Genomic DNA, 54,451 nt, shown 5'->3' with positions numbered 1-54,451 from the left:
AAGAAGGAAGGCAACATCAGCATCTGCTGGTTTCCGCACGGCTGGTTCTGGTTCATTCCGCTGGCCGACGGCACGACCAGCGTGGGCGCGGTGTGCTGGCCCTACTACCTGAAGACGCGCGAAAAATCGCTGAAGGAATTCTTCTACGACACCATCGCGCTGTGTCCGGTGCTGGCCGACCGCCTGAAGAACGCCACCCTGGTCGACGACGCCGTGCACGCCACGGGCAATTTCTCGTACTCGAGCACGCACGCCACCGGCGACAACTACCTGCTGCTGGGCGACGCCTTCACCTTCATCGACCCGATGTTCTCCTCGGGCGTGTACCTGGCGATGCACAGCGCCTTCGACGGCGCCGAGCTGGTGGCCACCGCGCTCGACCAGCCGGCCGAGCTGGCCCGCGCCCGCGAAGGCTTCGAGGCCATGATGCGCAAGGGCCCGCGCGAGTACTCGTGGTTCATCTACCGCGTGACCAACCCGACCATCCGCGACATGTTCATGTACCCCGGCAACCCGTTCCGGGTGAAGGAGGCGCTGATGTCGCTGCTGGCCGGCGACATCTACAAGGGCACGCCGATGTGGGGCGCGCTGCGCATGTTCAAGGTGCTGTACTACGGCATTTCCCTCGCCAACTTCCGCCGCACCTGGGCGGGCTGGAAGCGCCACCGCTTCAACATCCGCGACATGGGGGCGTTGAAGGGGGAGACGATCCTGAAGTCGGACTAGGCGCGCCCAGAGGCGGGTTCGCGCCGCAGGGCTACCAGCCCGTCAGGCCGGTACGGGCGGACGCCCACGCGGTGTTCGATGCGCGCAACGTCGCCACCGCATGCGCCACCCCCAGTTGCGGGCTGCTGAGCACCTCGACCTTGAGGTCCGCCAGCAACCCCGTCACGGGCGCCATCGACGCCTGCGCCAGCACGATCACGTCGGTCCCGTCGGCCGCAGTGCGGATCGATTCGGCCAGCGTGGCCACGTAGCGCGTGATGTCGCCGGACTGGAAATGCACCCAGGCATCCTCGACCAGCAGCGTGCTGGCGCGGATGCCGACGCCGGCTTGCCGCGCGGCTGAAAGCACGAGCGACAGGGTCGGGTCGATGGTGCTTTCGACGGCGCCGACGATCAGCACGCGCGGGCCGTTGCGCACGGCACGGTCGGCCATCGCGCGGTCGATGCGCAGGGCCGCAAAGGCGCCGCCGGTGGCGGTCTTCTCGGCGATGCCGCCGATGGTCGAGCAGGTGCACACGACCACCGAGGCGCCGTCCGAGGCGGCGTCGCGCATGGCCTCGTGGACGCGCGCCACCAGGCCGGCGTGGTCGATGCCCAGGGTGCGCGCATCGGCGAGCAGCTCTTCCATCACCAGGTGCTGCACGCGCAGCTCGGGCGCGATCTCGCGGGCCAGGCTGCCGAAGGTCTGCACATGCACCTGCGCGGTATGGAGGAAGGCGAGCGTGTCGGCCATGACGTGGCTGCCGTTCAACCGGCCTCGCGGGCGCGCCGGAACTCGTAGGCCTTCAGGTGCACGTAGGCCGTGCGCAGCACCGACGGTGTGGCCGATGCGGTGCGCGGCGCGCGGGCCAGCAGGTCGCCCAGGATGTGGTCGGCCTCGACGCGTGCGCCGCGGGCCATGTCCTTGTACATCGAGGCGGTCATGGGCGAGCCGGCGGTCGTGACCACTGCGCGGCCGCGCGTGAGGGCGCCGGGCCGCGGGGCAAAGCCGTTGTGGGCGGCGATGGCGCAGCACTCGTCGAAGATCGCAAGCGCCACGTCCTCGCCGCCGGCGGCCACGATGTCGCCGATGGAGGCGTGCATCAGGCTCGTGAGGCCCGCGGCCGAGGCGATGAAGACCCACTTCTCCCACATGTCCTGTGCGATGGTCTCGCTCGCGGTGGCCGTGAAGTTCGCGCCGGCGAACTGGGCCGCGATGGCGTCGATGCGCGGCGAGCGCCCGCCGGCGCGTTCGCCGTAGCTCAGGCTGTGCATGTCGTTCAGGTGCTGCACGCGGCCCTCGTCGTCGAGGGTGGCGGAGATCATGCACAGGCCGCCGAGCACGCGCGCCTCGCCGAAGCGCGCGACCAGCCGGTCGATGTGGCCCAGGCCGTTGAGCAGCGGGAGGATGACGGTGTCGGGTCCGACGGCGGGCGCGAACGAATCCATGGTGGCGTCGAGGTCGTAGGCCTTGCAGCCGACCACGACCACGTCGTACGGGCCGCCGATCTGCTCGGCCAGCACATGCTTCGGCGTGGGCAGGTCGAGGTCGCCGAAGGGGCTGCGCACCACGAGTCCGGTCGTAGCCAGCTGGGCCGCGCGGCCGGGACGCAGTAGAAAGGTCACATCGCGGCCTGCCGCGAGCAGGCGTGCGCCGAAGTAACCACCGAGTGCTCCCGCACCCACCATCAGGAATCGCATCGCGCGCTGCCTCCGAAGAAACTGAAGATCGGAAGCGATGATGCCCCGGATCGCGCGCGGGCGCCTCAGGGGTGTTGCGAGGTCGCCAGCCGCTCGCGGGCAAAGGGCCGCAGGTCGAGGCCGTGCGCGTTCTCGCGGCCCAGCACGCGGTCGGCGATGGCGTCGCCCAGCCCGGCCGAGTGCTTGAAGCCGTGGCCGGAGCAGGCCGAGACGATCAGCACGTTGGGCAGGCCGTCGAGCGCGTCGATCACGAAGCGGCGGTCGGGCGTCACGGTGTACATGCAGGCGCGGGCCTTGAGCGCGTGCCCCGCGATCTGCGGAAAGCGTCCGGCCACGCGGTCGCGGTACATGGCGGCGGTTTCTTCGGCGCTCACCTCGCGGTCGAGCGCGTCGGGTGTGGTGGCGTCGACGTACTGCTCGGTGGCGACCTTCAGCGCGGGCTGCGACGCGTCGGAGGCCGGAAAGCCGTACATGTAGTCTTCCTGCGCGTCGCCGAACATCCAGATGAAGATCGGGAAGCGCCCAGGCGCGAAGTCGGCCGCAGCGGCGGGGCCGGTGTCGAACCAGTGCATCACCTGGCGGTGCACCGAGAAGTGGGCCTGCCAGTCGGTGCGCGCCTGACGGCCGAGGAACTCGGGCAGCCAGGCGCCGGCTGCGACCACCACCTGGTCGGCGGTGAAGCTCGCGGTCTCGGTGCGCACGCGCACGGTGTCGCCGTTGCCCACGGGCTCGACGCCCAGCACGCGCTCGCCGGTGCGGGTCTGTGCGCCGTCGGCGCGGGCCACGGCGAGCTGGGCGGCGATGGCGTCTTCGGGGCGCACGAAGCCGGCGTCGCGTTCGAGGTAGCCGATCTCGTCGCCCTGCAGGTGGAACTGCGGGTAGCGCGCGCGGATGCCGGCGGCGTCGAGCACCTCGTGCGCGATGTCGAAGCGCTCGGCGCAGGCGATGGTGCGGCGCACGAAGTCGGACTTGCCGTGGTGCGCGGCCACGCGGTCGCGCGGCGCGAGGATGAGGCCGCCGGTGGTGGTCATCAGCGGGCGGCCGGTGCGCGCCTCGAGCTCGCGCCAGATGGCGTGCGAGCGGTGCACCAGCGGCACGTACTCGTCGCCTTCGCCGACGGCCAGCCGCGTGATGCGCGAGTCGCCGTGCGAGGAGCCGCGGTCGTGCGGCGGCGCGAACTGGTCGATGCCGAGCACACGCGCGCCGCGTTGCGAGAGCTGGTAGAGGGAGGCCGCGCCGAGGGCGCCCAGGCCGATGACGATCGCGTCGTAGTGGGTAGGAGAACGGGTCACGGGGCGAGAGGTTTCGTCGTCACACAAGGTTCAGGTCGAGAAACGCATCCTTCACCGCGATGGGCTGGGGAATGAGCTTCAGCTGCGCGAACACGTCGGCCAGGCCCTGCTGTTCGCGGGCGATGGCGGGCGTGAGGGCCACGACGCCATAGTGCCGCCGTTCGGTCGCCAGCGCCAGCACCTTGGGCTCGACCTTCAGTTGCGGCGCGAGTGTGGCCACCACGTCGCCGGGGTGGGCTTGGGCCCAATCGTTGGCCTTGCGCAGCTCGGCAAACACGGTGCGCAGCGTGTCGGCGTTGGCGCGCGCGAAGGCGGGTTGGGCGAAGTGGTAGGTGCGGTTGCCGCTCAGGCCGGTGCCGTCGAACAGCAGGCGCGACTCGGTCGCCACCTGCGCGCCGGCCAGGAACGGGTCCCACAGACCGATGGCCGCGACGCTGCCCGACTGGTAGGCGGCCACGGTGTCGGAGGCCGTGACGATGTACACCGGCTCGATGTCTTCATAGCGCAGGCCGGCCGCCTCGAGTGCGCGGATCAGCACGTACTGGGTGTTGTAGCCGCGGCCGGTGACGACCTTCTTGCCCTTGAGGTCGCGCACGTTGCGGATCGGCGAGTCGCGCGGCACCAGGAAGCCGACGCCGCCGGGGTAGGGGCTTTCGGCCGCGAGGTAGACCAGGCCCTTGCCGCTGGCCTGCTGGAACACGCCGATGCCGTCGGAGGCGTGGCCGAAGTCGATGGCGCTGGCCGCCAGTGCTTCCGACAGCTGGCTGCCGCCGAGGAACTCGCGCCACTCGACGTTCACGCCGGCCGGCGCCAGCGCCTTCTCGAGCTGGCCCGTGCCCTTGAGGATGTTGAGCGTGTTGAACTTCTGATAACCGATGCGCAGCGTGCGGGCGCGCGTCTGCGCGAACAGCGGGGCCGACGCGGCCACGGCGGCAGCACCGACGCCGGCGCGAAGCAGAAGGCGCCGGGAGACGGCGGGCGAGGAAGAGCGTGGGAAGTGCATGGGAAGAGCGGGGCCGCATCACGCGGCCGAAGAAGAAAAAAGCAGTCAGTCGAAAGGCAGAGGCTGGCCACTCTAGGGACCGATGCTGTCTCGCGCCACGAAGCTTTTGTCATTTGTTCATGCGCAACTCATCGCTGCATATGCAAGCGGAAATTGCTTCGTTGGCGCCGCACGCGGCGCTGCCTAGAGTCGCGCTCTCTTTTTCCACTTCCAGCGAAGCGCAGGCATGACCCGCAACACCCACTCTTTCACCGTGACCAGCCTGGCCCTGGCCCTCGGCGCCTTCACCACCCTGGGCAACATCGCCTGGGCCGACAAGCTCGACGACATCCGCAAGGCCGGCGTGCTGCGCGTGGCCGCGTTCGACGGCAACCCGCCCTTCGGCTACATCGATCCGGCCAGCAAGAAGCAGGTGGGCCACGACATCGACTTGGCCACCGAGTTCGCGAAGAGCCTGGGCGTGAAGATCGAGCTGGTGCCGACCAACCCGGCCAACCGCATCCCGCTGCTCACCTCGGGCAAGGCCGACGTGGTGTTCGCCAGCTTCACCATCACCGACGAACGCGCCAAGGCCGTCGACTTCACCACGCCGTACTTCCTGGTCGGCCAGCAGTTCCTGGCGAAGAAGGGCGTGCTGAAGGAGGCCGCGCAGATCAAGGACATCCGCATCGGCACCGAGAAGGGCACGACGATGGAGTCGAACCTGCGCAAGAACTACCCCGACGCCAAGGTCGTGCTCTACGATGATTCGCCCTTTGCGCTGGCCGCACTGCGCAACGGCAACGTGCAGGCCATCACCAACGACGGCGTGAAGCTCACGGCGCAGTGGAACGCGATTCCCGACAAGGAGAAGTACGAGATCCCGGCGATCACGGTGTCGAAGGAATACCTCGGCGCGGCCGTGGCCAAGGGCGAGACGCGCCTGCTCGAGACGCTCAACGCCTGGCTGGTCGACAGCGAGAAGAACGGCCGCGCCGTGGCGATCTACGACACCTGGTTCGGTCCGAACAGCAAGGCGCCGCTGCCGCGCCTGCTGAAGATCGGCGACCAGCGCGTGGCCGCCAACTGATGGGGCACGCAACGACCGGATCGATGCGGCCTTGAGCGATTTCCTGCGCGAGCACCTGCTCGCGCCCCATTACCTCGGCTGGCTGCTCGACGGCTGGCTCGTGACCGTGGGCGCCTCGCTGCTGGTGGCGGCGGGCGCCACGCTGCTGGGCGTCGTCGTGGCGGCGGGACGCTCGTCGAGCCGGCCCGCGTGGCTGCGCGCGAGCGGCGCGTACGTCTCGCTGTTTCGCAACACGCCGCTGCTGGTGCAGCTCTTCTTCTGGTACTTCGGCGCGCCCAGTTTGTTGCCCGAGGCGCTGCGCGAAGGGCTGCTGGCGGGGCGCTTCATTTCCTTCGAGCTTCTGTCGGCGCTGCTCGGGCTCACGCTGTATGCGGCGGCCTACGTGGGGGAGGACATCCGCTCGGGCATCCGCGGCGTGCCTGAGGGGCAGACGCTGGCGGCACAGGCGCTGGGCTTCACGCGCGCGCAGGTGCTGGCGCAGGTGGTGCTGCCGCAGGCGCTGCGCATCGCGTTGCCGCCGCTGCTGGGGCAGTACATGAACATCGTCAAGAACACCTCGCTCGCGATGGCCGTGGGGCTGGTCGAGCTGTCGTACGCCTCGCGCCAGGTCGAGGCCGAGACCTTCAAGACCTTCCAGTCCTTCGGCGTGGCGACGCTGCTCTACATCGTGACCATCGGCGCGATCGAGCTGCTGGCTGCGTGGGCTGCGCGTCGGCAGTCGGCGGTGCCGGGGAGGGCGGCTGCATGAGCGACGCGCTGCACATGCTGTGGGACAGCCTGCCGTACCTGCTGTGGGGCGCCTTTCCGCAGGGCGAGCTGGGCGGTGCGGCGCTCACGGTGCTGCTCAGTGCCGGCTCGGGCATCGCGTCGGCGCTACTCGGCTTGGCGTGGGGCATCGGGCTGGCCATGGCGCGGGGGCCGCTGAAGCGCGTGCTGACGCTGGGGCTGGCCTTCCTGCGTGCGATCCCGGTGCTGATGCTGATCTTCTGGACCTACTTCCTGCTGCCGTTCGCGCTGGGCGTGAGCGTGCCGGGCGTGTTGTCGGTGATGTGCGCGCTGTCGCTGGTGGGCGGTGCCTACCTGGCGCACGCGGTGCATGCGGGCATCCGTGGCATCGGGGCGGGGCAGTGGGCGGCGGGGCTGTCGCTCGGGCTCACGCGCTGGGGCACGCTGCGCCATGTCGTGCTGCCGCAGGCGCTGCGGATGATGCTGCCGTCGTTCGTCAACCAATGGGTCACGCTCGTGAAGGACAGCTCGCTGGCCTACGTGGTGGGCGTGGGCGAACTGTCGTTCGTGGCCTCGCAGGTGAACGCGCGCACCATGGTCTATCCGGCGGAGATCTTCGTGCTGGTGGGCGCGATCTACTGGCTGCTGTGCACCGGGCTGGACCGGCTGGCCCACGGAGTCGTGCGCCGCGCGCAGGCGGGTGCGCCGGTTGTCATGAACTTTTCTGGAAAAGGTCTTGAGCGCTTCGCATAATCGTCCCGGTCATTCCGACAGCCTTTTCCATTTCAAGGAGTTCCACCCATGGCACAGACCCGGATCGCCGTCATCGTCGGCAGCCTGCGCAAGGATTCGTTCAACCACAAGCTGGCCCTGGCGCTGGCGCACCTCGCGCCGTCGGACTTCACGTTCGAAACCCTGCGCATCGACGACCTGCCGCTGTACAACCAGGACGACGACGGCAATCAGGCCGCGCAGGTGAAGCGCCTCAAGAGCGAAGTGGCCGCCGCGCAGGGCGTGCTGTTCGTCACGCCCGAATACAACCGCTCGATCCCCGGCGTGCTGAAGAACGCCATCGACCACGCCTCGCGCCCCTATGGCCAGAGCGTCTGGGCCGGCAAGCCGACCGGCGTGCTCGGCATCTCGGTGGGCGCCATCGGCACCGCGCTGGCGCAGCAGCACCTGCGCAACATCCTGGCGTACCTCGACGCGCCCACGATGGGCGGCCCCGAGGTGTTCCTGCAGGCCAAGGACGGCCTGTTCGACGACAAGGGCCATATCGGCAACGAAGGCACGCAGAAATTCCTCCAGGGATGGATGGACAAGTACGTGGCCTGGGTCAAGGCCCATTCGGCAGCCTGAACGCAAGGCAATCGCCCATGAAAAAACCGCCCCACGGGGCGGTTTTTTCGTTCCGGTGTCGGAGCTATCTAGCTGTTGCACAAGATTCCTCGCCCCTCAGAACGAGGGGTTTCTTCGGGACCGCTAGTGGAGCGATTTAAGCCCGACCACGCCCATGACAATCAGCCCAATGCAAAGTAGCCGGAGCGCCGAAGCCGACTCTCCCAAGAGAACCATGCCCACAATCGCTGTTCCGACCGCACCGATGCCTGTCCACACGGCGTAGGCAGAACCGACTGGCAAATGCCTCAGCGAGAAGGTGAGCAGTGACAGGCTGCCGAGAAGCGAAGCGATCGTGCCTGCCAACACCCAAGGGCGGTCGAATCTCGTGGCCGATTTCAGCCCGACGGCAAATAGGATTTCGAGTCCCCCAGCGGCGAAAAGCGCTAACCATGCGGTCGCCGCATTCATGATTGGGCCCATTCGGCTGCGAGTCGCATGCGCAAGATCAAAGGCACAGAAGCAACACGATGCTTTGAGCGACCAACGTGAAAGGACACCTTGCTGCTGAACAGGCAGAAGTGAGCGGCCTGTTGGTCCGTCAAGTGAAATCCGACATACAAGACGAGCTCAGATGCTGTGCCGTGCTCAAACGTGCGCTTACTGAGTTGGCCTCTTACAGCATGCCCACAGAAAACCAGATCCGTTGCCTGCTCGGCATCGGTTTGTTGGGCACGTCGAGAAGCTGAGGAAACTTCTTGTTGACCGGTCGTGGGATCGAATGTGATGCGCGCCATCAGTTCGTTGCGTGCAGGAGCCATCGCAACGTAGTTGCTGATTTCAATCCCAATTGCTTCTCCTCGGAGTCCTTGTGCATGCAAGGCCTCCTGGCCCTGCAGCCAAAGCGACTCCTTGGTTTCGAAACTGACGGCGTATGGAGGCCTTGTCGGCAAGCTGCGAGCGGCTCGGAGATCAAGAAGCCGTTGGCTGTGCGTACCGCGTGCCTGCTCAAACTGCCTTCGTGACAGGGGCTGCGACCCTCTTGGTGAGCGCTGAGTTTCGGTCACTTCAGTTCGCAAGGAGCTTGCCATTGAAGACGATACGGAAGGTCCGCACAGTCAGTAGCGACAGAGCCGCGGTGAGCAGAATCAGCAAGCCCCAGGCAAGCCACGTCAGGGGCTGTGATGACTGCACGGACGCATATTTAAGTGCAGCGTTGACGAGCGCGGCAAGGGGGAAGCTGATAGCCCACCAAGCGGGACCGAACGCAATCCCCGGCCGAAACACTTTGGGCGCCAGAACCAGGAACAGGAAGAGGCCGAAGTAAAAGAGCATTGCGGCGAAGGCGTCGACTTCGCCTGTGAGATTGGTGTAGGCGAGGAAGCCAACCTCAAACGGAGCCACGAGAATCATCAGAGAAGGCGTCATGGCCGGAGCGAGCGGCTCTCGCTGCACGAGTCTCACAACGATCATCGTGAACATCACCAAGGCGAGGGCCGAGCCAATGCCGGCAGCGACACGCAAAGTCTCGGCGGAGCCCGGTAGATCGGTGTAGGCGAAGGTCACAGCAATGTCCAGCGCGGCAACACCGGGAATCAACCAGGCAGGCACGGCGTGCGAGGGGTCACCCCCGCCGGATAGCAGCCGGGAAACGACGACGTAGCTCACCAGGAGTGTCGTGACGGTGCCAACGATCCACAACACCAGTCCCACCTGCCCGAAGTAGTGGCCCAGTACGGCCGACTGCAGCAACAGCGAGATGGTGATTGTTCCGAAGAAGTTGCCAGCGATGGGGTGGCGGAACTCGGCCAGGACAGCGTCGGGATGCTTCACCAGCTTGAAAAGATACGCGACCGTGATGGCCAGAAAAACGAGGCTGGAAAAGATGCTCAGGGCATCCGCGACTTGCACGCCAAAGCCAAGAGACCGGGTGGCCAGGCGCCAACCCAGTGCAAGGCCTGAGAGGCCCATGACAGCTCCGAAAAGGTTGACAGGAAGATTTCGGATGGAACCAGTTACTGCAGGGCGGGACTGCTGTTCAGCAGAGAGGAGATCGGCGGTCATTTGTTGCTCCGTATGTTGGCGGAAAGTGCCATGTGCGAAAGTTTCCGCCAACAGGCGAGGGCGCGGGCTGCAGTCCTCCGCTCTTTTCTGCCAATGTTCAAGCAGATACAGCCGACCTCGTTACAGCATGGTCAAACCCCGTGGCTTGAATTGCCAATCCCGTGAGATCCCGCCAAACTTCCGGCACGGCGCGCCCATGGCGTGCATGACGGAGCCACCCCGATGCGTATCGCCATCCTTGCTTTCCCACGTGTTCAGCTGCTTGATGTTGTCGGCCCGGCTGACATCTTTGCCGAGGCTTCGAGGCAGCTGGGAGATCCGCGCGCGTACCGCGTGCAAGTCATCGCTCCAGATGAAGGGGCACTCAAGAGCAGCAGCGGGCTGCGTCTGATGATCGATGCCACGATTGCCAGCCATCGAGGTGCGATCGACACGTTGCTGGTTGCGGGAAGTCCAGATGTGCACAGCGTGACGGGCAACGAAGCGCTCAAGACGTGGCTTCGGCAGCAATGTGGGAAGGTGCGACGCATCGGGTCGGTTTGCAGCGGCGCCTTTGTGTTGGCAGCAGCCGGTCTTCTGAGCGGAAAGAAGGTGGCCACGCACTGGAATGCAGCAGACCGACTTGCCGCGGACTATCCAACTACAGACGTTGACGCTGACGCAATATTCGTGAGAGATGGGAATCTCTACACATCGGCGGGCGTATCTGCTGGAATGGATCTCGCGCTCGCTCTGGTCGAGGAAGATCATGGGCGCGATCTGGCACTTCGCGTGGCTCGCGAGATGGTGATGTTTCTGAAGCGCCCCGGGGGCCAGTCCCAGTTCAGTGCGCACCTCGCGGCCCAGACCGCCGAGCGTTCCGCAATTCGTGAGATTCAAGACTTTGTCCTGGGCAACCTCCGGGCCGACCTCAGCGTGCCTGCGCTCGCCCTGCAAGCAAAGATGAGTGAGCGGAACTTTGCGCGGATTTTTCGACTTGAGGCTGGCATGACGCCTGCAGACTATGTCGAGAGCGTTCGAATCGACGCAGCGCGTAGGCGCATCGAGGAGTCAAACGTTTCGTTGAAGGGTTTGGCCGACGAAGTAGGCTATGCCAATGGGGACGGTCTTCGCCGGGCGTTTCACCGGCGGCTCGGGGTCGGACCTGCGGACTACCGCAAAAGATTCTCCAGCTGAAGCTCTTGGGTCTGCAGAGGGTAGCGCACAGTGAACGCTTGATTGGCCCAAACAGCTCTACGCTGCATGGGCTCAACCAAGCGGCAATGACATCCAGCTTCTTAAGCGACTGGTTCTGTTGGCTCTTGCATCAGCCAGACAAGTCCGTTCCGGCCGCGGAAGCTTCAGGCGGCTTGCGCGACGTTCTTCTGGTTCGCGGCTTCGGTCGTGGCCACGAGGATGTCGGCGCGGGCGGCGGCCAGGGCGGCGGCCTTGGGGGCGTCACCCATCGCGATGCCCTCGGCGCGCACGAAGCGCACGTCGGTGATGCCGAAGAAGCCGAAGATCACCTTCAGGTAGCTCTCCTGGTGTTCCGCGGCCTGGCCACCTTCGGAGGTCGAGTAGATGCCGCCGCGGCTCGAGGCCACGATCACGGTCTTGCCACCGGCCAGGCCGACGGGGCCCTTCTCGGTGTACTTGAAGGTGCGGCCGGCTTGCGCGAGGCGGTCGATCCAGGCCTTGAGCTGGGTCGGGATGGTGAAGTTGTACAGCGGCGCGCCGAGCACGACGACGTCGGCGGCCAGGAACTGGGTCACCAGCTTTTCCGACAGGGCGTTCTCGCGCAGCTGCGCTTCGGTCGGCTGGGCCTGCACGCCGGTCTTGATGCCGAGGGCGTCGACGCCGAAGTGCGAGGGCGCGTCCACGGCGAGGTCGAGGTACTCGACCTGGGTGTCGGGGTGGGCTGCGCGCCAGGCGGCGACGGTTTCGGCGGTCAGCTGGCGCGAGGTGGAGCCGGCGGCGAGGATGCTGGAGTCGATGTGGAGCAGCTTCATGTCAGTCAATCACTTTCTGTGCAAGGTGTCGGCGCTGAGAAGTGGCCGGCGTTGGGAGAATTCTATTTTTGATGTGAGTGACTGATAAGTAGCCAAAATTTGATCAGATCGTTCTGTTTGCAGGACAATGAAGCCATGCAAGACCTCAACGACATGGTGTTCTTCGCCGAGGTGGCCGAGCGGGTCGGCTTTGCCGCCGCCAGCCGGGCGCTGGGCATTCCCAAATCGCGGTTGTCTCGGCGCGTGGCCGAGCTCGAGGAACGGCTGGGCGTGCAGCTGATGCAGCGCAGCACGCGCCGCCTGTCGCTCACGCCGGCCGGAGAGATCTACCTGCGGCATGCCTCGGCCATGCGCGATGCGGCCCAGGCGGCGGCCGAGGCGGTGGCGCAGGTGCAGACCGAGCCGAGCGGGCTGGTGCGGCTGACCTGCCCGGTCACCATCTCCCACAGCGGGCTGGCGCAGCTGATGCCGGTGTTCATGGCGCGCCACCCGGCGGTGCGCGTCGACATGCGCGTCATCAACCGGCCGGTGGACCTGATCGAGGAGGGCATCGACATCGCGCTGCGCGTGCGCCCGACCATCGAGGACAGCACGGTGCTGGTGGCCAAGACCTTCGGCCACAGCCGCGGCGTGCTGGTCGCGAGCCCGGCGCTGCTGGCCAGCCAGGGCCCGGTCGACACGCCCGCCGACCTCGCGAAGCTGCCCACGGCGGCCATGTCGGTCAACGGGGAAGGGCGCTCGGAGTGGCGGCTCGAAGGCCCCGAAGGCCGCAGCCACGTGCATGTACACACGCCGCGCTACGTGGCCGACGACCTCGCGACGCTGCAGTTCGGCGCGCTGGGCGGCGTCGGCGTGACCCTGCTGCCCGACTACATGTGCAGCGCCGACATCGAAGCGGGCCGGCTGGTGCGGGTGCTGCCCGGCTGGGGGCCGTCGCCGGTGGTTGCGCACATGGTGTTTCCGGCGCGGCGGGCGCTGGTGCCGGCGGTGCGGCGGCTGATCGACTTCCTGTCCGAACACCTGCAAAGCGAGCAGATGCGGATGTTCTGAGGCAGATTGCTATCTAAAAGATAGCGTCATAGTGGGTCTTCGCGGGTTCTATATGCGAAAAACGTCATATCCAAACAAACAGATATTCGTTTGCCATTGAAGCAGCGGTTCGCACAATCCAGGGCTTCACCCCCTCCTTGGAGCGACCATGGCAACCCTGCGACTCGGCGACACCGCCCCCAATTTCACCCAGGACTCCAGCGAAGGCCCGATCGACTTCTACCAGTGGGCCGGCGATTCGTGGATCGTGTTCTTCTCGCACCCGGCCGATTTCACGCCCGTGTGCACCACCGAACTCGGCAAGACGGCGGCGCTGTCGGGCGAGTTCGCCAAGCGCGGCGTGAAGCCCATCGCGCTGAGCGTCGACCCGGCCACCAAGCACAAGGAGTGGATCGGCGACATCAACGAGACGCAGAACACCACCGTCAACTTCCCGATCATTGCGGACGCCGACCGCAAGGTGGCCGACCTGTACGACCTGATCCACCCGAACGCCTCGACCACGGCCACGGTGCGCAGCGTCTACATCATCGACCCCAAGAAGGTCATCCGCACCACCATCACCTACCCCGCGTCGACCGGCCGCAACTTCGACGAGATCCTGCGCGTGATCGACTCGCTGCAGCTCACCGACAGCCACAAGGTCGCCACGCCCGTGAACTGGAAGGACGGCGACGACGTCGTCATCGTGCCGAGCATCCAGGACCCGGCCGAGCTGGCCGAGCGCTTCCCCAAGGGCTTCAAGGCCGTCAAGCCTTACCTGCGCATCACGCCGCAGCCCAACAAGTAAGAAGCCGCAGGACCGCGCCGTCATGCAGACTCGTGTCGTCATCGTGCCCGGTTGGCGCGACTCCGGGCCCGGCCATTGGCAGAGCCTGTGGGAAGAACGCATTCCGGGCGCGGCGCGGGTGGCGCAGGACGACTGGGCTTCGCCCAAGCGCGACGCCTGGGTGCCTGCGCTGGCCAAGCTCGTGCTCGAAAGCGAAGGCCCGGTGGTGATCGCGGCGCACAGCCTGGGCTGCATCGCCACGGCGCACCTGCCGCCCGAGGCCGCCGCCCGCATCCAGGGCGCGCTGCTGGTGGCGCCGGCCGACCCCGAGCGCCGCGCGGTGCTGTCCGACTTCGCACCCGTGCCCTACGCGGCGCTGCCGTACCGCAGCATCGTGGTGGCGAGCAGCAACGATCCCTATTGCCCGATCCGCCTGGCGGGCGCCTATTCGCGCGCCTGGGGCAGCGAGTTCGTGCGCATGCAGAATGCGGGGCACATCAACATCGATTCGGGGCACGGAGACTGGCCGCTCGGCCTGGCCCTGCTGCAATCGTTGACCGACGAACCCGCCGCCTGGTCGGCGGGACGTGAATTTTCAGAAAACCTGGCAACCACATGACTTCCAGAATCAAGACCTTCGTCGCCGTGCTCGCGCTGGCGTCCTCCGCACTCGCCGGCAGCACCGCCTTCGCACAAGGCACCGGGCTGCTGAACGCCTCGTACGACGTGGCGCGCGAGTTCTACAAGGACTACAACGCGGCCTTCGTGGCGAACTACAAGAAGGCCACGGGCAAGGACGTCAAGATCGACCAGTCGCACGGCGGCTCCAGCGCCCAGGCGCGTGCCGTGGCCGACGGCCTGGATGCCGATGTGGTCACCATGAACACCTCGACCGACATCGACTTCCTGGCCAACGCCGGCGTGGTCGCCAAGGACTGGAACAAGAAGTTCCCCGAGAACGCATCGCCCACCACCTCGACCATGCTGCTGCTGGTGCGCAACGGCAACCCCAAGGGCATCAAGGACTGGGACGACCTGATCAAGCCGGGCGTGCAGGTCGTGATCGTCAACCCCAAGACCGGCGGCAACGGCCGCTACGCCTACCTGGCGGCCTGGGGCTACATCAAGAAGAAGGGCGGCACCGACGCCCAGGCCGCCGAGTTCGTCGGCAAGCTGTTCAAGAACGTGCCGGTGCTGGCACGCGGCGGCCGCGACGCGACGACCGCCTTCCTGCAACGCAACATCGGCGACGCGCTGATCACCTTCGAATCCGAAGTGGTCTCGATCGACCGCGAATTCGGCACCGGCAAGGTCGACTCGGTGTATCCGTCGATCTCCATCGTGGCCGAGAACCCGGTCGCCATCGTCGAGCGCACCGTCAAGAAGAAGGGCACGGGCGAGCTGGCCAAGGCCTACCTCGACTGGCTGTACTCCGAAGAAGCGCAGGAAATCGCCGCCAAGCACGCGCTGCGCCCGCGTTCGCAGACCGTGCTCAAGAAGTACGCCTCGACCTTCAAGCCGCTGCAGCTGTTCACGGTGCAGGAACTGTTCGGCAGCCTGAGCGAAGCGCAGAAGGTGCACTTCAATGACGGCGGCCAGTTCGACAAGCTCTACACGCCCGGCGCGAAGTAAATGAGCGGCGCTGCTTCTTCGGCGCTCCCGGCAGCGGGAGCGCCTTTTTCTCGTGCCAACCGGGCAGGGGGCGCCAAGCGCGTGCTGCCCGGTTTCCACATCACGCTCGGCTTCACGGTCTTCTATCTGTGCCTGATCGTGCTGATCCCGCTGTCGGCGCTGGTCTTCAAGACCTTCACGATGACCTGGGAGCACTTCTGGGTGTCGGTGACCGCGCCGCGCGTGATGGCCTCGTACCGCCTGACCTTCGGCGCCTCGCTGATCGCCGCCATGGTGAACGCGGTGTTCGGCCTGCTCGTGGCCTGGGTGCTGGTGCGCTACAAGTTCCCGGGCAAGCGCATCGTCGATGCGCTGGTCGACCTGCCGTTCGCGCTGCCCACGGCCGTGGCCGGCATCTCGCTCACGGCGCTGCTGGCGGGCAACGGCTGGATCGGGCAGCTGCTGGAGCCGCACGGCATCAAGCTGGCGTTCACGCCGGCGGGCATCGTGATCGCGCTGATCTTCATCGGGCTGCCCTTCGTGGTGCGCACGGTGCAGCCGGTGCTTGAAGACGCCGAGAAGGAACTCGAAGAAGCCGCGACCTCGCTGGGCGCCACGCGCCTGCAGACCTTCACCAAGGTGATCTTTCCGTCGATCGCGCCCGCGTTGCTGACGGGCTTTGCGATGGCCTTCGCACGCGCCATCGGCGAGTACGGCTCCGTGATCTTTATCGCCGGCAACATGCCGATGATTTCCGAGATCACGCCGCTCATCATCATCGGCAAGCTGGAGCAGTACGACTACACGGGCGCCACCGCGGTCGCGCTGGTGATGCTGGTGCTGTCGTTCATCCTGCTGCTGGTCATCAACGGCCTGCAGGCCTGGCAGCGCAAGCGCGCGGGGGCATGACATGAGCGCACCTTCGAAAATCATCCGCCGCGCGCAGGCCGGCACCACCGAGTCGGCCTGGGTCCGCTGGACGCTGATCGGCGTCGCCCTGGCGTTCATGTTCCTGTTCCTCGTGCTGCCGCTGGCGGCCGTGGCGGTCGAGGCGCTGCGCAAGGGCCTCAATGCCTACCTCGAGGCGCTGAAGGAACCCGATGCGTGGAGCGCCATCCGCCTCACGCTCATCACCGCCGCCATCGCGGTGCCGATGAACCTCGTGTTCGGCGTGGCCGCGGCCTGGGCCATCGCCAAGTTCGAGTTCCGCGGCAAGGCTTTTCTGACCACGCTGATCGACCTGCCGTTCGCGGTGTCGCCGGTGGTGGCGGGCCTGATCTACGTGCTGGTGTTCGGCGCGCAGGGCTGGTTCGGCCCGTGGCTGGCGGAGCACGACATCAAGATCATCTTCGCCGTGCCCGGCATCGTGCTGGCCACCGTGTTCGTGACCTTTCCCTTCATTGCGCGCGAACTCATTCCGCTGATGCAGGCGCAGGGCACCGACGAAGAGCAGGCCGCCATCGTGCTCGGCGCGACCGGCTGGCAGACCTTCCGGCGCGTGACCTTGCCCAACATCAAGTGGGGCCTGCTGTACGGCGTGATCCTGTGCAATGCGCGCGCCATGGGCGAGTTCGGCGCGGTGTCGGTGGTGTCGGGCCACATCCGCGGCCAGACCAACACCATGCCGCTGCACGTCGAGGTGCTCTACAACGAATACCAGTCGGTGGCCGCCTTCGCGGTGGCCTCGCTGCTGGCGATCCTGGCGCTGGTCACCCTGGTGATCAAGTCGGTCATCGAGTGGCGCCATGAGCGCGAAATGAAAGCCATCGCCGAGCTGCCGCCCGAGCGTCCCCCCGAGCCTTCGGCGGCCTGAGAAGACGAGAGAACAAGACCATGAGCATCGAAATCCGCAACATCAGCAAGCAGTTCGGCGACTTCCGCGCGCTGAACAACGTGAACCTCGACGTCGAGTCGGGCGAACTGGTCGCGCTGCTCGGCCCCTCGGGCTGCGGCAAGACCACACTGCTGCGCATCATCGCGGGCCTGGAAACGGCCGACACCGGCAGCATCCACTTCTCGGGCGAAGACACGACCGACGTGCACGTGCGCGAACGCCAGGTCGGCTTCGTGTTCCAGCATTACGCGCTGTTCCGCCACATGACCGTGTTCGAGAACGTGGCCTTCGGCCTGCGCGTGAAGCCGCGCAAGGAGCGCCCGAGCGACGCGCAGATCAAGGCCAAGGTGACCGACCTGCTCAAGCTGGTGCAGCTCGACTGGCTGGCCGACCGCTACCCGTCGCAGCTGTCCGGCGGCCAGCGCCAGCGCATCGCGCTGGCCCGCGCGCTGGCGGTGGAGCCCAAGGTGCTGCTGCTCGACGAACCCTTCGGAGCGCTCGACGCCAAGGTGCGCAAGGAACTGCGCCGCTGGCTGCGCCGCCTGCACGACGAGCTGCACGTCACCTCGATCTTCGTCACGCACGACCAGGAAGAAGCGCTCGAGGTGGCCGACCGCGTGGTGGTCATCAACAAGGGCCGCATCGAGCAGGTCGGTTCGCCACAGGACGTGTGGGACAAGCCCGCGAGCCCGTTCGTGTACGGCTTCCTGGGCGACGTGAACCTGTTCCACGGCCGGGCCGACAACGGCGCCGTGCAACTGGACGGCATGCGCATCGACTCGCCCGAGCACAGCAGCGCGCGCGACGCCAAGGCGCTGGCCTATGTGCGTCCGCATGACCTCGATGTGACCCGCTACGTGTCGGGTGCCACGGGCATCGTCGCCACGCTGTCGCGCGCGATCGTGGTCGGACCGATCGCGCGGCTGGAACTTGAGCCCACCGAAACGAATCCAGATAATCCGGGCTCCGGAACCATCATCGAAGCGCAACTCCCTGCGCAACAGTTCCGCGACCTGGGCTTGAAGGAAGGCGACACCGTCGTCGCCAATCCCCGCAAGGCCAGGGTGTTCGTAGAAGAAGATTGGGTATCTCCTTGATCCATTGGTACTTCGGCGCGCCGCGCCGCGCGCTCGGGCTGATCTGCCTGGCCTGTGTCCTCATGCTCGCCTTCGGGCTGTATCTGCAGCACGTGGTCGGGCTCGAACCCTGCCCGATGTGCATCGTGCAGCGCTATGCGCTGATGCTGGTGGCGCTGTTCACCGGCCTGGCGGCGCTGTTCAACAGCCGCGGCCTGCAGGTGACGGGCGCGGTGCTGGCACTGGCGGCGGCGGTGGGCGGTGCCTACACGGCGGCGCAGCAGAGCTGGCTGCAGTGGTATCCGCCCGAAGTCGTCTCGTGCGGACGTGACCTGTACGGGATGATCGAGACTTTCCCGCTCAAGCGCGCGCTGCCGATGATCTTCCGCGGCGGCGGCGACTGTTCCAAGATCGACTGGTCGCTGTTCGGCCTGACGCTGGCGAACTGGTCGTTCATCGCGTTCACGGTGCTGGCGCTGTTGCTGCTCACCTTGCTCTTGCGCCGGCGCACCGCGCGCTGAGTTCTTTTTCAGTAGTTCATGCGGCGTGGCCCGCTGTCCTTCGAGGGCAGCGGGCCACGCCGTTTTCATTGGCGGGACCGCAGGCCCGTGCAAAAAGCCCGTCAAAACGCATGCTTTAGCAGGCCTTCAGCAACCGGGGCTAGGATGAACCGCATTCCTTCCCGGGCCTCGCCGCCCGTTTCATCCCACTTCTTCACTGCATGCCCACCACTCCTTCGCGACGATCGCGCAAGCTCCTTGTCGGCCTGGCCTTGCTCGTCGTGCTGGCCATCGCAGCCTTCTTCTGGTTGAGCCCGCCGAAGAAAAGCGACTACCTGACCGCCACCGTGCAGCGCAGCGACCTGGAGAACGCGGTGCTCGCCACCGGCGTGCTGCAGGCCCTCAAGCAGGTCGAGGTGGGCGCGCAGGTGTCGGGCCAGCTCAAGTCGCTGAAGGTGGTGCTCGGCCAGACGGTGAAGAAGGGCGACTGGCTGGCCGAGATCGACCCCGTCATCTCGCAGAACACGCTCGCACAGGAGCAGGCCAAGCTGGAGAACCTGCAGGCCCAGAAGCTCGCCAAGGAAGTGCGCGTGAAGCAGGCCGAGCTCACCTGGGCGCGCCAGCGCGAGATGCTGGCGCAGGACGCCGCCGCGCGCCAGGACCTGGAAGGCGCCGACACCGAGCTGCGCGCGCTGCGCGCCGACGCCGTCTCGCTCGACGCGCAGATCCGCCAGCAGAAGCTGGCCCTGGCCTCGGCGCAGACCAACCTGTCGTACACGCGCATCGTCGCGCCCATCGACGGCGACGTGGTGTCGATCAGCACGCTCGAAGGCCAGACCGTGGTGGCCTCGTTCCAGGTGCCCACGCTGATGAAGCTGGCCGACCTGTCGACCATGACCGTGAAGGCGCAGGTGTCCGAGGCCGACGTGGTGCGCGTGAAGGCCGGCCAGCCGGTGTACTTCACCATCCTGGGCGATCCCGACACGCGCTACCACGGCACGTTGCGCGCGGTGCAGCCCTCGCCCGAAAAGATCAACAACGCCGTGTTCTTCAACGCGCTGTTCGACGTGCCCAACCCCGAGCGCACGCTGCGCGTCGATATGACGGCGCAGGTCGCCATCCTGCTGGGCGAGGCCAAGCAGGCGCTGACCGTGCCGCTCACCGCGCTCGGCACGCGCGACAAGGACGGCCGCCACGAAGTGCGCGTGCTCCTGCCCGACCAGCGCGTGGAAAAGCGGCAGGTGCGCGTGGGCATCAGCAACAACTTCCAGGCGCAAGTGCTCGAAGGCCTGAAGGAGGGCGACAACGTCATCACCGGCGACGCCTCGGCGCTGGAGAAGACCGACGGCAATGACAGCGGCAACCGGAGGCCGCGCCAGTGACGCAGCCGCTGCTGACCCTGCGCGGCATCGGCCGCAGCTTTCCCTCGGGCGAGCAGGAGGTCCAGGTGCTGAAAGATGTCGACCTGGACATCGGCCACGGCGAGATGCTGGCCATCGTCGGTGCCTCGGGCTCGGGCAAGTCGACGCTGATGAACATCCTCGGCTGCCTCGACCGGCCGAGCACCGGCACCTACACCGTGTCGGGCCAGGACGTCGGCACGCTCGACAGCGACGCGCTCGCCGCGCTGCGGCGCGAGCACTTCGGCTTCATCTTCCAGCGCTACCACCTCATGCAGCACCTGACGGCCACCGGCAACGTCGAGGTGCCCGCCGTGTATGCCGGCACCGAGGGCTCGGCGCGCGACGCGCGGGCGCGGCAACTGCTCGCGCGCCTGGGCCTGGAAGACCGCACCGAGCACCGACCGAGCCAGCTCTCGGGCGGCCAGCAGCAGCGCGTGAGCATCGCGCGCGCGCTCATGAACGGCGGGCGGGTCATCCTGGCCGACGAGCCCACCGGCGCGCTCGACAGCAAGAGCGGCCAGGAGGTCATCGGCATCCTGCGCGAGCTGCATGCGCAGGGGCACACGATCATCATCGTGACGCACGACATGCAGGTGGCGCGCTGCACCGAACGCATCATCGAGATCGCCGACGGCGCGATCGTGGGCGACCGGCCGAACGTGCCGACCGTGGCCGCGCCCGCGCAGACCGTCGGCGACGACGCCCCCACGCCGCCCGCCATGACCCGCCCCACACTGGGCATCGCGCGCTTCAGCACCGGCTGGGCGCGTTTCTCCGAAGCCTTCCGCATGGCCTGGCGCTCGATGATGGCGCACCGCATGCGCACGGCGCTGACCATGCTGGGCATCATCATCGGCATCACCTCGGTGGTGTCGATCGTGGCCATCGGGGAGGGCGCCAAGCGCTTCGTGCTGGCCGACATCAAGGCCATCGGCACCAACACGCTCGACATCTACCCGGGCCACGACTTCGGCGACGACAAGGCCGCGAGCATCCGCACGCTGCTGCCCGCCGACCTGCAGGCCATTTCCGCGCAGCCCTTCGTGCACAGCGTCACGCCGACCACCATGCGCAGCCTGCGCCTGCGCTACCGCAGCGCCGACGTCAACGGCAACGTGAACGGCGTCAGCGACAACTTCTTCAGCGTGCGCGACATCCAGATGGCCAGCGGCACGGACTTCGACGCCAACGATGTGCGGCACCAGTCGCAGGTGGTGGTGATCGACCAGAACACGCGGCGCAAGCTCTTTCCCGACGGCACCGACCCCGTGGGCAAGATCATCCTCGTGGGCAGCCTGCCGTGCACCGTGATCGGCGTGGCGCAGGAAAAGAAGAGCATGTTCGGCGAGAACAAGTCGCTCAACATCTGGCTGCCCTACAGCACCGGTGCAAGCCGCCTCTTCGGCCAGCAGCACTTCGACAGCATCACCGTGCGCATCCGCGACGACCAGCCCACCAAGGCGGCCGAAGAGAGCATCGTGCGGCTGCTCACGCTGCGCCACGGCGGCAAGGACTTCTTCACCTTCAACATGGACAGCATCGTGAAGACGGCCGAACGCACGAGCCAGTCGCTCACGCTGCTGCTGTCGCTGATCGCGGTGATCTCGCTCGTGGTGGGCGGCATCGGCGTGATGAACATCATGCTGGTGTCGGTGACCGAGCGCACCCGCGAGATCGGCATCCGCATGGCCGTGGGCGCGCGCCAGAGCGACGTGCTGCAGCAGTTCCTGACCGAGGCCGTGCTCGTGTGCCTGGTCGGCGGTTTCATCGGCGTGCTGCTGTCGTACGGCATCAGCTTTGTGTTCTCGCTGTTCGTGAAGCAATGGCAAATGATCTTTTCGCTCGGGGCCGTGGTGTCGGCCTTCCTGTGCGCGTCGCTCATCGGCGTGCTCTTCGGGTACCTGCCGGCGCGCAATGCCGCGCGGCTCGACCCCATCGAGGCGCTGGCGCGTGAGTAGGGCCCGACCGACCCTGGCGGGCCTCGCCATCGCGCTGGCGCTTGGCGGCTGCACGCTGTTCGCGCCGGAGCGGCGCGAACACCGACCGCTCGGCGTGCCGCAGGCGTGGCAGCAGCAGCAACAGCCCCTGCCGCAGAACGCAGCGGCCGCGCCGCAGGCCCGCTGGTGGACCGCCTTCCACGACGCGCGCCTCGACACCCTCATCGACAGCGCCCTGCGCACCAACAACAACCTGGCCGCTGCCGGCATCCGCGTGCAGCGGGCGCAGCTGCAGGCCGGCCTGGCGAACACCAACCTCACGCCGGGCGTGACGGGGCAACTGGGCACCCAACGCAGCTTCGACCTGAAGCGCGGCGGCGTGGCCGCATCGAGCGCGAACTCCTCGCTGAGCCTGAGCTACGAAGTCGACCTGTGGGGCCGCCTGTCGGCGCAGCGCAGCGTCGCCGACTGGGAGCTGCAGGCCACCCAGTCCGACCGCGAGGCTACGGCGCTGGCGTTGGTGGGCACGACGGCCGGGCTGTATTGGCAGACCGGCTACCTGAACCACCGCATCGTGCTGAGCGAGGCCGGCATGGCCGATGCGCGGCGCATCCAGGCGCTGGTGCGCGCCAAGTACGCGGCAGGCGCCGTGTCCGGGCTCGACGTCGCGCAGGCCGGCCAGAACCTTGCGAGCCAGGAGGCCGCGCACACGCAGCTGCTGCAGCAGCGTGTCGAGGCGCGCAACGCACTGGCCATCCTGTTCGACATGCCGCCCGATGCCCCGAGGGACGAGCCCTCACAACTGCCGGAGACCGCCTTGCCCGTGATCGATGCCGGACTGCCCGCCAGCCTGCTGGCCCGCCGGCCCGATCTGCGCGCCGCGGAGCAGCGTCTGCGGTCCTCGCTGGCGAACGTCGATGCCACGCGCACCAGTTTCTATCCGGTGCTGAGCCTCACGGGTTCGCTGGGTGCGGGGAGCAACGCCCTGGGCGAGGTGCTGAAGAACCCGGTCGCGACCCTCGGTGCCGGCCTGGTGCTGCCTTTCCTGCAATGGAACACCGCGCGGCTGACCGTCGCCGTATCGCAGACGCAGTATGAAGAAGCGGTCGTCGGGTTCCGCCAGTCGTTGTACACCGCGCTGTCCGAGGTCGAGAACACGCTGTCGTCGCGGACCCAGCTGCAGGACGAAAGCGTGAAGCTCGCCCTGGCGCTGCAACAGGCGCGACGCGCAGAGGCCTTGTCGGAAGTGCGCTACCGCGCCGGCGCCACCGCGTTGCAGCCCGTGCTCGACGCCAAGGACAAGCGCCGCGCCGCGGAGGTGTCACTGGCACAGAACCGGCTGAACCAGCTCAACGCCACGATGACGTTGTACAAGGCGCTGGGCGGCGCGGCCACCGTCGAGTAGGAAGAGAGGAACGGCTCCCAAGCCACGCCAGCCGGGCACCCCTCAAAAGAGACCTAGGCCTGAAACGGCGGCGCCCCCCGCAATTTGCGAACGAGCAACCCAGGCAACCGCAAAACAAACTCCACCATCAACCGCGTGTGCATCCAGGTCAGCAGCACGTTGTCCCGCCCATAGCGAAAGTGCGACACCCCGCCTTCCTCCGCCGTCAGGTACTTCACAGGCGCATCGATGTTCACCGGCTTGACCCCGCGCCAGGCCAGCCGCACGACCGCCTCCGTATCGAAGTCGAAGCGCCGCATCCACGGTTGCCGCGCCATCACTGCGATCAGGTCGACCACGGGGTACACGCGAAAGCCGTAGAGCGAATCCCCAACCCCCGCGAACAGCGTCTCGAGCTGCGTCCAGCCGTTCGACACTCGCCGCCCCCGCACCCGCAGCAGCGGCGCGCTGGCGTCGAACACGGGGCGACCCAGCACCATCGTCTCGGGCCGCGCCAGCGAGGCGTTCATGAAAGAGGGGATCAGGTCCGCCGGATGCTGCCCATCGGAATCCATCGTGAGCGCATGCGTGAAGCCCGCTTCTTTCGCGGCCCGCAAGCCGTGCAGCACCGCCGAGCCCTTGCCCTGGTTCTGCGGCAGCACCCACACACGCAGCCCCGGATCGCCGGCCGCCATCTGCTGCAGCCGCTCGCCCGTGCCGTCGTCGCTGCCGTCGATCACCACCCACACCGGGTTCCATTGGGCCCGCGCGGCCGCGACCGTCGAGAACAGGCGCTCGCCCGTGTTGTAGCTGGGGATCAGGACAAGGTGGGTGCGCGAGGCGTCTGCTGGCATTCGGGGGACGCGTCGGTGGCGCGCTGCTCCATGTGTTGACGGAAATAGTGTTCCAGCTCGACCTGCAACGCATCGCTGTCCTGCGTCGGCGCAAAGCGCTTGCCCAGCCGCAGCGTGAAGACGATGGGCAGCGGCGGCACGCGCCACAGCGGCCAGCCCTTGCCGAGGTAGGGCGAGTCGGTGTCGATGAACACGGTCTGGATCGGCGCCTGCGCCAGCTTGGCGATCAGCGTGGTGCCGGGGCGGAAGGGGTTCAGCGGCGGCGTCACCGTGCGCGTGCCTTCCGGGAAGATCACGAGCTGGCCACCCTGGCGCAGGTCATTGACCGCCAGGCGCACCATCGTGCGGGCCGACTTGTTGCTGATGTAGCGCGCCAGCCGTGCTCCGGCGCCGAGGAAGATGTTGCCCATCAGCTCGGCCTTCATGATGCAGGCGCTGCGCGGCAGCCGCGCCACCAGCAGCAGCGCGTCGAGCATGGTCGGGTGGTTGGCCACGAAGATCACGCCGGGCTCGTTGCGCATCGGGTCCAGGCACGAAGCGTCGATGCGCATCATGCCGGTGACCGAGGCGAGCCACCAGAACATCCGGTAGGCAAAGGCGATGGTCATGCGGCCCAGCGCGCGCGCCGGTACGGCGGGCATCACCGGGTACAGCAGCATGGCGACGAAGTTCCAGACCAGCGAGATCAGGCCGAGGAACAGCAGCAGCGCATAGAGCATCAGCGCGAGCGGGATCGACGTGAGAAGACGCAGCACGTTCATGGGTGGTGTCGGTCGAGCAGGCGGACGGCGAGCCGCTCAGGCGGCCTGCAGCCGGCCGGCGGCGACCGTGTGGGCCTCGATCTCGACCAGCAGATCGCTGCGGCAGATGTCGGCTTCCAGGTACACCGCATCGCGGGCCATCGGCGACTGGGCGCCGAGCGCGGCTTCGATCACCTCGCGCACGGCCTCGGTGTCCGACGGATGCCGCACGTACACCACGCAGTCGAGCGCATCGAGCGAGAAGCGCGCCGTGGTCTGCGCATGGGCGGAGGCGATCACAGCCTCGAGGTTGCGCAGCGTTTCGCGGGCCTGCTCACGCACGTCGCCGTGGTGCACCGTTTCGTGCCCGACGATGCTCGCCGTGCCCGAGATGAAGAGTGCGACCTGGCCGTCGCCGATGTCCGCCAGCGCGGCGCGCGAGAAGGTCGGCGAGCGCGGGCCGTAGGTTTCGGGATAGCGGTAGGCCGACACCTGCCGCGGGTTCTCGACCGGCAGCGGTGCGGCACGTCCCGCGAGAAAACGGATCGACAGCGCGCCCTGGCGGATGCCCAGCGCACAGGCGGCCGGGGCACCCTCGAAGGCAGCGCGGCCGGCCTCGAAGAAGGCCTCTTGCCGGCCCAGGTTGAACTGGCGGTAGCGCTCCAGCCCGCCGCCGTCAGCGTTGATGCGCGGCAGGTAGTTCCAGATGCGCTGCAGATGCGGCGTGCCGGCCTGCTCGAGCGTGCGGAACAGGTCGCGGTAAGCACGCTGCGCGAGTTCGGTCAGGCCCTGGCCTTCGACGGCTTCATCGAGGTCGATGGCGCCGAGCAGCCAGTGCCCATCGGTGCGCCAGCGCGCGATGCCGGTGGTGCCCGACCGGACCTGGGTGCCATCACCCGCGTGCCCCACGTGCCACACATCGGCCATCGCGCCTTGCGGCGACAGCACGCGCGCGTTGACCGTGGGCATCCAGGCGACACCGTGCGGCGTGCCGTAGCCGAGCGCGGCGAAGGGCGCATGGCTGTGCGTGGCCAGCGCAAGGCTGTCCGGCAGCGAGAGGCGCTCCACGCGCAGGGGGGAATGAAGGCGGTCGTCCTGGGGGCGCACGTTCAGCGAACCTCGTCGGCGGTGGATTCGGGTTTGCGGCCGGTGTAGGCAGAGAAGACCCCGAGGCTCGCATGCCGGCGCACGTCGCTGAAGCCGGCGGCGCCCAGGGCCTGCATGACGCGCTCGGGCGGGATGCAGGCCTCGATGGTGTCCCAGTAATAGCGCCACAGCTCCGAGGTGTCGCTGCGGCGGCCGACCACGCGGGCGATCAGCGGCACCACGGCACGCATGTAGCCCTTGAGCAGTGCGGTGGCGATGCGGCCCTCGGGCTTGGTGATCTCGAGCACCACCACGCGCCCGCCCGGGCGCAGCACGCGATGGAACTCGGAAAAGGCGGCGGCCACGTCGCTGATGTGGCGCATGGCGTAACCCATGCTCACGAAATCGCAGCTGGCGTCGGGCCGGGGCAGGGCCTCGGCGACGCCTTGAATCAATTCGACGCCGGGCAGCCGGACCTGGCCCATCATGCCCACGCTGGGATCGACGCCCGTGAGCTTGCCGGTGGAGCCGATGAGCTTCAGCGCTTCGCGGGCGACGAGCCCGGTGCCGATGCCCACGTCGAGCACCTGGGCGCCCGCCGTGAGGCCGGCCTGTTTCAGTGCGTCACGGCGGTACGAGGGGCCGGTGCCGAAGGCCAGCACGGCTTCGATGCGGTCGTAGTCCGCGGCCGTGCTGTCGAAGATGCGCCGCAGGAACGCCTGGTGCTCCGCTTCGGTGTTGTAGTACAGCGGCAGCGGGGCGTGCGGCGGCAGGGCGTCGGGATTTCCCGTACCGGCAATGGGCGATGGCGTCATCGAACAATTATCACCAAAAGGTCCGGGCCGAAATCCCGGGCGCCGGGGGAGCGTTGTGTGCGCCGGACAGTAAACTCCACACTTGCTTTGAAAACACACGACAGCGAGAGAGAAAGCCATGGCCGGACATAGCAAGTGGGCAAATATTCAGCACCGCAAGGGCCGCCAGGACGAGAAACGGGGCAAGCTCTGGACCCGCGCCATCCGTGAAATCACGGTGGCGGCACGCGCCGGCGGCGCCGACCTCAGCGCCAACCCCCGGCTGCGGCTGGCGGTCGAAAAGGCCAAGGCGGTCAACCTGCCCATCGACACCGTCAAGCGCAACATCGACAAGGCCACGGGCAACCTCGAAGGCGTCAATTACGAAGAAATTCGTTACGAAGGGTACGGCATCGGCGGCGCGGCGATCATCGTCGACACCATGACCGACAACCGCGTGCGCACCGTGGCCGAAGTGCGCCACGCCTTCTCCAAGCACGGCGGCAACATGGGCACCGAAGGCTCGGTGGCCTTCCAGTTCAAGCACTGCGGCCAGATCATCTTCGCGCCCGGCACCAGCGAGGACAAGGTCATGGAAGTGGCCCTCGAAGCCGGCGCCGAGGACGTGATCACCGACGACGACGGCGCCATCGAGGTGCTCACCGCCATCGGCGACTTCGAGACCGTGAAAAACGCGCTCGAAGCCGCGGGCCTGAAGCCCGACGCCGCCGAAATCACGATGCGCGCCGAGAACACCGTGGACGTGACCGGCGAAGACGCCGCAAGAATGCAGAAGCTCCTCGACGTGCTCGAGGACCTGGACGACGTGCAGGACGTGTATCACAACGCCGCACTGTCCGACTGAACGAATGAATGATGGATCCACAGCGACAAACGAAAGCCCGCGAATGAAGGTACTGGTGATTGGAGGAGGGGGCCGCGAGCACGCACTGGCGTGGCGGCTGGCGCAGGGCAACCGGGTCAGCCGCGTCTACGTGGCGCCCGGCAATGGCGGCACCGTGAGCGATGAACGCTACGACTGCATCGACATCACCGAACCCGCCGCGCTGCGCGAGTGGGCGATGGCCGAGAAAATCGCGCTGACCGTGGTCGGTCCCGAGGGGCCGCTGGCGGCTGGCGTGGTGGACGAGTTCCGCGCGCACGGCCTGCGCATCTTCGGCCCGACGCAGGCGGCTGCGCAGCTCGAAAGCTCCAAGGCCTTCTCGAAGGCCTTCATGAAGCGCCACAAGATCCCGACGGCCGAGTACGAGGCCTTCACCGACGCCGCCGCCGCCCATGCGTACATCGACGCCAAGGGCGCGCCGATCGTCGTCAAGGCCGACGGCCTGGCCGCCGGCAAGGGCGTGGTCGTTGCCATGACCGCGCAGGAAGCTCACGAAGCTGTCGACTTCATGCTGGTCGACAACAAGTTCGGCGTGTCGCACAACGAAGGCGGCGCACGCGTCGTCATCGAAGAATTCCTGCAAGGCGAAGAAGCCAGCTTCATCGTGATGTGCGATGGCAAGAACGTTGCCGCGCTGGCCACCAGCCAGGACCACAAGCGCCTGCTTGACGGCGACGAAGGCCCGAACACCGGCGGCATGGGCGCGTACTCGCCCGCGCCCGTGGTCACGGCCGAGGTGCATGCGCGCGCCATGCGCGAGATCATCCTGCCGACCATCCGCGGCATGGAAAAGGACGGCATTCCGTTCACCGGCTTCCTCTATGCCGGCCTGATGATCGACGCGGCCGGCCAACCCAAGACGCTCGAATTCAACTGCCGCATGGGCGACCCCGAGACGCAGCCGATCATGATGCGCCTGAAGTCCGACCTGTTCGAGGTGTTCTGGCACGCCACCGACGGCACGCTCGACCAGGTCGAGCTTCAGTGGGACCGGCGCGTGGCGCTCGGCGTGGTGATGGCCGCGCACGGCTATCCGCTGTCGCCGCGCAAGGGCGACCGCATCAGCGGCATTCCGGCCGAGGCGCCCGACGCCGTGGTGTTCCACGCGGGCACCACGCTGGAAAACGGCGAACTCAAGACCAGCGGCGGCCGCGTGCTCTGCGTGACCGTGCTGGCCGACAGCGTCAAGCAGGCGCAGCAGCGCGCCTACGAGGTCGCGGCGCGCGTGCAGTTCGACGGTGCGCAGTACCGCAAGGACATCGGCTACCGCGCCGTCAACGCGCGCAACACGCCCCACGCCTGATGCCAGCCACCCAGCCGAAGGCGGTCGGCGACTACCTGCGCGGACTGCAGCAATCGATCATCTCGGCGGTCGAGGCGGCGGATGGCGGCAGTGCGGTGCGCGACGCCTGGCAGAAAGAGCCCGGCGAGCCGCTGCAGGGCAGTGGCCTGACCTGCATTCTCGAAAGCGGCGCGCTGTTCGAGCGCGCCGGCGTCGGCTTCTCGCAGGTGCGTGGCGCCAAGCTGCCGCCCTCGGCCACGCAGAACCGCCCCGAGCTCTCGGGCGCGCCGTTCGAGGCCATGGGCGTGTCGCTGGTGTTCCATCCGCGCAATCCCTACGTGCCGATCGTCCACATGAACGTGCGCATGCTGGCCGCGCAGCCCGCGGGCGGCGGTGATCCCGTGTGCTGGTTCGGCGGCGGCATGGACCTCACGCCGTGCTACGGCTTCGAAGAAGACGCGGTGCACTTCCACACCGTGTGCCGCGATGCGCTCGCCCCCTTCGGCGCCGACAAGTACCCGCGCTTCAAGACCTGGTGCGACGAGTATTTTTTCCTCAAGCACCGCAACGAGCAGCGCGGCATCGGTGGCATCTTCTTCGACGACTTCGCCGAGGGCGGCATCGAGAACGGCTTTGCGCTGATCCGCTCGGTCGGCGATGCCTTCCTGCAGGCCTACCTGCCGATCGTCGAGCGCCGCCGCAGCATGTCGTACGGCGAGCGCGAACGCGAGTTCCAGCTGTACCGGCGCGGGCGCTATGTCGAGTTCAACCTCGTGTGGGACCGCGGCACGCACTTCGGCCTGCAGTCGGGCGGACGCACCGAATCGATCCTGCTGTCGATGCCGCCGCTCGCGAGCTGGGCCTACCGGCAACAGCCCGAAGCGGGCAGCCCCGAAGCCGCGCTGTACAGCGACTTCATCGTGCGCCGGGACTGGGTGTGAGCCCCACCGGTTCCGCTTTGCGCATCGGCGTCTTCGGCGGGGCCTTCGACCCGCCGCACAACGCCCACGTCGCCCTGGCCGAAGCTGCATTGGCGCAACTCGATCTGACGGAGTTGCACGTCATTCCCACGGGGCAGGCCTGGCACAAGAGCCGCACGCTCACGCCGAAGGAAGACCGCCTCGCGATGGCGCAACTGGCCTTCGGCAACTTGCAAGGCAAGGTCGTCATCGACAGCCGCGAGGTGTTGCGCGACGGCCCGACCTACACGCTCGACACGCTGCATGAATTGCAGAAAGAGCAGCCCGGCGCGCAGCTCGTGCTGGTGATGGGCGCGGACCAGGCGGCGGCCTTGCCGACCTGGCACGGCTGGCAGGATATACTCGGCATTGCTATCGTTTCTGTAGCGTATCGCGCACTATCGACGGGTGACGTCACTCGTTTTGATCCGAAACAGCTGCCCGGCCTCCCGGCTGGCGCGCGTTTCGAGGCGCTTGAACTGCCTGCCGCCATGGACACCAGCGCCACCGATATCCGGCGGCGTGTGGCGTCGGGTGTGGACATTTCCTCGCTGGTTCCGCCCACGGTTGCACGCTATATTGACCAACACCACCTCTACCGCTCTGCCTGATGACCACTGAAGCCGCCGCCAAAAAAGACATCCAAAAACTCCAGCGAGCCATCATCGATGGTCTCGAAGACGTCAAGGCGCAGGACATCCAGGTATTCGACACGGAGCACCTCTCGCCGCTGTTCGAGCGCGTGATCGTGGCGTCGGGCACCTCCAACCGCCAGACCAAGGCGCTCGCCTCGAGCGTGCGCGACGCCGTGCGTGAAGCCGGCTTTGCCAAGCCGCGCACCGAGGGCGAGGAAAACGGCGAGTGGATCATCGTGGACTGCGGCGCGGCCGTGGCGCACATCATGCAGCCCGCCATCCGCCAGTACTACCACCTCGAAGAGATCTGGGGCGACAAGCCGGTGCGCGCCAAGCTCGGCGCCACCAAGCCCGCGTTGGCCACCGCCTCGTCCGTCGTCAAGGGCGCCGAAGAGAAGAAGACGGCCGCCGCCAAGACGCCGAGCCTGCGCCGTTCGAGCGCCGCCAAGACCGCGATCCGCGCAGCCGAGCAGGAAGCCAAGGCCGCCAAGGCCCCGGCGAAGAAGGCCGCATCGAAGACCGCGGGCAAGACCGCCGCCAAGAAGGCGCCTGCGAAGAAGTCCGCCACGGGCACCGCACGCGTGCCGGTGAAGGTGGTCGGCAAGCCGGCCGCCAAGAAGGTCGCTGCAAAGAAGGCGCCGGCCAAGAAGGCACCCGCCCGCCGCGCATGAAGCTGCTGGTGGTCGCCGTCGGGCAGCGCATGCCCGACTGGGCGCAGACTGCCTGGGACGACTACGCCAAGCGATTCCCGCCCGAGCTCAAGCTCGAGCTGCGCGCCGTCAAGACCGAGCCGCGCGGTTCCAAGACACTCGAGACGCTGTATGCCGCCGAGCGCGAGCGCATCGAGGGCGCCATCGCCCGCGGCATGCGCATCGTCGTGCTCGACGAGCGCGGCACCGCGCTCACCACCAAGGCGCTGGCCACACGGCTGCAGACCTGGCAGGTTGAGGGCGACGACGTCGCGCTGGTCATCGGCGGCCCCGACGGGCTCGACCCGGCCTTCAAGGCCGCGGCGCACGAACGCATCCGCCTGTCCGACTTGACCCTGCCGCATGCCATGGCGCGCGTGCTGCTGGTCGAACAGCTCTACCGGGCGTGGTCGGTCAACGCGGGCCATCCGTACCACCGGGAATGATCACGGGGCCGGCGGTGGGGCCCACCTCGGAGACCTGAACTTGCCTGACTTCATCTACCTCGCGTCGCAAAGCCCGCGCCGCGCCCAATTGCTCGGCCAGCTCGGCGTGCGCCACGAACTGCTGCTGGCCGGTGCCGACGAAGACGCTGAGGCGCTCGAGGCCTTGCTGCCGAACGAGTCGCCCACCGCCTACGTGCAGCGCGTCACCGCCCTCAAGCTCGATGCCGCCGTTGTGCGACGCAAGCGCCTCGGCCTGGCCGATGCGCCCGTGCTCTGCGCCGACACCACGGTCGCGCTCGGCCGCACCATCCTCGGCAAACCCGAGGACGCGCGCGATGCCGAGCGCATGCTCGCGCACCTGTCCGGCGCCACGCACCGCGTGCTCACCGCAGTCGCACTGCAGAACGGCCGTCGCCGCCATGCGGCGCTCAGCGTGTCGCGCGTGCGCTTCGCCACGCTCACGAAGAAGCAGGTCGCGGCCTACGCCGCCAGCGGCGAGCCGCTCGGCAAGGCCGGCGCCTATGCCATCCAGGGCGCGGCGGCGGCGTTCGTGGAGCACATCAGCGGCTCCTATTCGGGCATCATGGGACTCCCCATGTTCGAGACCGCGCAGCTGCTTCGAGGCGTCGGTTTCAATACTTAAGACATCCATGCAAGACATCCTGATCAACTGGTCTCCGCAGGAGACCCGTGTGGCGCTGGTCGAGCACGGCGCGGTGCAAGAGCTGCACGTCGAGCGCACGCTCGAGCGCGGGCTGGTCGGCAACATCTACCTGGGCAAGGTCTCGCGCGTGCTGCCGGGCATGCAGTCGGCCTTCATCGACATCGGCCTGGAGCGCACCGCCTTCCTGCACGTGGCTGACATCGTCTCGCCGTTCACGCCGGGCTCGCGCCCGAGCGCCGCGCCGCCCGAGCGCGACCACCGCAACGGCGGGCCGATGGTGCCCATCGAGAAGCAGGTGTTCGAGGGCCAGTCGCTGCTGGTGCAGGTCATCAAGGACCCGATCGGCACCAAGGGCGCGCGGCTGTCCACGCAGATCAGCATCGCGGGCCGGCTGCTGGTGTTCCTGCCGCAGGACAACCACATCGGCGTGTCGCAGAAGATCCCGCCCGACCAGCGCGAGTCGCTGCGCAACCGCATGCTGGCGCTCATCGAAGCGGCCGCGGCCGCCGAGAGCGGTGGCGTGGTGCCTGTGAACACGGGCGGCTTCATCCTGCGCACCAACGGCGAAGACGCGGCCGATGCCGAACTGGCCGAAGACATCGCCTACCTGCGCAAGACCTGGACGCGCATCCGCGAGGCCTCGAGCCGGATGCCGGCCATGTCGCTGCTGCACCAGGACCTGAGCCTGCTGCAGCGCGTGCTGCGCGACATGACCTCCGAAGACACGCAGACCATCCGCATCGACTCGCGCGAGCAGTTCGAGGTGCTGCTGAAGTTCGGCCTCGAATTCATGCCGCAGGCGGCCGGCAAGCTGCAGCACTACAAGGGCGAGCGGCCGATCTTCGACCTGTACTCGGTGGACGAGGAAATCGCGAAGGCACTGGGCCGGCGCGTCGACCTGAAATCGGGCGGCTACCTCGTGGTCGACCAGACCGAGGCGCTGACCACGGTCGACGTGAACACCGGCGGCTTCGTCGGTGCGCGCAACTTCGACGACACCATCTTCAAGACCAACCTGGAGGCCGCGCAGGCCATTGCGCGGCAGCTGCGCTTGCGCAACCTGGGCGGGATCATCATCGTCGACTTCATCGACATGGCACGCGACGACCATCGCGAGCAGGTGCTGGCGGAGTTCCGCAAGCAGCTCGCGCGCGACCGCGTGAAGACCACGGCCGGCGGCTTCTCGCAGCTGGGCCTCGTCGAGATGACGCGCAAGCGCACGCGCGAATCGCTGGCCCACATGCTGTGCGAGCCCTGCGTGGCCTGCGGCGGGCAGGGCATCGTGAAGACCGCGCGCAGCGTGGCCTACGACGTGATGCGCGAGATCCTGCGCGAGGCGCGGCAGTTCACGCCACGCGAGTTCCGCATCGTCTCGTCGCCGCAGGTGATCGAGCTGTTCCTCGACGAGGAGAGCCAGCACCTCGCGGGGCTGAGCGACTTCATCGGCAAGCCGATCTCGCTGCAGTCGGAGCCGGCGATCGGGCAGGGGCAGTACGACATCGTGCTGCTCTGACGACAGGAGCGCGCGGCCCGTTGGAACGACGGGTCAGCGCTTCGACTCCTGGCCCTGCCGCATCCAGACGCTGGCCAGCGCGGCGGCCACCAGCATGCCGGCGATCAACAGCAGGCCGTTCTTCGTGCTGCCCGTGCTCTGCTCGATCCAGCCCATCACCGACGGGCCGATGAAGCCGCCCACGAGGCCGCAGGTGTTGACCAACGCGAGTCCACCTGCCAGCGCCACACCGGCCAGCCGTGACGACGCGAACAGGAAGATCACGGACTGCACCACGAAGAACATCGAGCCCGTGAGGCAGAAGCCGGCCAGCGCGACGGCCGGGCTTGCGAAGGCTGCGATCAGCAGGCCCACCGCCATCGAAACCAGCCCTACCAGCAGCAGGCGCCGGCCGCGCTGCGGCGTGACCGCGAGGCGCGGCAGCGCAATGGCGCCGACGGCGGCGGCCACCCAGGGCAGCGAGTTGAGCGCGCCGATCTCCAGCGGCGAGAGCTTGCCGTAGGTGCCGATGCTGCTCGGCAGGAAGAAGATCACCGTGTAGATGCTGATCTGGTGGCAGAAGTAGACAAAGATCGCCAGCCAGATCTGCCGGTCGACCAGGCAGGCGCGGAACGACTCGCCGACCTGCCCGTTGGCCACGTCCTCGGCGCGTTCGGCGGCGAGCTGGCGTTCGATGGCCTGTGCCTGCGGGCGCGTGAGCCAGCTGGCGCTGGAGGGGCCGTCGGGCAGCTTGCGCCAGACCACGAAGGCCAGCGCCACGGCGGGCAGGCCTTCGAGCACGAACATCCATTGCCAGCCGTGCCAGCCCCACAGGCCGTCCATCTGCAGCAGCGCGCCGCCGACCGGGCCGCTGAGGATGTTCGCGATGCACACGCCGAGCAGGAAGTAGCCCGTGGCGCGTGCGCGGTCCTTGCGACCGAACCAGTAGTTCAGGTACAGCATCACGCCCGGGAACAGGCCGGCTTCCGCCGCGCCGAGCAGGATGCGCATCACGTAGAACGAGGTCTCGCCCGTGACGAAGGCCATGCCGGCCGACAGCAAGCCCCAGGTGATCATGATGCGGGCGATCCACCAGCGCGCGCCCACACGGTGCATCACCAGATTGCTGGGCACTTCGAGCAGCGCGTAGCTCAGGAAGAACAGCCCGGCGCCCAGCCCGTAGGCGGCCGCCGAGATGCCGATGTCCACGGCCATATGGCTCTTGGCCAGCGCGATGTTGGTGCGGTCGATGAAGCTGATCACATAGGCCAGCACCAGCAGCGGCATGAGCTTGCGGAAGATCAGCGCATTGAGCGAGGCCTGCTCGTCGACGGCCTGGCGGGCGCGCAGGCCCGGCGGCGTGGCGGGGATGGATGGGTGTTGCATGGGATGTCTCTCTCCTGTCCTGTCGTGTTCTGGCGGAAGGTCGTCGGCGGGAGCCGGCGGGCGTGCAGATGCGGCCCGGTCATGGGCCGGGCCGAGTCGGGTCAGTGGTTCTGGCGCAGGGCTAGAAGTCGACGTTCGCCGCGCCCTTGAGGCCCAGGATCTCGCGGGCTTCGGCGGGTGTCGCGATGTCGATGTTCAGGGCCTCCAGCACGGCGCGGATGCGCAGCACCTGTTCGGCGCTCGACGCGGCGAGCCGGCCCGGGCCGATCCACAGCGAGTCTTCGAGCCCGACGCGCACATGCGCGCCCATGGCCGCGCCGATGGTGGCCAGCGGCAGCTGGTTGCGGCCGGTGCCGAGGATCGACCACTCGAAGCGGTCGCCGAACAGCCGCACGGCGGTGCGGCGCATGTGCATCAGGTCTTCGGGATCGGCGCCGATACCGCCCAGGATGCCGAAGACCGTCTGCACGAAGACCGGGGCCTGCACCAGCCCGCGGTCCAGGAAGTGCCGCAGGTTGTTGAGGTGGCTCACGTCGTAGCACTCGAACTCGAAACGCGTGCCGTTGGCGTTGCCGAGCTTGAGGATGTTCTCGATGTCGGCGAAGGTGTTCTTGAAGATCAGGTTGCGGCTGTTCTCCAGGTGCTCGCGCTCCCATTCATGCTCGAAGGACTTGAAGCGCTCCAGCATCGGAAAGAGGCCGAAGTTCATCGAGCCCATGTTGAGCGAGGCGAGCTCGGGCTTGAAGGTGGTGGCCGGGCGCATGCGCTCTTCGACGCTCATGTGCGGGCTGCCGCCGGTGGTGATGTTGATCACCGCGTCGGTCGCGGCCTTGATCTTCGAGAGGAAGGGGCGGAACAGGTCCGGGTCCTGCGAGGGGCGGCCGTCCTTCGGGTCGCGCGCATGCAGGTGCAGGATCGCAGCGCCGGCGCGGGCGGCTTCGATGGAGGCTTGCGCAATTTCGTCGGCCGTCACGGGAAGGTGCGGCGACATGCTGGGCGTGTGGATGGCGCCCGTGGGGGCGCAGGTGATGATGGCTTTGGGGCGTTGGGCCATGAGGTGTCCGGAAAGAAGAAGAGGGAAAGAAAGGGCGTGCGAGCGGATCAGCTCAGTGCTTGCGTGTGGCCGTCCACCACGAGCTCCTGGCCCGTGACGCTGGCGGCCAGGTCGCTGGCGGCGAACAGCACCATGTTCGCGATGTCCGTGGCCGTCACCATGCGGCCCAGCGCGGCCTGCGCGGTGTAGGTGCGCGTCACTTCGTCGAGCGGCTTGCCCAGCGCCTCGGCCTTGGCGGCGATCACGGCACGGATGCGCGGACCATCGACCGCGCCGGGCAGGATCGCGTTGACGCGGATGCCGTCGGCCCCGAGCTCGAGCGCCAGCGTTTTCGTGAAGCCGATGACGGCCCACTTCGAGGCGGAGTAGGGCGAGCGCCCCGGCATGCCCAGGTGCCCGGCGGCCGAGGACAGGTTGATGATGGCGGGCAGGCGGCCCTTGCGCAGCCGCGGCACGGCCAGCCGCACGCAGAGGAACTGGCCGGTGACGTTGACGGCCATCGTGCGTTCCCAGTCGGCGAGCGAGACGGTCTCGACCGGGCCGGTGGGGCCGGCCACGCCGGCGTTGTTCACCAGCACGTCGAGGCCGCCGAGTTCGCGGTCGACGGCCTCGAACAGGCGGGCCACGTCGTCCTCGTTGGACACGTCGGCGACGCAGCGGCCCACCTCGGGCAGCTCACGCGCCAGCTGGTCGAGGCTGGCAGCCTGCACATCGCAGACGAAGACCTTGGCGCCCGCCGCGGCGAAGCTGCGCACGATGTCCAGGCCGATGCCGTTGGCACCGGCGGTGACGAGCACGCGCCGGCCGGCGAGGGAGTTGTTGTTCCACATGCTGAAGAGATCCTTGAGGTCGATTTCGGAATGACGTGGATCGTATATCTGTGATCACATCTAAATCATAGGGAATACCCCGGCCATATACTTCGACGCATGAGCCTCACCGATCTCGTCACCCCCCTGAAGCGCCAGACGCTCAGTGCCAACGTCTACGACCAGTTGCGCGACCTCGTGATGAGCGGGCAGATGATGCCGGGCGAGCAGATTTCATTGCGCAGCGCGGCCGAGGCGCTGGGCGTGAGCGTGATGCCGGTGCGCGAGGCGATGCAGCGCCTGGTGGCCGAGCAGGCGCTCGAACTCACGCCCAGCCGCACCTTGCGCGTGCCCCGGATGACGGCGGCGCAGTTCAAGGAAATCACCACCATCCGTACCAACCTCGAAGGTTTGGCCACGGAGCTGGCGGCCTCGGCGTCGGGCGCGGTGGCGCTGCGCGACATCACGCGCTGGCACGACGAGTTCGCGGCCGAGATGAATGCGGCGAGCCCGGACGGCTCGAAGCTCGTCACCTTCAACAAGGAGTTCCACTTCGCGGTCTACGCCGCCGCCGACATGCCGGTGTTGTTGCAGATGATCGAGGCGCTGTGGCTGCGCATCGGCCCCATCCTCAACTACGACCTGCGGGCCGGCTCGCGCCGCGTGGGGGACAAGGTGGCGATGTCGCACCATGCGGCCTTGCTGGCCGCGCTGAAGCGCCGCGACGGCGCCAAGGCTCGTGCCGCGCTGCAGGGCGACATCGAAAGCGCCGCGGAATTCATCCTGTCGACGGGCGTGCTGGTGTCCGATGGCACGCTGCCGCCGCAGAACGCCGCGCCGGCGGCGAAGAAGGCGCGCAGCGCGGCAGGCACCGCGCGCTGAGGGGCGTCAGAGCGTCGGGTCCTGGCCCGGCGCCGCGCTGCGCACCGCCAGCGTCTGCAGCCGTGCATAGAGCCCGTCGCTCGCCATGAGCTGCTCGTGGCTGCCTTGCTCGGCGATGCGGCCTTGCTCCATCACGATGATGCGGTCGGCATGCTGGATGGTCGACAGGCGGTGCGCCACGATCAGCGTGGTGCGGCCTTGCATCAGGCGCTGCAGGGCGTCCTGCACCAGCCGTTCCGATTCGGTGTCGAGCGCCGACGTGGCTTCGTCGAGCAGCAGCACGGGCGCGTTCTTGTAGAGCGCGCGGGCAATCGCCAGCCGCTGGCGCTGGCCGCCCGACAGCTGCGTGGCGTTGTGGCCCAGCACGGTGTCGATGCCCTGCGGCAGGGTCTCAACGTGCGCGCTCAGGTTGGCCGCCTCGAGGCAGGACTGCACGCGCGCGATGTCGATGTCGCCGCCCAGCGCCACGTTGGCGGCGAGCGTGTCGTTGAGCATGACCACGTCCTGGCTCACCATCGCGAACTGGGCGCGCAGGCTCTTGAGCTGCCATTCGCTGGTGTCGTGGCCGTCGAGCAGCACCTGGCCGCCGCTGGGCTGCACGAAGCGCGGCAGCAGGTTGACCAGCGTGGTCTTGCCCGAGCCCGAGGGGCCGACGAAGGCCACCACCTGGCCCGGCTCGATGACGAGGTTCACGCCGTCGAGCGCGCGCTGTTCGTCGTCGCCGCGGTAGCTGACCTGCACGTTGCGCAGCTCGATGTGGCCTTGGGCGTGCGCGACGCTGAAGGTGCCCTGCGATTCCGGTGCGACCTCGTCGATGAGGATCAAGCCGCGCTCGAGGGCGGCCAGCCCGCGCGTGATCGGCCCGGCCACTTCGGCGAGGCGGCGGATCGGTGCGATCAGCATCAGCATGGCCGTGATGTAGGCGACGAAGCCGCCCACCGTGAAGCCCTGCTTGCCGCTTTGCCACAGCGCGATCATCACCACCACCGACAGCGCCAGCGAAGCCATCATCTGCGTCAGCGGCGTGGTGGCGGCCTGGGCGATGGTCGATTTCACGGCCAAGCGGTTCAGGCGCTGGCTCAGCTGCTCGAAGCGGCGCTCCTGCGCCTGCTCCGCGCCGTGCAGCCGCACCACGCGGTGGGCCAGTACGTTTTCCTCGACCACGTAGGCAAGCTCGTCGGTGGCCTGCTGGCCTTGCTGCGTGAGCTTGTACAGGCGCTTGGAGAACACCTTCATGATCCAGGAGATGCTGGGCACCAGGAAGGCGACGATGAGCGTGAGTTTCCAGTTCAGGTAGACCAGGTAGCCCAGCAGCGCGATCAGCGTGAAGCCGTCGCGCGACAGCCCGAGCAGCGCCTGCACCAGCAGCATGGCGCCGGTCTGCACCTCGTACACCACGGTGTTCGACAGCGCACTGGCCGACTGCCGCGCGAACAGCGCCAGCTCGGCGCCGAGCAGCCGTTCGAACAGCACGCGGCGCAGCTTCTGCATGCCTTCGTTGGCGATGCGCGAGAGCGCGTACTGCGAAATGAACTGCGCGATGCCGCGCACCGCGAACAGCAGCAGCACGGCGGCCGGAATGAACCACAGCGGCATCTCGCCGCGCGTGAAGCCCCGGTCGAGCAGCGGCTTGAGCAGGGCGGCCATGAGCGGCTCGGTGAGCGCGGCCAGCAGGGCGCCGATCAGCCCCACGGCCCACCATTGGCGCGAACTGCCGAACCAGGTCATGAGTCGCGCCAGCCGGCGCATGAGGGGAGGGCGGGCGCTCTCGCTGCCGGGGGATGCTTGCATATGGCGGCGGATTTTACGGGGCGGCTCCGACCGCCTTTTTGAGGGGCTGTAGGACCATTTCGCCGGATAAACGTTTTGTGACGGCGGGTTCAACCCAGTGTGTAACATGTGGCCCGTGAAACGCCGGGGAGAAACTTTTTACCCGGAAACCTCTCCGAACCGCATGAACAAGCCGTTGCCAGATCTTTCCCCAACTCCTTCTTCATCGTTGATTGCACGCCGCAGCCTCATCGCGGCCCTTGCTGCCTCTCCCATGCTTCCCGCCATGGCCCAGTTCCGGGTCGAGGTGTCGGGCGTGGGGCTGACGCAGTTGCCGATCGCGCTCGTGCCTTTCCGGGGGCAGGACGCCTCGCCCCAGAAGATTTCCGACATCGTCCAGGCCGACCTCGAACGCAGCGGCCAGTTCCGCGGCGTCGATGCCTCGGGCCAGGCGCTCGATGAGTCCTCGCGCCCCGACCTCGCCCTGTGGCGCCAGCGCACCGCCGATTCGCTCGTGGTGGGCAGCGTGAGCCGGCTCGGCGACGGCCGCTACGACGTGCGCTTTCGCCTGTGGGACGTCGTGAAAGACCGCGACCTCGGCGGCCAGAGCTACACCGTGCCGCAGGGCGACCTGCGCCTGGCGGCCCACCGCATCGCCGACTACGTGTACGAGAAGCTGACCGGCGAGAAGGGCATCTTCTCGACCCGCATCGCCTACGTCACCAAGGGTGGCAGCCGCTATTCGCTGTGGGTGGCCGATGCCGACGGCGAGAACGCGCAGGCTGCGCTCGCCAGCCCCGAGCCGATCATCTCGCCCTGCTGGTCGTCCAACGGCCAGCAGTTGGCGTATGTGTCCTTCGAGTCGCGCAAGCCCGTGGTCTACGTGCACAACGTGGCCAGCGGCCAGCGCCGGCTGCTCGCCAACTTCAAGGGCTCCAACAGCGCCCCGGCTTGGGCACCCGACGGCGGCTCGCTGGCCGTCACGCTCAGCCGCGATGGCGGCTCGCAGCTGTACACCATCCCGGCCAGCGGCGGCGAACCGCGCCGCCTGACCCAGAGCTCGAGCATCGACACCGAGCCCGTGTACTCGGCCGACGGCAGCACGATCTACTTCGTGAGCGACCGCGGCGGCGCGCCCCAGATCTACAAGATGAGCGCCAGCGGTGGCAACCCGACGCGGGTCACCTTCAGCGGCACCTACAACATTTCTCCATCTGTCAGCGGCGATGGCCGGTGGTTGGCCTACATCTCGCGGGTCGGCGGTGCGTTCAAACTCCACGTGATGGAGTTGGCCAGCGGCAATGTCGCCGCGATCACCGACACCACGGCCGACGAGAGCCCGAGCTTCGCACCCAACAGCAAGCTGATCGTCTATGCCACGCACCTGCAGGGCCGCGAGGCGCTCATGACGACCACGCTGGACGGAAAGATCAAGGCCCGCCTCGCGGGTCAGGCGGGAGACATCCGTGAACCGGACTGGGGTCCGTTTCAGAAGCAATAAGCATTGACCAGATAAATTTACTTGAGGAGTTCGCAAATGTTGAAACGTACGATCTATTCGCTCGCCATCGTGGCGCTCATCGCCGGTTGCTCGTCGGGCACCAAGCTCAACGAAACGCCGGTCACCGACCGCAGCGGCACGGCCGGCGGCCAGCAAGGCGGCGCAACCGCCGTGGCCCCGGTGACCATCGACCCGAACGCCAACACGGCGCAAGGTCCGGTCGGCGTGGCACGCATCGTGTACTTCGACTACGACAGCTACACGGTCAAGCCCGAGTTCCAGTCGGTGATCGATGGCCATGCGCGCTTCCTCAAGGGCGCCACGCAACGTCGCATCTCGATCGAAGGCCACACCGACGAGCGCGGCGGCCGCGAGTACAACCTGGCCCTCGGCCAGAAGCGTTCCGAAGCCGTGCGCCGTGCGCTCACGCTGCTGGGCGTGAACGACAGCCAGATCGAAGCCGTGAGCTTCGGCAAGGAAAAGCCCGCGGCCCAAGGCTCGGGCGAAGAAGTGTGGGCGCAGAACCGCCGCGCTGAAATCCGCTACACCCGGTGATGCAACCACGTGCCCTGTGGCGAGGCGCGGCCCTCGCCGCCGCCTTGTTCTGCGCGTCGGCCGGCTCGCAGGCGGCGCTGTTCGAGGACGACGAGGCGCGCCGCGCCATCCTCGACCTGCGCCAGCGCGTCGAAGCCATGCGCCAGCAGACCGACCAGCGCCTGGCCGACGAAAACGGCCAGCTGCGCCGCAGCCTGCTCGACCTGCAAAGCCAGATCGAGCAGATGCGCGGCGAACTGGCACGCATGACCGGCCAGAACGAGCAGCTCACGCGCACGCTGAGCGAAATGCAGTCGCGCCAGACCACGATCGACGACAAGCTCAAGCAGAACGAGCCTTCCAAGGTCTCGATCGACGGGCGCGAGTTCAACGCCGATCCGAAGGAAAAGGCCGACTTCGAAGCAGCCTTGGGCGTCTTCCGCTCGGGCCAGTTCGCACAGGCCCAGACCGCCTTCGCCGAGTTCGTGAAGCGCTACCCGCAAAGCGGCTACAACGCGTCCGCGCTGTTCTGGCTCGGCAATGCGCAGTACGCCACGCGCAACTACAACGAAGCCATTGCCAATTTCCGCTCGATGCTCTCTCTCGCGCCTGACCACGCCAAGGCGCCCGAAGCCGTGCTGTCGATCGCGAATTGCCAGATCGAACTGAAGGACACGCGCGCCGCACGCCGCACGCTGGAAGACCTGACCAAGGCCTACCCGCAGTCGGAAGCCGCACAGGCCGGCCGCGAGCGTCTGTCGCGCCTGCGTTGATGCAATGACCGTTTCGGCGGAGTGTTCTGCTTGAGAGTGCTTCGATGATGCCTTCGGCTGAAGAAGCCTCGTCCCTCCCCATGGCCGCCGCGGATGTCCTCACCGACACCGCGGCGCCTGACTTTGCACGCCGCTTCGGCGGACTCGAGCGCCTGTACAGCGTGGCCGGTGCCGCGCGCATCCGTCACGCGCATGTACTCGTCGTCGGCATCGGCGGCGTGGGCTCGTGGGCGGTCGAGGCGCTGGCGCGCAGCGGAGTGGGGCGACTGACGCTCATCGACCTCGACCACGTGTCGGAGTCGAACATCAATCGCCAGATCCACGCGCTCGACTCGACCGTCGGGCAGGCCAAGGTCGAGGCCATGCGTGAGCGCATCGCGCAGATCAACCCCGACTGCCAGGTGCTCGCCATCGACGAGTTCGTCGAGCCCGACAACTGGGCGTCGCTGCTCGAGACCGCGCAGGCCGCCCACGGGCCGGTGCACGCGGTCATCGATGCCTGCGACCAGGTGAAGGCCAAGCTCGCCATGGCCGCCTGGGCGCGCACCGTGTCGCGCAGCACCGCGTTCATCACGGTCGGCGCGGCGGGCGGCAAGCGACAGGCGCACAAGGTCGACATCGACGACCTGTCGCTCGTCACCCACGACCCGCTGCTGGCCCAGCTTCGCCAGCGGCTGCGCAAGCTGCACGGCGCGCCGCGCGAAGGCCGCAAGATCGGCCTGGCCTGCGTGTTCAGCCGCGAGAGCGTGGCACCGCCCGATGCGTCCTGCCAGATCGATGCGGGCGACGGTTCGCTCAACTGCCACGGCTACGGATCGGTGGTCAGCGTGACCGCCACCTTCGGTCAATGTGCGGCAGGGTGGGTGCTCGACGAAATTGCGAGAAACACCACGCTATAATCCAAGGCTTTGCTGGATTCAACGTCGGCAAGAAGCAAGAAAAATGGTTCCGGGACGTTAGCTCAGTTGGTAGAGCAGCGGACTTTTAATCCGTTGGTCACTGGTTCGAATCCAGTACGTCCTACCACCGAGCCATGCGAAACATGAAAAGCCAGCTGTCACCCGACAGCTGGCTTTTTTCTTGGGTTCGACGCCAGGACCGCGTCAGGACGCCGGCTGTTGCCTGAGCCGCTTGAGCAGTTCGCGCCCCACACCGATCGCCGACGCCGGGTTCTGCCCGGTGATGAGCTCGCGGTCCATCACCACGTTCGGCGTGAACGGCGCCCGGTTGCTGCTGTAGGCACCGCCGGCCTGCTGCAGCGCGGTCTGCGGATAGAACTTCATCGTGCCGCCCTGCAGCGCCGCCTTGGCAAGCTCCTCTTCCTGGTTGCTGATCACGGTCATGCGGTAGCCGGCGTAGATCCAGTCCGGGCGTTGCTCGACCGTGCCGCCGGCCGCGAGCCGGTTGGTGAAGCCCTGTGCATCGGGCAAGGTCGAGAGCAGTGCGATCGGGCCGTGGCACACGAGGGCCGTGGTCTTGTGGCGCGCATGAAAGTCCGCGAGCAACCGACCCAGCGCAGGGCTGGTCAGCAGGTCCTGCATGGGCGCATGGCCGCCCGGCACGTAGACGGCATCGAAGCGGGCGTAGCCGATCTGCGCCACGCGCGACAGGCTGATCACCGGCGAGTCCGTGCGCGAGGTGAGCTTCAATTTGTCGAGCAACGCCTTGTGCTGTTTGAGGGCGGCTTCGTCGCCATCGAAATACATCTTGTCGACTGACGATGCGTCCACGGTGGGCGCGTTGCCCTGCGGCGTGGCGAAGGTCAGCTGGTGGCCGGCGTCGAGCAGCAGCTTCACCGGCTGCATCAGTTCGTTCAGATAGAAGCCGGTGGCGAAGACCTTGCCGTCCTTCAGGTCGAGGTGGTCGGCATCCGAGAGCACGACCAGCACGTTGGCAGCCTGCGCGCCGAGCGCGGCCATGCCGAGGGTCGCGACGGCGGCGAGTTTGTGAAGAGCGTTCATGGACGTTCTTTCCTTTCAGTTCTGGCGCAGCAGCAGTTCGCGCATCGCCGCACCGACGCCCGCGGCCGACTGCGGGTTCTGCCCCGTGACGAGCCGGCCGTCGACCACGACCTGGGCCGTCCAGTCGGGCGCCGGGTGGTGGTGCGCGCCGCGTTGCACGAGCGTGGTGGCCAGCAGGAAGGGCACGGTCTGCGCGAGGCCGACGGCGCGTTCTTCGTCGTCGGTGAAGGCGCTGAGGTTCTTGCCCGCGACCAGGTAGGCGCCGTTGCCCAGCGTCACGTTGACCAGCGCCGCGGGGCCATGGCACACCGCGCCCACCACGCCGCCCGCTTCGTAGACCTCGCGGGTCACGCGCGCTGCGTCGGGGCTGGTTGGAAAGTCCCACATCGCGCCGTGTCCGCCGGCAAAGAAGATCGCGCTGTACTTCGAGGCGTCGACATCGCCCAGGCGCTGCGTGTGGCGCAGGGCGTCGCGAAAGCCGCTGTCGTTCCAGTAGCGCGCATTGACCGCATCGCCGAGGTCCAGGCCATCGACCGGCGGTTCGCCGCCCTGGATGGACGCGAGTTCGAACGCAATGCCGGCCGCTTCGAGCTCGGCCAGCGGGTGGGTCAGTTCGCCGAGGTAGAAGCCCGTCGGCTCGCCGCTGGTGGCGCCCTTGGTGCCGTGGCTGGTGAGCACCATGAGCACGGGGCGGATCGACGGGGCGGTGGTGGTGGAAGTCATCTGTAGCTCCTGGAAAAGGGTGAAGAGGCCGGGCCCTGTGGCCCTTGAGATCGAATGTATTGATTGCCCCGCCGGCGATAAACTGGCCAGTCAGGAAAACATTTGTTCTTCAGGAGCCAAGATGAGCCGCCGATTCGATCACCTCGGGGATGTGGAAACCTTCGTCACCGTGGTCGAGAAGGGCTCGATGACGGCCGGTGCCGTGGCGCTGGCGACGACGCCCTCGGTGCTCAGCCGCGCCATCACGCGTCTGGAGGCGCGGCTGGGCGTGCAGCTGCTGCGCCGCACGACGCGGCGCCTGAGCCTCACCGAGCAGGGCCGGCTGTACCTGGAGCAGTCGCGTGCGGCCTTCGCGCTCATCGACCATGCCGAGCGCGCGATGCAGGGGCAGGGCGACGAGCTCACCGGCAGCGTGCGCCTGAGCGTGCCCACCACCTACGCCCATCACCGGCTGCCGGCGCTGTTGCAGCCTTTCTGCACCCGCCACCCGCAGGTGCGCGTGGAGCTGAACATCACCAACCGCAACGTCGACCTCGTGGCCGAGGGCTACGACCTCGCGATCCGCATGGGTCCGTTGCCCGACAGCGGCCTGGTCGGGCGCAAGCTCGAGGACGCGCCGATGTGCCTGCTGGCCGCGCCGGACTACATCGCGCGCGCAGGCGTGCCGGCGCGCATCGGCGACCTCGCGCAGCACGCCTGCCTGCCTTTCGTGATGCCCAGCACCGGCCGCGTGGCGCCGTGGATTCTTCAGGAGGACGGGCGCGACGTGGACTGGACGCCGCACGGCAGCCTCCAGGTGTCGGACGATGTGCTGGGCGTGGTTGCGCTCGCGCTGAGCGGGCTCGGGATCTGCCAGACCTACGACTTCATCGCGCGCCCGCTGTTCGTGCAGGGCCGCGCGGTGGAGGTGCTGGCGCCGGCGTGCGGGCGTTCGCGGCCGGTGTCGGTGATTTATGCGCCGCACCGGCGGCTGTCGTCCGCCTCGCGCGCCCTGATCGATGCGTTGGCCGGCGCGCCGGCCTGACACGGTGCGCGGGGCTCAGCGGTCGAACGCGGCCTGCAGCTCGGCCTTGCTCGTGACGCCGCGGTGCAGCTGGAGCATCAGCAGCAGGCGTGCCTTCTGCGGGCTCAGGTCGCCCGCCATCACGGCGCCGGCCTCGTCGCTGGTCTTGCCGCCGCCCACGAAGCCGTAGACCGGTCGCGTGCGGCCGTTGTGCACGCGCGTGGAGACGACCACCGGCACGCCTTTCGACAGCGCGTACTTGAGCGCCTCGAACATCGAGACGTTCATGTTGCCCATGCCCACCGCCTGCACCACGATGCCCTTGGCACCCTGGTCGACGGCGTAGCGCATGAGCGAGCCGTCGGCGCCGCCGAACATGGCGACGATTTCCACGCGCGGCATCTCTGCGCTGCCGATGTCGATGTGCTGGCGGCGCAGCGGCGCGCGCGTGAAGACGACCTTGTCGTCCCACACCTCGCCCAGGAAACCGAAGTCGCCCGAATTGAAGGTCTCGACGTTGGCGGTGTGCGTCTTGGTGACGTTGCGCGCCGCGTTGATCTGGTTGTTCATCGCCAGCATCACGCCCTTGCCGCGCGCTTCGGGCGTGGTGGCGATGCGGATGGCGTTGAGCAGGTTGCGCGGGCCGTCGAAGTCGGGCGACGAGGCATTGCGCTGCGCGCCGATCAGGATCACCGGCTTGTCGGACTTGACGGTCAGGTCCAGCCAGTAGGCCGTTTCTTCCATGGTGTCGGTGCCGTGCGCGATGACCACGCCGGCCACCTCGGGGCGCGCGAGCGCATCGTCGACCGCCTTGGTCAGGCGCGTCCACCATTTCGCCTCGATGTAGTTGGACGACATGGCCGAGAAGTTGTTGACCTCGATGGTCGCGTACTTGCCGGCGTCGGGCACCGTCTGCATCAGGTCGTCGCCCGAGATCGCGGGCACCACGCCCTTGGTGACAGGGTCGACCTTCATCGCGATGGTGCCGCCCGTGGCGATGAACTGCACGACGGGTCGGGTCTGCGCCTGCGCCGACGTGGCCACTGCTGCCAGGCCGATCGTCGCGAGTGCCAGTGTCCTCTTCAGTGTCTTCATGGGTTTCCTTGGCGGTGTGAGGGTGCGCGCCGATGCTACGCGACGGCTGCGCCACACCGTGGACGCCAAGGAAGATGTGCCCCGTCGGGCACGCAGGCAGGGCTACGCCGGGGCGTGCCAGTCTTGCGTGGTCTGCGGCGAGAGGTTCACGGCGCCTTCGTGGCAGGGCTGAACCTCCAGGGGGTCGCACGGGCTGCTGATCTGGCGCCCGTCGAACTTGATGCGGATGTGCGAACTGCTCGCGCCGGCGACGGTGCCGAGCCGGCCGCCGCAGATGACGCGGGCTCCTCTTTCGAAGCTGACGCCGTAGCGTTCGCGGATGTCCCTGAGGCTCATGTGATTCCCTTTGTTCCCTGTGCTGACAGTGAACGAATCGTCTCTTGGGCCCGCGTGGTACTGCGTAGGTCGCATTCCGTTACACCGTGTAGGAAAGAAGAGGGGTTGACGGAAGGCGGACGCCTCGGAGGCGCTGGCGCGCAGAAATGAAAAAGCCCTCGCGAGGAGGGCTTTTGTCGGAATGTGGTCGTGAACTCTTACGCGGTCCACGCTACGGCAAAGATTCGTTTGCGGAAGTCATTGTTGTTTTTCTCGTCGCTATGACTTCGACGCGCTGGTATGAGATTCAGCTTGCCTGGCCAGGCAAATGGCCGATCATTTCGGGCAACCGCGAATTATATACCAGAAAGAATCGACCCCATCAAAAGCCTTTGCCCGGCGCGCAGCGGTGCAGGCAAAAAACAGCCCGCACGAGGGCGGGCTGGAAGGTGACTTGCTGGAGGAGGGAGGATCAGAGGTGCAAGCCACCGGGAGAAACCTCACTGTGCCCGGCGAATCTGTACGCAACCTGACCTCGCGAAAAGAGGCCCTTTGGGCCTTCAGTCTTCGTCTTCCCACTTGCCGATCACGGTGCCCAGCACGGTGAAGGGCACGCGCACGGCCTCGTGCGCGGGGTTCAGCGGCAGCAGCCAGCGGCGGCCCGCGTCTTCCTTGTAGACCTTGAAGGTGACTTCGCCACGGATGTCGTCGTCGAGCTTGGCGACCACGCGCTCGCCGTCGTCGGGCGTGGTGTGCTGCGGGTCGACGAAGACGATCGATCCGGCCGGGTAGCTCTTCAGGTGCCCGTGCGGGGAGGTCATGCTGTCGCCGCGCACGCGCAGCGCGTAGGTGCCGGCGCTGTGGTGCGCGATGCAGGGAATCCAGCGTTCGGCCAGCGTGGGCCGGGGCGGCGATTCGGCACCGCGCCATTCGCCGGCCTGCTCCCACGAGATCAGCGGCACGGTGCCGGGCGTCTGCGGTGCGAAGGCCGGGCCGATGGGCGCGATGCGGGTGACGCGGTAGGGGCCGGGCGGCTCGTGGGCGTTGTCGCGTGCCAGGCGGATCTGCACTTCGTCCCACGGGGCCGGGCCGTCGCCGGTGTCGAGCCAGTTGGGGTCGGCGCGGTAGGCGCGTGCCAGGGCGAGCACGCTCATCGACCGGCTGGTGTCGCCACGCTCGATCTTCGAGATGCTCGACTGCTTGACGCCCGAAGCGGCCTCGGCCTGCTTCTGCGTCATCTTGGCGAATTTGCGTGCGGCCAGAGCACGTGAAGCAATAGTCTCCATGGGGTGGAGATTCAAGCGCAGATGAATATTCGTATTGGACTCTAAAATAGGAAAAAAAGGGAGGACCGATATGAAGCCACGCGAATTGGTGCAGGCGCTGCGAGCGCTCGGATTGACGCAAAAGCAGATCCAGGAACGCACGGGCATTCCGCAGCCCACGGTCAGCAAGATCGGGCTGGGGCGGGTGAGCGACGTGATGTCGCGCCACTACGTCGCGCTGCTGGCCGCCTACGAGCAGCGCATGAAGGAAGAGGCGCTGCGGCCGGCCCCGCACTACGGGCCGCCGCCAGCTGGCGACTGACCCGGAAGTGGCCGGATCAGGCCGGCTTGAGCCGTTCGGCGGGCTCGGGCGGCGTCAGGGCCAGCGTGGTGCTCACGCGCACGCAGTCCTTGATGTGCTGTTCGCCCAGCGCGCGCAGCGCGGCATAGCCGAGCGCGGCCGACACGACCTGCCCGGCGATGGGCACGTACTTGGTGGCCTGCTTGGCGGTGAGGCGGATGCCGGCGTGCCGGGCCAGCTTCATGAGCAGCTCGCGCGTGACGAGCCGCCCCACAAGCAAGGCGCCCAGCGTGGTCGCGGCCTTCTGGATGCGCTCGCGCTGGTGCGGCGCGAGCTTTTCGACCTGGGTGACCGAGAGGCCGAACTCGGCGCTGATCTGCGGCACGAGGCGCGAGAGCAGCGCCGCGTCGGCCATCCAGTCGACGCCGGGCAGCGGAATGGCGCTGGCGGCGGCGGCCATGAGGGCCTTGCGGCCGATCAGGCGTCGGCTGCGATGGATGGCCGCGATGAGTTTTTCATCGCCCCGGGCGAGTTCGATCGAAGAAGGCATGCAGCGTGGCTCCTTGGCGGGTTCCCTGAGCGTGCCATGCTACCCGGCCCGAACCGGCCGGCGGGTTGCCAGCCGCGCGCGGGCAGGGGGCTTAGGCCGCCAGCGCTTCGAGCTGGTCGGACAGCGCCAGCCAGCGCTCTTCCAGCTGCGCGATCTCGTCGTTGAGCGCCTTCAGCCGCTTGCCGGCGTCGGCGATCTCGGCGGGCGGCAGCGGTTCGGCCAGCCGGGCCTCGAGCGTGCTGCGCTCGGTGCTGGCCGAGGCCATGCGCTCGTCGATCTTCGCGATCTCCTTCTTCAGCGGCTTGGCCTGCTCGCTGCGCTGCTGGCGCTCCTGGGCGTCCTGCTTGCGCTGCTCGGGGGTGTTGCTGCTCTTCACTGGCGCAGCAGCTGCGGCGGCCGCAGCAGCCGCCGCCACGGCGTCCGCCTCGCGCACGGCCACCTTGGCCTCTTCGCGCAGGCGCTTGGATTCGTCGAGCAGGTAGCGCTGGTAGTCGTCCAGGTCGCCGTCGAAGTCGGTGACGACGCCGCGGCCCACGAGCCAGAACTCGTCGCACACCGAACGCAGCAGCGCACGGTCGTGGCTCACCAGCATCAGCGTGCCTTCGAACTCGTTGAGCGCCACGGCCAGGGCCTCGCGGGTGGCCAGGTCCAGGTGGTTGGTGGGCTCGTCCAGCAGCAGCAGGTTGGGGCGCTGCCAGACCATCATCGCGAGCACGAGGCGGGCCTTTTCGCCGCCGCTCATGGTGCCCACCGGCTGCTTGACCATGTCGCCGCTGAAGTTGAAGCTGCCCAGGAAGCCGCGCAGGGCCTGCTCGCCGGTGGCTTCCTTGGCATTGCTGCCCAGTTCGCGCGCCATACGCACCATGTGCTCCAGCGGGTTGTCCTGCGGGCGCAGCACGTCGAGTTCCTGCTGCGCGAAGTAGCCGATGTTCAGGCCCTTGCCTTCGGTGACCTGGCCGGCCAGCGCGCCCATTTCGCGCGCAATGGTCTTCACCAGCGTCGACTTGCCCTGGCCGTTGGCGCCCAGGATGCCGATGCGCTGGCCCGCCAGCACCGAGCGGCTCACGCCGCGCAGGATGGTCTTGGGCGCTTCGCCTTCAACCTCGTAGCCGAAGCTCGCGTTGTCGATCGAGAGCATCGGGTTCGGGATGTTGCCCGGCTCCTTGAACTCGAAGGTGAAGTCGGCCTCGGCCAGCAGCGGCGCCACCTTTTCCATGCGCTCCAGCGCCTTGACGCGGCTTTGCGCCTGCTTGGCCTTGCTGGCCTTGGCCTTGAAGCGGTCGATGAACTTCTGCAGGTGGGCGATCTTGTCCTGCTGCTTGCTGAAGGCCACCTGCTGCTGCTCCATCTGCAGCGCGCGCATGTCCTCGAACTTGCTGTAGTTGCCGCCATAGCGCGTGAGCTGCGCGTTGGCGATGTGCAGGGTGACGTCGGTCACGGCGTCGAGAAACTCGCGGTCGTGGCTGATGACGATCATGGTGCCGGGGTACTTCTGCAGCCAGGCTTCGAGCCACACCAGGGCGTCCAAGTCCAGGTGGTTGGTCGGTTCGTCGAGCAGCAGCAGGTCGCTCGGGCACATCAGCGCGCGGGCCAGCTGCAGGCGCATGCGCCAGCCGCCCGAGAAGCTGTTGACGGGCTCGTCGAGCTCGTGCGACTTGAAGCCCAGCCCCAGCACCAGCGCCTGTGCGCGCGGCACGGCGTCGTGCTCGCCGGCATCGGCCAGGTCGGTGTAGGCGTGGGCCAGTTCCATGCCGATGTCGGCGTCGTCGGGGTTCTCGGCGTAGGCCGCCTCGATGGCGGCCAGCGTGGCGCGCAGCTCGGTCAGGCGGGTGTCGCCGCCCACCACGAAGTCGGTGGCCGACTCCTCGGTCTCGGGCATGTCCTGTGCCACCTGGGCCATGCGCCACTGCTTGGGAATGTAGAAGTCGCCGCCGTCTTCGTGCAGCGTGCCGTTGAACAGCGCGAACAGCGACGACTTGCCGGCGCCGTTGCGTCCCACCAGGCCGACCTTTTCGCCGGGGTTGAGATTGACGGTGGCGCCGTCCAGCAGTTTCTTGGCGCTGCGGCGAAGAATGACGTTTTTGAGAGTAATCATGAAATAGGAACCGTAGGGGGGATTATCCCGTCCGACCTTCAGCGAGCCGGCGCGAAGGGGCAAAGGCGGACATCGCCCGATGAAAGGGGGCGCAGCCCGGAGGCTGCGTGCAAGGCGGTGAAGCGGGGGCGGCGGGCGTCGCTAACGCACGCCGGCGCCGGCCAGCAGCGCCGTCCGGGTGACCAGCAACACCTGGTCTTCACCGGCCGAGGTTTCGAGCCAGACCACCTCGAGCTGCGGAAATGCCGTCTCGAAATAATCGCGCTCGTTGCCGATTTCCAGCACCAGCACGGCCTGCTCGCTCATGCGGGCGGGCGCGTCGGTGAACAGCTGGCGCACGAAATCCATGCCGTCGGTGCCGCCGGCCAGCGCCAGTTCGGGCTCGGCGCGGTATTCGGCGGGCAGCGCGGCCATGCTGGCGCTGTTCACGTAGGGCGGGTTGCACAGCACGAGGTCGTACGTGCCGGGCACGTTCTTCAGGCCGTCCGATTCGATCAACTTGACGCGGGCGTCGAGCGCATGGCGCGTGACGTTGATGGCGGCCACTTCGAGCGCTTGCACCGACAGGTCGGCCGCGTCCACTGTCACATCCGGGTAGGTGAGCGCCGCGAGCACCGCGAGGCTGCCGTTGCCGGTGCACAGGTCGAGCACGCGCTGCGTGTGTTCGCCCAGCCAGTAGTCGATGCTGCCGTCGGCGATGAGCTCGGCAATGAAGCTGCGCGGCACGATGGCGCGCTCGTCCACGTAGAACGGCACGCCTTGCAGCCACGCCTCTTTCGTGAGGTAGGCGGCGGGCTTGCGCGTGGCGATGCGCTCGTCGATGAGGGCCACCACCTTGGCGGCGTCGGCCGGCGACACGGGGGTGTCGGCCACGGCGTCGAGGTCGTCCAGCGGCTGCTTCAGGCGCCACAGCACGAGCCAGGCGGCTTCGTCGAAGGCGTTGGCGGTGCCGTGGCCGAAGGCCACACCGGCGTCTTCGAGCCGCTTGGCGCCGGCTTCGATCAGTTCGATGACGGTGCTCATTGAGCAAGCGCCGCGTCGAGCCCGCGCAGCGTGCGCAGGTAGATGTTCTTCAGCGTCTCGATCTCGGCCACCTCGATGTGCTCGTCGATCTTGTGGATGCTGGCATTCACCGGGCCGCATTCGACCACCTGCTTGCAGATCTTGGCGATGAAGCGCGCGTCGCTGGTGCCGCCGCTGGTCGACAGCTCGGTGTCCAGGCCGGTTTCTTCGCGGACCGCCGCCTGCACCGCCGTGACGAGTTCGCCCGGCGTGGTCAGGAAGGGCAGGCCGCCGACGGTCCAGGTCAGCGTGCAGTCGACGCCGTGCGCGTCGAGCACGGCGTGCACGCGCTGCTGCAGCGATTCGGGCGTCGATTCGGTCGAGAAGCGGAAGTTGAAGTCGATCACCGCGCTGCCCGGAATCACGTTGCTCGCGCCGGTGCCCGCGTGGAAATTGCTGATCTGCCAGCTGGTGGGCTGGAAGTAGGGGTTGCTCTGCGCGTCCCAGCCACCGGCGGCGTTGATCGCCACCAGTTCGGCCAGCGCGGGCGCCACCGCGTGAACCGGGTTCTTCGCCAGGTGCGGGTAGGCGATGTGGCCCTGCACGCCGTTCACCGTGAGCTTGCCGCTCATGGTGCCGCGGCGGCCGTTCTTGATCATGTCGCCGCAGCGTGCGACCGAGGTGGGCTCGCCGACGATGCAGTAGTCGATGGTCTCACCGCGTGCGGCCAGTGCGTTGCAGACGATCACGGTGCCGTCGACGCCCGGGCCTTCCTCGTCGCTGGTCAGCAGCAGGGCCAGCGTGAGCGCCGGGTCGGGCTCGCCCTGCAGGAATTCTTCGATGGAGGTCACGAAGGCCGCGACCGAGGTCTTCATGTCGCAGGCGCCGCGGCCGTAGAGCTTGCCGTCGCGGTGCGTGGGCGTGAACGGGTGGCTGCTCCACTGGTCGAGCGGGCCGGTGGGCACCACGTCGGTGTGGCCGGCGAAGACCAGCGTCTTGGTCGCCTTGCCGTTGGTGGGGCGGCGCACGGCCCAGAGGTTGGTGACCCGGAAATCGGCCGGGCCGCTCTCGATGGTTTCCAGCGTGAAGCCCAGCGCGGCGAGGCGTTCGCCCAGGATCTGTTGGCAACCCGCGTCGTCGGGGGTGACGGAAGGGCGCGAGATCAGTTGTTCGGCGAGCTGGAGCGTACGGGACATCGAGGGAGCGGGGATTAAGGGGCGGTCAGAACTTCACGTCTAGCGTGATGTCGGTGAAAGTCGGTTCGTCGAGCTGGTCGGTCAGGTCGCGATCCTCGGCCTGCTTCTTGGGCGCGTCGCGGTTTTGCAGGCGCCACATCAGGTTGGTGGGCGAATCGGCGTTGGCCAAGCCTTCTTCGCGGGTCACGCGCTCCTCGGTGATGAGGCGGGCGATGTCTTCCTCGAAGGTCTGCGAGCCTTC

General features: G+C 67.5%; 58 protein-coding genes and 1 tRNA gene (2 of these 59 cut by a window edge). 33 read left to right on the top strand and 26 right to left on the bottom strand.

From position 1 onward, the window contains the following. Positions 1-726: the 3' portion of an NAD(P)/FAD-dependent oxidoreductase gene (locus tag AC3WQR_RS11725; RefSeq protein WP_492742126.1), read on the top strand. 636 nt of this gene lie to the left of the window's left edge; the window shows 726 of its 1,362 coding nt (coding positions 637-1,362); the start codon falls outside the window, past its left edge; the stop codon is at positions 724-726. Positions 727-757: 31 nt separating this feature from the next. Here AC3WQR_RS11725 and AC3WQR_RS11720 read toward each other — a convergent pair whose 3' ends face one another. From AC3WQR_RS11720 to AC3WQR_RS11705, 4 genes are all read right to left on the bottom strand, one after another. Further along, the gene (locus tag AC3WQR_RS11720) at positions 758-1,459 is read right to left on the bottom strand and encodes an aspartate/glutamate racemase family protein (RefSeq protein ID WP_492742124.1); all 702 of its coding nucleotides are present in this window, start codon (positions 1,457-1,459) and stop codon (positions 758-760) included. Positions 1,460-1,473: 14 nt separating this feature from the next. Next, positions 1,474-2,406 carry a 2-dehydropantoate 2-reductase gene (gene panE, locus AC3WQR_RS11715; protein ID WP_492742123.1) on the bottom strand — a complete coding sequence of 311 codons (933 nt, stop codon included), beginning with the start codon at positions 2,404-2,406 and terminating at the stop codon, positions 1,474-1,476. Between the two features lie 65 nt (positions 2,407-2,471). Beyond that, positions 2,472-3,698, bottom strand: coding sequence for an N-methyl-L-tryptophan oxidase (solA, locus tag AC3WQR_RS11710; protein WP_492742122.1), 1,227 nt, complete (start codon positions 3,696-3,698; stop codon positions 2,472-2,474). Positions 3,699-3,717: 19 nt separating this feature from the next. After that, on the bottom strand, positions 3,718-4,701 hold the full coding sequence (locus tag AC3WQR_RS11705) for an aliphatic sulfonate ABC transporter substrate-binding protein (protein WP_492742121.1): 984 nt from the start codon (positions 4,699-4,701) through the stop codon (positions 3,718-3,720). 226 nt (positions 4,702-4,927) lie between these two features. Here AC3WQR_RS11705 and AC3WQR_RS11700 point away from each other — a divergent pair, with 226 nt between their 5' ends. Genes AC3WQR_RS11700 through AC3WQR_RS11685 form a run of 4 tightly spaced genes read left to right on the top strand, consistent with a single transcriptional unit; the run spans position 4,928 to position 7,855 of the window. Beyond that, positions 4,928-5,770 (top strand): transporter substrate-binding domain-containing protein, encoded by an 843-nt coding sequence (locus AC3WQR_RS11700; RefSeq protein ID WP_492742119.1) that lies wholly within the window; start codon positions 4,928-4,930, stop codon positions 5,768-5,770. Positions 5,771-5,801: 31 nt separating this feature from the next. Further along, positions 5,802-6,518: an amino acid ABC transporter permease gene (locus AC3WQR_RS11695; protein ID WP_492742118.1), complete on the top strand. Its 717-nt coding sequence runs from the start codon at positions 5,802-5,804 to the stop codon at positions 6,516-6,518. Next, on the top strand, positions 6,515-7,249 hold the full coding sequence (locus AC3WQR_RS11690) for an amino acid ABC transporter permease (RefSeq protein ID WP_492683893.1): 735 nt from the start codon (positions 6,515-6,517) through the stop codon (positions 7,247-7,249). Before AC3WQR_RS11695 ends, AC3WQR_RS11690 begins: the two co-directional genes overlap by 4 nt. A gap of 48 nt (positions 7,250-7,297) precedes the next feature. Beyond that, complete coding sequence (locus AC3WQR_RS11685; RefSeq protein WP_095745446.1) at positions 7,298-7,855, top strand: NADPH-dependent FMN reductase; 558 nt, start codon at positions 7,298-7,300, stop codon at positions 7,853-7,855. 123 nt (positions 7,856-7,978) lie between these two features. Here the strand turns inward: AC3WQR_RS11685 and AC3WQR_RS11680 are convergent, their stop codons facing one another. From AC3WQR_RS11680 to AC3WQR_RS11670, 3 genes are read right to left on the bottom strand one after another with little or no spacing between them, the layout of a single operon-like run. Beyond that, entirely contained in the window at positions 7,979-8,305 is a 327-nt protein-coding gene (locus AC3WQR_RS11680; protein ID WP_095948700.1) for a DMT family transporter, read from the bottom strand. Next, on the bottom strand, positions 8,302-8,925 hold the full coding sequence (locus AC3WQR_RS11675; RefSeq protein ID WP_492742117.1) for a DUF3501 family protein: 624 nt from the start codon (positions 8,923-8,925) through the stop codon (positions 8,302-8,304). The genes AC3WQR_RS11680 and AC3WQR_RS11675 overlap by 4 nt, the downstream gene beginning before the upstream one ends. Beyond that, positions 8,903-9,898, bottom strand: a complete 996-nt coding sequence (locus AC3WQR_RS11670; protein ID WP_492742115.1) for an SLAC1 anion channel family protein — start codon at positions 9,896-9,898, stop codon at positions 8,903-8,905. Before AC3WQR_RS11670 ends, AC3WQR_RS11675 begins: the two co-directional genes overlap by 23 nt. A 222-nt stretch (positions 9,899-10,120) precedes the next feature. Between AC3WQR_RS11670 and AC3WQR_RS11665 the strand changes: the two genes are divergently transcribed. Then, a complete protein-coding gene (locus tag AC3WQR_RS11665; protein WP_492742114.1) occupies positions 10,121-11,074 on the top strand; it encodes a GlxA family transcriptional regulator in 954 nt (317 codons plus the stop codon). A 164-nt stretch (positions 11,075-11,238) separates the two neighbouring features. On the opposite strand, the gene AC3WQR_RS11660 is transcribed toward AC3WQR_RS11665, so the two are convergent. Beyond that, on the bottom strand, positions 11,239-11,886 hold the full coding sequence (locus AC3WQR_RS11660; protein ID WP_159271685.1) for an FMN-dependent NADH-azoreductase: 648 nt from the start codon (positions 11,884-11,886) through the stop codon (positions 11,239-11,241). A 135-nt stretch (positions 11,887-12,021) separates the two neighbouring features. Here AC3WQR_RS11660 and AC3WQR_RS11655 point away from each other — a divergent pair, with 135 nt between their 5' ends. From AC3WQR_RS11655 to AC3WQR_RS11605, 11 genes are all read left to right on the top strand, one after another. Further along, a complete protein-coding gene (locus AC3WQR_RS11655) occupies positions 12,022-12,936 on the top strand; it encodes a LysR family transcriptional regulator (RefSeq protein ID WP_492742113.1) in 915 nt (304 codons plus the stop codon). Positions 12,937-13,084: 148 nt separating this feature from the next. Then, complete coding sequence (locus tag AC3WQR_RS11650) at positions 13,085-13,726, top strand: peroxiredoxin (protein ID WP_062470070.1); 642 nt, start codon at positions 13,085-13,087, stop codon at positions 13,724-13,726. Between the two features lie 22 nt (positions 13,727-13,748). Beyond that, positions 13,749-14,324: an RBBP9/YdeN family alpha/beta hydrolase gene (locus AC3WQR_RS11645; RefSeq protein ID WP_056580397.1), complete on the top strand. Its 576-nt coding sequence runs from the start codon at positions 13,749-13,751 to the stop codon at positions 14,322-14,324. Then, positions 14,321-15,337, top strand: a complete 1,017-nt coding sequence (locus tag AC3WQR_RS11640; protein ID WP_492683887.1) for a sulfate ABC transporter substrate-binding protein — start codon at positions 14,321-14,323, stop codon at positions 15,335-15,337. Before AC3WQR_RS11645 ends, AC3WQR_RS11640 begins: the two co-directional genes overlap by 4 nt. Then, positions 15,338-16,225: a sulfate ABC transporter permease subunit CysT gene (cysT, locus tag AC3WQR_RS11635; RefSeq protein WP_062470075.1), complete on the top strand. Its 888-nt coding sequence runs from the start codon at positions 15,338-15,340 to the stop codon at positions 16,223-16,225. A 1-nt stretch (position 16,226) separates the two neighbouring features. Then, positions 16,227-17,129 carry a sulfate ABC transporter permease subunit CysW gene (gene cysW / locus AC3WQR_RS11630; RefSeq protein WP_124957841.1) on the top strand — a complete coding sequence of 301 codons (903 nt, stop codon included), beginning with the start codon at positions 16,227-16,229 and terminating at the stop codon, positions 17,127-17,129. 20 nt (positions 17,130-17,149) lie between these two features. Continuing rightward, complete coding sequence (locus AC3WQR_RS11625; RefSeq protein ID WP_062470081.1) at positions 17,150-18,247, top strand: sulfate/molybdate ABC transporter ATP-binding protein; 1,098 nt, start codon at positions 17,150-17,152, stop codon at positions 18,245-18,247. Continuing rightward, positions 18,244-18,747 carry a disulfide bond formation protein B gene (locus AC3WQR_RS11620; protein ID WP_492742112.1) on the top strand — a complete coding sequence of 168 codons (504 nt, stop codon included), beginning with the start codon at positions 18,244-18,246 and terminating at the stop codon, positions 18,745-18,747. The genes AC3WQR_RS11625 and AC3WQR_RS11620 overlap by 4 nt, the downstream gene beginning before the upstream one ends. A gap of 200 nt (positions 18,748-18,947) precedes the next feature. Next, positions 18,948-20,108 (top strand): macrolide transporter subunit MacA, encoded by a 1,161-nt coding sequence (gene macA, locus AC3WQR_RS11615; protein WP_492742110.1) that lies wholly within the window; start codon positions 18,948-18,950, stop codon positions 20,106-20,108. Further along, positions 20,105-22,087 carry a macrolide ABC transporter ATP-binding protein/permease MacB gene (gene macB, locus AC3WQR_RS11610; protein ID WP_492742108.1) on the top strand — a complete coding sequence of 661 codons (1,983 nt, stop codon included), beginning with the start codon at positions 20,105-20,107 and terminating at the stop codon, positions 22,085-22,087. Before macA ends, macB begins: the two co-directional genes overlap by 4 nt. Continuing rightward, the gene (locus AC3WQR_RS11605; protein WP_492742106.1) at positions 22,080-23,471 is read left to right on the top strand and encodes an efflux transporter outer membrane subunit; all 1,392 of its coding nucleotides are present in this window, start codon (positions 22,080-22,082) and stop codon (positions 23,469-23,471) included. Before macB ends, AC3WQR_RS11605 begins: the two co-directional genes overlap by 8 nt. 53 nt (positions 23,472-23,524) lie before the next feature. Here the strand turns inward: AC3WQR_RS11605 and AC3WQR_RS11600 are convergent, their stop codons facing one another. From AC3WQR_RS11600 to AC3WQR_RS11585, 4 genes are read right to left on the bottom strand one after another with little or no spacing between them, the layout of a single operon-like run. After that, a complete protein-coding gene (locus AC3WQR_RS11600) occupies positions 23,525-24,304 on the bottom strand; it encodes a glycosyltransferase family 2 protein (RefSeq protein ID WP_492742105.1) in 780 nt (259 codons plus the stop codon). Then, the gene (locus AC3WQR_RS11595; RefSeq protein WP_369628991.1) at positions 24,268-25,065 is read right to left on the bottom strand and encodes a lysophospholipid acyltransferase family protein; all 798 of its coding nucleotides are present in this window, start codon (positions 25,063-25,065) and stop codon (positions 24,268-24,270) included. Before AC3WQR_RS11595 ends, AC3WQR_RS11600 begins: the two co-directional genes overlap by 37 nt. Before the next feature lie 36 nt (positions 25,066-25,101). Continuing rightward, positions 25,102-26,151, bottom strand: coding sequence for a chorismate transformation FkbO/Hyg5 family protein (locus tag AC3WQR_RS11590; RefSeq protein ID WP_492742104.1), 1,050 nt, complete (start codon positions 26,149-26,151; stop codon positions 25,102-25,104). Between the two features lie 2 nt (positions 26,152-26,153). Further along, positions 26,154-26,945, bottom strand: coding sequence for a class I SAM-dependent methyltransferase (locus AC3WQR_RS11585; protein WP_062470103.1), 792 nt, complete (start codon positions 26,943-26,945; stop codon positions 26,154-26,156). 118 nt (positions 26,946-27,063) lie between these two features. On the opposite strand from AC3WQR_RS11585, the gene AC3WQR_RS11580 reads away from it, so the two are divergent. From AC3WQR_RS11580 to rng, 8 genes are read left to right on the top strand one after another with little or no spacing between them, the layout of a single operon-like run. After that, positions 27,064-27,789 (top strand): YebC/PmpR family DNA-binding transcriptional regulator, encoded by a 726-nt coding sequence (locus AC3WQR_RS11580; RefSeq protein WP_487846857.1) that lies wholly within the window; start codon positions 27,064-27,066, stop codon positions 27,787-27,789. Between the two features lie 43 nt (positions 27,790-27,832). Continuing rightward, the gene (gene purD / locus AC3WQR_RS11575) at positions 27,833-29,131 is read left to right on the top strand and encodes a phosphoribosylamine--glycine ligase (protein ID WP_062470106.1); all 1,299 of its coding nucleotides are present in this window, start codon (positions 27,833-27,835) and stop codon (positions 29,129-29,131) included. Beyond that, on the top strand, positions 29,131-30,051 hold the full coding sequence (gene hemF, locus AC3WQR_RS11570; protein WP_492742103.1) for an oxygen-dependent coproporphyrinogen oxidase: 921 nt from the start codon (positions 29,131-29,133) through the stop codon (positions 30,049-30,051). The genes purD and hemF overlap by 1 nt, the downstream gene beginning before the upstream one ends. Next, entirely contained in the window at positions 30,048-30,680 is a 633-nt protein-coding gene (nadD, locus tag AC3WQR_RS11565; RefSeq protein ID WP_062470111.1) for a nicotinate (nicotinamide) nucleotide adenylyltransferase, read from the top strand. The genes hemF and nadD overlap by 4 nt, the downstream gene beginning before the upstream one ends. Then, the gene (rsfS, locus tag AC3WQR_RS11560) at positions 30,680-31,375 is read left to right on the top strand and encodes a ribosome silencing factor (RefSeq protein ID WP_070060814.1); all 696 of its coding nucleotides are present in this window, start codon (positions 30,680-30,682) and stop codon (positions 31,373-31,375) included. The genes nadD and rsfS overlap by 1 nt, the downstream gene beginning before the upstream one ends. Further along, positions 31,372-31,839 (top strand): 23S rRNA (pseudouridine(1915)-N(3))-methyltransferase RlmH, encoded by a 468-nt coding sequence (gene rlmH, locus AC3WQR_RS11555; protein WP_062470115.1) that lies wholly within the window; start codon positions 31,372-31,374, stop codon positions 31,837-31,839. The genes rsfS and rlmH overlap by 4 nt, the downstream gene beginning before the upstream one ends. A gap of 40 nt (positions 31,840-31,879) precedes the next feature. Beyond that, on the top strand, positions 31,880-32,482 hold the full coding sequence (locus AC3WQR_RS11550; protein WP_492742102.1) for a Maf family protein: 603 nt from the start codon (positions 31,880-31,882) through the stop codon (positions 32,480-32,482). Between the two features lie 7 nt (positions 32,483-32,489). Next, positions 32,490-34,016: a ribonuclease G gene (gene rng / locus AC3WQR_RS11545; protein WP_062470121.1), complete on the top strand. Its 1,527-nt coding sequence runs from the start codon at positions 32,490-32,492 to the stop codon at positions 34,014-34,016. Positions 34,017-34,049: 33 nt separating this feature from the next. Here the strand turns inward: rng and AC3WQR_RS11540 are convergent, their stop codons facing one another. The 3 genes from AC3WQR_RS11540 to AC3WQR_RS11530 all read right to left on the bottom strand — a co-directional run bounded on the left by AC3WQR_RS11540 (position 34,050) and on the right by AC3WQR_RS11530 (position 37,265). Beyond that, complete coding sequence (locus tag AC3WQR_RS11540; RefSeq protein ID WP_492742101.1) at positions 34,050-35,381, bottom strand: MFS transporter; 1,332 nt, start codon at positions 35,379-35,381, stop codon at positions 34,050-34,052. Between the two features lie 121 nt (positions 35,382-35,502). After that, positions 35,503-36,435, bottom strand: a complete 933-nt coding sequence (gene kce / locus AC3WQR_RS11535) for a 3,5-dioxohexanoate:acetyl-CoA acetone transferase (RefSeq protein WP_492742100.1) — start codon at positions 36,433-36,435, stop codon at positions 35,503-35,505. Positions 36,436-36,482: 47 nt separating this feature from the next. After that, positions 36,483-37,265 (bottom strand): SDR family oxidoreductase, encoded by a 783-nt coding sequence (locus AC3WQR_RS11530; protein ID WP_492742099.1) that lies wholly within the window; start codon positions 37,263-37,265, stop codon positions 36,483-36,485. Positions 37,266-37,364: 99 nt separating this feature from the next. Here AC3WQR_RS11530 and AC3WQR_RS11525 point away from each other — a divergent pair, with 99 nt between their 5' ends. Next, the gene (locus AC3WQR_RS11525; RefSeq protein WP_095745433.1) at positions 37,365-38,126 is read left to right on the top strand and encodes a GntR family transcriptional regulator; all 762 of its coding nucleotides are present in this window, start codon (positions 37,365-37,367) and stop codon (positions 38,124-38,126) included. Between the two features lie 6 nt (positions 38,127-38,132). Here AC3WQR_RS11525 and msbA read toward each other — a convergent pair whose 3' ends face one another. Continuing rightward, the gene (gene msbA / locus AC3WQR_RS11520) at positions 38,133-39,917 is read right to left on the bottom strand and encodes a lipid A export permease/ATP-binding protein MsbA (protein ID WP_489061301.1); all 1,785 of its coding nucleotides are present in this window, start codon (positions 39,915-39,917) and stop codon (positions 38,133-38,135) included. A gap of 163 nt (positions 39,918-40,080) precedes the next feature. Between msbA and tolB the strand changes: the two genes are divergently transcribed. The 5 genes from tolB (at position 40,081) to AC3WQR_RS11495 (ending at position 43,730) form a co-directional block, all read left to right on the top strand. Next, positions 40,081-41,397: a Tol-Pal system beta propeller repeat protein TolB gene (tolB, locus tag AC3WQR_RS11515; protein ID WP_095745431.1), complete on the top strand. Its 1,317-nt coding sequence runs from the start codon at positions 40,081-40,083 to the stop codon at positions 41,395-41,397. A gap of 36 nt (positions 41,398-41,433) precedes the next feature. Next, positions 41,434-41,952 (top strand): peptidoglycan-associated lipoprotein Pal, encoded by a 519-nt coding sequence (gene pal, locus AC3WQR_RS11510; protein ID WP_062470142.1) that lies wholly within the window; start codon positions 41,434-41,436, stop codon positions 41,950-41,952. After that, positions 41,952-42,704: a tol-pal system protein YbgF gene (gene ybgF / locus AC3WQR_RS11505; protein ID WP_062470144.1), complete on the top strand. Its 753-nt coding sequence runs from the start codon at positions 41,952-41,954 to the stop codon at positions 42,702-42,704. Before pal ends, ybgF begins: the two co-directional genes overlap by 1 nt. A gap of 80 nt (positions 42,705-42,784) precedes the next feature. Further along, entirely contained in the window at positions 42,785-43,603 is an 819-nt protein-coding gene (locus tag AC3WQR_RS11500) for a tRNA threonylcarbamoyladenosine dehydratase (RefSeq protein ID WP_492742098.1), read from the top strand. A gap of 51 nt (positions 43,604-43,654) precedes the next feature. Beyond that, positions 43,655-43,730 (top strand) — tRNA-Lys (locus AC3WQR_RS11495). A 77-nt stretch (positions 43,731-43,807) separates the two neighbouring features. Here AC3WQR_RS11495 and AC3WQR_RS11490 read toward each other — a convergent pair. Both AC3WQR_RS11490 and AC3WQR_RS11485 read right to left on the bottom strand, forming a co-directional pair. Then, the gene (locus tag AC3WQR_RS11490) at positions 43,808-44,665 is read right to left on the bottom strand and encodes a type 1 glutamine amidotransferase domain-containing protein (RefSeq protein WP_492742097.1); all 858 of its coding nucleotides are present in this window, start codon (positions 44,663-44,665) and stop codon (positions 43,808-43,810) included. Positions 44,666-44,680: 15 nt separating this feature from the next. Further along, a complete protein-coding gene (locus AC3WQR_RS11485; protein WP_492742096.1) occupies positions 44,681-45,388 on the bottom strand; it encodes a type 1 glutamine amidotransferase domain-containing protein in 708 nt (235 codons plus the stop codon). Positions 45,389-45,509: 121 nt separating this feature from the next. Between AC3WQR_RS11485 and AC3WQR_RS11480 the strand changes: the two genes are divergently transcribed. Beyond that, a complete protein-coding gene (locus AC3WQR_RS11480; RefSeq protein WP_492742095.1) occupies positions 45,510-46,412 on the top strand; it encodes a LysR family transcriptional regulator in 903 nt (300 codons plus the stop codon). Between the two features lie 15 nt (positions 46,413-46,427). On the opposite strand, the gene AC3WQR_RS11475 is transcribed toward AC3WQR_RS11480, so the two are convergent. The 3 genes from AC3WQR_RS11475 to AC3WQR_RS11465 all read right to left on the bottom strand — a co-directional run bounded on the left by AC3WQR_RS11475 (position 46,428) and on the right by AC3WQR_RS11465 (position 49,087). Continuing rightward, positions 46,428-47,486 (bottom strand): asparaginase, encoded by a 1,059-nt coding sequence (locus AC3WQR_RS11475; RefSeq protein ID WP_307692896.1) that lies wholly within the window; start codon positions 47,484-47,486, stop codon positions 46,428-46,430. A 102-nt stretch (positions 47,487-47,588) separates the two neighbouring features. Beyond that, positions 47,589-47,822, bottom strand: coding sequence for a hypothetical protein (locus AC3WQR_RS11470; protein ID WP_062470163.1), 234 nt, complete (start codon positions 47,820-47,822; stop codon positions 47,589-47,591). A 539-nt stretch (positions 47,823-48,361) separates the two neighbouring features. Further along, the gene (locus tag AC3WQR_RS11465) at positions 48,362-49,087 is read right to left on the bottom strand and encodes a helix-turn-helix domain-containing protein (RefSeq protein WP_095745425.1); all 726 of its coding nucleotides are present in this window, start codon (positions 49,085-49,087) and stop codon (positions 48,362-48,364) included. 70 nt (positions 49,088-49,157) lie between these two features. Here AC3WQR_RS11465 and AC3WQR_RS11460 point away from each other — a divergent pair, with 70 nt between their 5' ends. Beyond that, entirely contained in the window at positions 49,158-49,388 is a 231-nt protein-coding gene (locus AC3WQR_RS11460; RefSeq protein ID WP_062470169.1) for a helix-turn-helix domain-containing protein, read from the top strand. A gap of 16 nt (positions 49,389-49,404) precedes the next feature. Here AC3WQR_RS11460 and AC3WQR_RS11455 read toward each other — a convergent pair whose 3' ends face one another. From AC3WQR_RS11455 to AC3WQR_RS11435, 5 genes are all read right to left on the bottom strand, one after another. After that, a complete protein-coding gene (locus AC3WQR_RS11455; RefSeq protein ID WP_095745424.1) occupies positions 49,405-49,917 on the bottom strand; it encodes a hypothetical protein in 513 nt (170 codons plus the stop codon). Between the two features lie 91 nt (positions 49,918-50,008). Next, the gene (locus AC3WQR_RS11450; RefSeq protein WP_492742094.1) at positions 50,009-52,012 is read right to left on the bottom strand and encodes an ABC-F family ATP-binding cassette domain-containing protein; all 2,004 of its coding nucleotides are present in this window, start codon (positions 52,010-52,012) and stop codon (positions 50,009-50,011) included. Positions 52,013-52,153: 141 nt separating this feature from the next. Then, positions 52,154-53,035: a 50S ribosomal protein L3 N(5)-glutamine methyltransferase gene (gene prmB, locus AC3WQR_RS11445; protein ID WP_492742093.1), complete on the bottom strand. Its 882-nt coding sequence runs from the start codon at positions 53,033-53,035 to the stop codon at positions 52,154-52,156. Beyond that, a complete protein-coding gene (gene dapE / locus AC3WQR_RS11440) occupies positions 53,032-54,210 on the bottom strand; it encodes a succinyl-diaminopimelate desuccinylase (RefSeq protein ID WP_492742092.1) in 1,179 nt (392 codons plus the stop codon). Before dapE ends, prmB begins: the two co-directional genes overlap by 4 nt. Positions 54,211-54,235: 25 nt before the next feature. Continuing rightward, on the bottom strand, positions 54,236-54,451 hold the final stretch of the coding sequence (locus AC3WQR_RS11435) for a PilT/PilU family type 4a pilus ATPase (RefSeq protein WP_062470184.1). The gene runs 933 nt beyond the window's last position; the window shows 216 of its 1,149 coding nt (coding positions 934-1,149); the start codon falls outside the window, past its right edge; it ends in the stop codon at positions 54,236-54,238.

It is taken from the genome of Variovorax sp. FW305-3-2-15-B-LB1, from assembly GCF_058787635.1.
This window is presented reverse-complemented; position numbering and strand designations above follow the sequence as displayed.

Coding starts and splice junctions, on each gene's coding strand:
- purD (WP_062470106.1), top strand. CDS start 27,833: ATGAAGGTACTGGTGATTGGAGGAGGGGGCCGCGAGCACGCACTGGCG.
- AC3WQR_RS11530 (WP_492742099.1), bottom strand. CDS start 37,265: ATGTGGAACAACAACTCCCTCGCCGGCCGGCGCGTGCTCGTCACCGCC.
- AC3WQR_RS11485 (WP_492742096.1), bottom strand. CDS start 45,388: ATGACTTCCACCACCACCGCCCCGTCGATCCGCCCCGTGCTCATGGTG.
- AC3WQR_RS11600 (WP_492742105.1), bottom strand. CDS start 24,304: ATGCCAGCAGACGCCTCGCGCACCCACCTTGTCCTGATCCCCAGCTAC.
- AC3WQR_RS11690 (WP_492683893.1), top strand. CDS start 6,515: ATGAGCGACGCGCTGCACATGCTGTGGGACAGCCTGCCGTACCTGCTG.
- AC3WQR_RS11475 (WP_307692896.1), bottom strand. CDS start 47,486: ATGAAGACACTGAAGAGGACACTGGCACTCGCGACGATCGGCCTGGCA.
- AC3WQR_RS11660 (WP_159271685.1), bottom strand. CDS start 11,886: ATGAAGCTGCTCCACATCGACTCCAGCATCCTCGCCGCCGGCTCCACC.
- AC3WQR_RS11580 (WP_487846857.1), top strand. CDS start 27,064: ATGGCCGGACATAGCAAGTGGGCAAATATTCAGCACCGCAAGGGCCGC.
- rlmH (WP_062470115.1), top strand. CDS start 31,372: ATGAAGCTGCTGGTGGTCGCCGTCGGGCAGCGCATGCCCGACTGGGCG.
- macA (WP_492742110.1), top strand. CDS start 18,948: ATGCCCACCACTCCTTCGCGACGATCGCGCAAGCTCCTTGTCGGCCTG.
- AC3WQR_RS11705 (WP_492742121.1), bottom strand. CDS start 4,701: ATGCACTTCCCACGCTCTTCCTCGCCCGCCGTCTCCCGGCGCCTTCTG.
- AC3WQR_RS11465 (WP_095745425.1), bottom strand. CDS start 49,087: ATGGAGACTATTGCTTCACGTGCTCTGGCCGCACGCAAATTCGCCAAG.
- AC3WQR_RS11540 (WP_492742101.1), bottom strand. CDS start 35,381: ATGCAACACCCATCCATCCCCGCCACGCCGCCGGGCCTGCGCGCCCGC.
- AC3WQR_RS11450 (WP_492742094.1), bottom strand. CDS start 52,012: ATGATTACTCTCAAAAACGTCATTCTTCGCCGCAGCGCCAAGAAACTG.
- AC3WQR_RS11595 (WP_369628991.1), bottom strand. CDS start 25,065: ATGAACGTGCTGCGTCTTCTCACGTCGATCCCGCTCGCGCTGATGCTC.
- pal (WP_062470142.1), top strand. CDS start 41,434: ATGTTGAAACGTACGATCTATTCGCTCGCCATCGTGGCGCTCATCGCC.
- AC3WQR_RS11645 (WP_056580397.1), top strand. CDS start 13,749: ATGCAGACTCGTGTCGTCATCGTGCCCGGTTGGCGCGACTCCGGGCCC.
- AC3WQR_RS11675 (WP_492742117.1), bottom strand. CDS start 8,925: ATGGCAAGCTCCTTGCGAACTGAAGTGACCGAAACTCAGCGCTCACCA.
- AC3WQR_RS11655 (WP_492742113.1), top strand. CDS start 12,022: ATGCAAGACCTCAACGACATGGTGTTCTTCGCCGAGGTGGCCGAGCGG.
- AC3WQR_RS11665 (WP_492742114.1), top strand. CDS start 10,121: ATGCGTATCGCCATCCTTGCTTTCCCACGTGTTCAGCTGCTTGATGTT.
- AC3WQR_RS11455 (WP_095745424.1), bottom strand. CDS start 49,917: ATGCCTTCTTCGATCGAACTCGCCCGGGGCGATGAAAAACTCATCGCG.
- dapE (WP_492742092.1), bottom strand. CDS start 54,210: ATGTCCCGTACGCTCCAGCTCGCCGAACAACTGATCTCGCGCCCTTCC.
- kce (WP_492742100.1), bottom strand. CDS start 36,435: ATGGCCCAACGCCCCAAAGCCATCATCACCTGCGCCCCCACGGGCGCC.
- AC3WQR_RS11650 (WP_062470070.1), top strand. CDS start 13,085: ATGGCAACCCTGCGACTCGGCGACACCGCCCCCAATTTCACCCAGGAC.
- rng (WP_062470121.1), top strand. CDS start 32,490: ATGCAAGACATCCTGATCAACTGGTCTCCGCAGGAGACCCGTGTGGCG.
- AC3WQR_RS11670 (WP_492742115.1), bottom strand. CDS start 9,898: ATGACCGCCGATCTCCTCTCTGCTGAACAGCAGTCCCGCCCTGCAGTA.
- AC3WQR_RS11490 (WP_492742097.1), bottom strand. CDS start 44,665: ATGAACGCTCTTCACAAACTCGCCGCCGTCGCGACCCTCGGCATGGCC.
- AC3WQR_RS11640 (WP_492683887.1), top strand. CDS start 14,321: ATGACTTCCAGAATCAAGACCTTCGTCGCCGTGCTCGCGCTGGCGTCC.
- AC3WQR_RS11720 (WP_492742124.1), bottom strand. CDS start 1,459: ATGGCCGACACGCTCGCCTTCCTCCATACCGCGCAGGTGCATGTGCAG.
- rsfS (WP_070060814.1), top strand. CDS start 30,680: ATGACCACTGAAGCCGCCGCCAAAAAAGACATCCAAAAACTCCAGCGA.
- AC3WQR_RS11585 (WP_062470103.1), bottom strand. CDS start 26,945: ATGACGCCATCGCCCATTGCCGGTACGGGAAATCCCGACGCCCTGCCG.
- msbA (WP_489061301.1), bottom strand. CDS start 39,917: ATGCAAGCATCCCCCGGCAGCGAGAGCGCCCGCCCTCCCCTCATGCGC.
- AC3WQR_RS11470 (WP_062470163.1), bottom strand. CDS start 47,822: ATGAGCCTCAGGGACATCCGCGAACGCTACGGCGTCAGCTTCGAAAGA.
- ybgF (WP_062470144.1), top strand. CDS start 41,952: ATGCAACCACGTGCCCTGTGGCGAGGCGCGGCCCTCGCCGCCGCCTTG.
- AC3WQR_RS11685 (WP_095745446.1), top strand. CDS start 7,298: ATGGCACAGACCCGGATCGCCGTCATCGTCGGCAGCCTGCGCAAGGAT.
- hemF (WP_492742103.1), top strand. CDS start 29,131: ATGCCAGCCACCCAGCCGAAGGCGGTCGGCGACTACCTGCGCGGACTG.
- AC3WQR_RS11460 (WP_062470169.1), top strand. CDS start 49,158: ATGAAGCCACGCGAATTGGTGCAGGCGCTGCGAGCGCTCGGATTGACG.
- cysT (WP_062470075.1), top strand. CDS start 15,338: ATGAGCGGCGCTGCTTCTTCGGCGCTCCCGGCAGCGGGAGCGCCTTTT.
- AC3WQR_RS11480 (WP_492742095.1), top strand. CDS start 45,510: ATGAGCCGCCGATTCGATCACCTCGGGGATGTGGAAACCTTCGTCACC.
- panE (WP_492742123.1), bottom strand. CDS start 2,406: ATGCGATTCCTGATGGTGGGTGCGGGAGCACTCGGTGGTTACTTCGGC.
- prmB (WP_492742093.1), bottom strand. CDS start 53,035: ATGAGCACCGTCATCGAACTGATCGAAGCCGGCGCCAAGCGGCTCGAA.
- AC3WQR_RS11700 (WP_492742119.1), top strand. CDS start 4,928: ATGACCCGCAACACCCACTCTTTCACCGTGACCAGCCTGGCCCTGGCC.
- AC3WQR_RS11500 (WP_492742098.1), top strand. CDS start 42,785: ATGGCCGCCGCGGATGTCCTCACCGACACCGCGGCGCCTGACTTTGCA.
- cysW (WP_124957841.1), top strand. CDS start 16,227: ATGAGCGCACCTTCGAAAATCATCCGCCGCGCGCAGGCCGGCACCACC.
- AC3WQR_RS11680 (WP_095948700.1), bottom strand. CDS start 8,305: ATGAATGCGGCGACCGCATGGTTAGCGCTTTTCGCCGCTGGGGGACTC.
- tolB (WP_095745431.1), top strand. CDS start 40,081: ATGAACAAGCCGTTGCCAGATCTTTCCCCAACTCCTTCTTCATCGTTG.
- AC3WQR_RS11525 (WP_095745433.1), top strand. CDS start 37,365: ATGAGCCTCACCGATCTCGTCACCCCCCTGAAGCGCCAGACGCTCAGT.
- AC3WQR_RS11625 (WP_062470081.1), top strand. CDS start 17,150: ATGAGCATCGAAATCCGCAACATCAGCAAGCAGTTCGGCGACTTCCGC.